This window comes from Bradyrhizobium sp. 186, assembly GCF_023101685.1.
In the GTDB taxonomy this organism is placed as follows: domain Bacteria; phylum Pseudomonadota; class Alphaproteobacteria; order Rhizobiales; family Xanthobacteraceae; genus Bradyrhizobium.
In genome coordinates this window covers 6651101-6706518 of the sequence record NZ_CP082164.1, presented here as the reverse complement: position 1 = coordinate 6706518, position 55418 = coordinate 6651101, and the positions used below count along the sequence as shown (strand labels likewise).

52 protein-coding genes, 2 tRNA genes and 3 pseudogenes (1 of these 57 cut by a window edge) are annotated in these 55418 nt (G+C 64.2%); 32 read left to right on the top strand and 25 right to left on the bottom strand.

The window, feature by feature from the left end:
• Positions 1-1124, bottom strand: the 5' portion of a protein-coding gene (locus IVB18_RS32345) for a site-specific integrase (RefSeq protein ID WP_247984388.1). Its footprint begins 127 nt before the window's first position; only the first 1124 of its 1251 coding nucleotides appear in the window; its start codon is at positions 1122-1124; its stop codon lies beyond the left edge, outside the window.
• A gap of 715 nt (positions 1125-1839) precedes the next feature.
• Here IVB18_RS32345 and IVB18_RS32340 point away from each other — a divergent pair.
• Positions 1840-4303, top strand: a pseudogene (locus tag IVB18_RS32340) (EAL domain-containing protein).
• Here IVB18_RS32340 and IVB18_RS32335 read toward each other — a convergent pair.
• Positions 4289-5557: a serine hydrolase domain-containing protein gene (locus IVB18_RS32335; protein ID WP_247984387.1), complete on the bottom strand. Its 1269-nt coding sequence runs from the start codon at positions 5555-5557 to the stop codon at positions 4289-4291. The pseudogene IVB18_RS32340 and the gene IVB18_RS32335 overlap by 15 nt on opposite strands.
• 63 nt (positions 5558-5620) lie before the next feature.
• Positions 5621-6184 carry a nitroreductase gene (locus IVB18_RS32330; protein WP_247984386.1) on the bottom strand — a complete coding sequence of 188 codons (564 nt, stop codon included), beginning with the start codon at positions 6182-6184 and terminating at the stop codon, positions 5621-5623.
• 146 nt (positions 6185-6330) lie between these two features.
• Here IVB18_RS32330 and IVB18_RS32325 point away from each other — a divergent pair, with 146 nt between their 5' ends.
• Positions 6331-6675: a type II toxin-antitoxin system HigB family toxin gene (locus tag IVB18_RS32325; protein WP_346732565.1), complete on the top strand. Its 345-nt coding sequence runs from the start codon at positions 6331-6333 to the stop codon at positions 6673-6675.
• On the top strand, positions 6644-7015 hold the full coding sequence (locus IVB18_RS32320) for a transcriptional regulator (protein WP_247991784.1): 372 nt from the start codon (positions 6644-6646) through the stop codon (positions 7013-7015). Before IVB18_RS32325 ends, IVB18_RS32320 begins: the two co-directional genes overlap by 32 nt.
• A 7-nt stretch (positions 7016-7022) precedes the next feature.
• Here the strand turns inward: IVB18_RS32320 and thrS are convergent, their stop codons facing one another.
• Entirely contained in the window at positions 7023-9071 is a 2049-nt protein-coding gene (gene thrS, locus IVB18_RS32315) for a threonine--tRNA ligase (protein WP_247984384.1), read from the bottom strand.
• A 185-nt stretch (positions 9072-9256) separates the two neighbouring features.
• On the opposite strand from thrS, the gene IVB18_RS32310 reads away from it, so the two are divergent.
• Both IVB18_RS32310 and IVB18_RS32305 read left to right on the top strand, forming a co-directional pair.
• Positions 9257-10426, top strand: a complete 1170-nt coding sequence (locus IVB18_RS32310; protein WP_247984383.1) for an MFS transporter — start codon at positions 9257-9259, stop codon at positions 10424-10426.
• A 91-nt stretch (positions 10427-10517) separates the two neighbouring features.
• Complete coding sequence (locus IVB18_RS32305; RefSeq protein WP_247984382.1) at positions 10518-10898, top strand: hypothetical protein; 381 nt, start codon at positions 10518-10520, stop codon at positions 10896-10898.
• 107 nt (positions 10899-11005) lie between these two features.
• On the opposite strand, the gene IVB18_RS32300 is transcribed toward IVB18_RS32305, so the two are convergent.
• Positions 11006-12325: an alpha/beta hydrolase gene (locus IVB18_RS32300; RefSeq protein ID WP_247984381.1), complete on the bottom strand. Its 1320-nt coding sequence runs from the start codon at positions 12323-12325 to the stop codon at positions 11006-11008.
• Between the two features lie 315 nt (positions 12326-12640).
• Here IVB18_RS32300 and IVB18_RS32295 point away from each other — a divergent pair, with 315 nt between their 5' ends.
• A complete protein-coding gene (locus IVB18_RS32295; protein ID WP_247984380.1) occupies positions 12641-14008 on the top strand; it encodes an amino acid permease in 1368 nt (455 codons plus the stop codon).
• Positions 14009-14010: 2 nt separating this feature from the next.
• Positions 14011-15225, top strand: a complete 1215-nt coding sequence (locus IVB18_RS32290) for a hypothetical protein (protein ID WP_247984379.1) — start codon at positions 14011-14013, stop codon at positions 15223-15225.
• 21 nt (positions 15226-15246) lie between these two features.
• Here IVB18_RS32290 and IVB18_RS32285 read toward each other — a convergent pair whose 3' ends face one another.
• Complete coding sequence (locus IVB18_RS32285; protein ID WP_247984378.1) at positions 15247-15810, bottom strand: cupin domain-containing protein; 564 nt, start codon at positions 15808-15810, stop codon at positions 15247-15249.
• A gap of 357 nt (positions 15811-16167) precedes the next feature.
• On the opposite strand from IVB18_RS32285, the gene IVB18_RS32280 reads away from it, so the two are divergent.
• Genes IVB18_RS32280 through IVB18_RS32270 form a run of 3 tightly spaced genes read left to right on the top strand, consistent with a single transcriptional unit; the run spans position 16168 to position 19011 of the window.
• Positions 16168-17481 (top strand): MFS transporter, encoded by a 1314-nt coding sequence (locus IVB18_RS32280; protein WP_247984377.1) that lies wholly within the window; start codon positions 16168-16170, stop codon positions 17479-17481.
• Positions 17482-17536: 55 nt separating this feature from the next.
• Positions 17537-18058: an MOSC domain-containing protein gene (locus IVB18_RS32275; protein WP_247984376.1), complete on the top strand. Its 522-nt coding sequence runs from the start codon at positions 17537-17539 to the stop codon at positions 18056-18058.
• On the top strand, positions 18055-19011 hold the full coding sequence (locus IVB18_RS32270) for a PDR/VanB family oxidoreductase (RefSeq protein WP_247984375.1): 957 nt from the start codon (positions 18055-18057) through the stop codon (positions 19009-19011). The genes IVB18_RS32275 and IVB18_RS32270 overlap by 4 nt, the downstream gene beginning before the upstream one ends.
• 8 nt (positions 19012-19019) lie before the next feature.
• Here IVB18_RS32270 and IVB18_RS32265 read toward each other — a convergent pair whose 3' ends face one another.
• Both IVB18_RS32265 and yidD read right to left on the bottom strand, forming a co-directional pair.
• A complete protein-coding gene (locus tag IVB18_RS32265) occupies positions 19020-19232 on the bottom strand; it encodes a hypothetical protein (protein ID WP_247984374.1) in 213 nt (70 codons plus the stop codon).
• 82 nt (positions 19233-19314) lie between these two features.
• Complete coding sequence (gene yidD / locus IVB18_RS32260; RefSeq protein ID WP_247984373.1) at positions 19315-19653, bottom strand: membrane protein insertion efficiency factor YidD; 339 nt, start codon at positions 19651-19653, stop codon at positions 19315-19317.
• A 242-nt stretch (positions 19654-19895) separates the two neighbouring features.
• On the opposite strand from yidD, the gene IVB18_RS32255 reads away from it, so the two are divergent.
• The gene (locus tag IVB18_RS32255) at positions 19896-20789 is read left to right on the top strand and encodes a hypothetical protein (protein WP_247984372.1); all 894 of its coding nucleotides are present in this window, start codon (positions 19896-19898) and stop codon (positions 20787-20789) included.
• 55 nt (positions 20790-20844) lie between these two features.
• Here IVB18_RS32255 and IVB18_RS32250 read toward each other — a convergent pair whose 3' ends face one another.
• Positions 20845-21300 carry an iron-sulfur cluster assembly scaffold protein gene (locus IVB18_RS32250; protein WP_247984371.1) on the bottom strand — a complete coding sequence of 152 codons (456 nt, stop codon included), beginning with the start codon at positions 21298-21300 and terminating at the stop codon, positions 20845-20847.
• A 240-nt stretch (positions 21301-21540) separates the two neighbouring features.
• On the opposite strand from IVB18_RS32250, the gene folE reads away from it, so the two are divergent.
• The 4 genes from folE (at position 21541) to IVB18_RS32230 (ending at position 25314) form a co-directional block, all read left to right on the top strand.
• Entirely contained in the window at positions 21541-22227 is a 687-nt protein-coding gene (folE, locus tag IVB18_RS32245) for a GTP cyclohydrolase I FolE (protein WP_247984370.1), read from the top strand.
• A gap of 32 nt (positions 22228-22259) precedes the next feature.
• Positions 22260-22682: a phosphoribosyl-AMP cyclohydrolase gene (hisI, locus tag IVB18_RS32240; RefSeq protein WP_247984369.1), complete on the top strand. Its 423-nt coding sequence runs from the start codon at positions 22260-22262 to the stop codon at positions 22680-22682.
• 217 nt (positions 22683-22899) lie between these two features.
• Positions 22900-23937 carry a lytic transglycosylase domain-containing protein gene (locus tag IVB18_RS32235; RefSeq protein WP_247984368.1) on the top strand — a complete coding sequence of 346 codons (1038 nt, stop codon included), beginning with the start codon at positions 22900-22902 and terminating at the stop codon, positions 23935-23937.
• Positions 23938-24138: 201 nt separating this feature from the next.
• Entirely contained in the window at positions 24139-25314 is a 1176-nt protein-coding gene (locus IVB18_RS32230) for a DUF2336 domain-containing protein (RefSeq protein WP_247984367.1), read from the top strand.
• 128 nt (positions 25315-25442) lie between these two features.
• Here the strand turns inward: IVB18_RS32230 and IVB18_RS32225 are convergent, their stop codons facing one another.
• The 3 genes from IVB18_RS32225 to IVB18_RS32215 form a co-directional block, all read right to left on the bottom strand.
• The gene (locus IVB18_RS32225; RefSeq protein ID WP_247984366.1) at positions 25443-26021 is read right to left on the bottom strand and encodes an Hpt domain-containing protein; all 579 of its coding nucleotides are present in this window, start codon (positions 26019-26021) and stop codon (positions 25443-25445) included.
• A 31-nt stretch (positions 26022-26052) separates the two neighbouring features.
• Positions 26053-26598, bottom strand: coding sequence for a response regulator (locus IVB18_RS32220; RefSeq protein ID WP_247991783.1), 546 nt, complete (start codon positions 26596-26598; stop codon positions 26053-26055).
• A 97-nt stretch (positions 26599-26695) separates the two neighbouring features.
• Positions 26696-27475 (bottom strand): NAD kinase, encoded by a 780-nt coding sequence (locus tag IVB18_RS32215; RefSeq protein WP_247984365.1) that lies wholly within the window; start codon positions 27473-27475, stop codon positions 26696-26698.
• 255 nt (positions 27476-27730) lie between these two features.
• On the opposite strand from IVB18_RS32215, the gene IVB18_RS32210 reads away from it, so the two are divergent.
• Entirely contained in the window at positions 27731-29287 is a 1557-nt protein-coding gene (locus IVB18_RS32210; protein ID WP_247984364.1) for a peptidase S10, read from the top strand.
• Positions 29288-29370: 83 nt separating this feature from the next.
• Positions 29371-30675, top strand: a complete 1305-nt coding sequence (locus IVB18_RS32205; protein ID WP_247984363.1) for an IS701 family transposase — start codon at positions 29371-29373, stop codon at positions 30673-30675.
• A gap of 187 nt (positions 30676-30862) precedes the next feature.
• On the opposite strand, the gene IVB18_RS32200 is transcribed toward IVB18_RS32205, so the two are convergent.
• Together IVB18_RS32200 and IVB18_RS32195 are read right to left on the bottom strand one after the other, a co-directional pair.
• Positions 30863-32245: a serine hydrolase domain-containing protein gene (locus tag IVB18_RS32200; protein WP_247984362.1), complete on the bottom strand. Its 1383-nt coding sequence runs from the start codon at positions 32243-32245 to the stop codon at positions 30863-30865.
• Between the two features lie 108 nt (positions 32246-32353).
• Positions 32354-32893, bottom strand: a complete 540-nt coding sequence (locus IVB18_RS32195) for a tetratricopeptide repeat protein (protein ID WP_247984361.1) — start codon at positions 32891-32893, stop codon at positions 32354-32356.
• Between the two features lie 243 nt (positions 32894-33136).
• Between IVB18_RS32195 and IVB18_RS32190 the strand changes: the two genes are divergently transcribed.
• The 4 genes from IVB18_RS32190 to IVB18_RS32175 all read left to right on the top strand — a co-directional run bounded on the left by IVB18_RS32190 (position 33137) and on the right by IVB18_RS32175 (position 35587).
• The gene (locus tag IVB18_RS32190; RefSeq protein ID WP_247984360.1) at positions 33137-33505 is read left to right on the top strand and encodes a hypothetical protein; all 369 of its coding nucleotides are present in this window, start codon (positions 33137-33139) and stop codon (positions 33503-33505) included.
• Between the two features lie 213 nt (positions 33506-33718).
• Positions 33719-34129, top strand: coding sequence for a hypothetical protein (locus IVB18_RS32185; protein ID WP_247984359.1), 411 nt, complete (start codon positions 33719-33721; stop codon positions 34127-34129).
• A 284-nt stretch (positions 34130-34413) separates the two neighbouring features.
• Positions 34414-35124: an outer membrane protein gene (locus IVB18_RS32180; protein ID WP_247984358.1), complete on the top strand. Its 711-nt coding sequence runs from the start codon at positions 34414-34416 to the stop codon at positions 35122-35124.
• A gap of 220 nt (positions 35125-35344) precedes the next feature.
• On the top strand, positions 35345-35587 hold the full coding sequence (locus IVB18_RS32175) for a DUF6719 family protein (protein ID WP_247984357.1): 243 nt from the start codon (positions 35345-35347) through the stop codon (positions 35585-35587).
• 19 nt (positions 35588-35606) lie between these two features.
• On the opposite strand, the gene IVB18_RS32170 is transcribed toward IVB18_RS32175, so the two are convergent.
• Positions 35607-35861: a hypothetical protein gene (locus IVB18_RS32170; RefSeq protein ID WP_247984356.1), complete on the bottom strand. Its 255-nt coding sequence runs from the start codon at positions 35859-35861 to the stop codon at positions 35607-35609.
• 306 nt (positions 35862-36167) lie between these two features.
• Positions 36168-36557, bottom strand: a complete 390-nt coding sequence (locus tag IVB18_RS32165; protein ID WP_247984355.1) for a hypothetical protein — start codon at positions 36555-36557, stop codon at positions 36168-36170.
• 104 nt (positions 36558-36661) lie between these two features.
• On the opposite strand from IVB18_RS32165, the gene IVB18_RS32160 reads away from it, so the two are divergent.
• Complete coding sequence (locus tag IVB18_RS32160; RefSeq protein ID WP_247984354.1) at positions 36662-36826, top strand: hypothetical protein; 165 nt, start codon at positions 36662-36664, stop codon at positions 36824-36826.
• 3 nt (positions 36827-36829) lie between these two features.
• On the opposite strand, the gene IVB18_RS32155 is transcribed toward IVB18_RS32160, so the two are convergent.
• The gene (locus tag IVB18_RS32155; protein WP_247984353.1) at positions 36830-37024 is read right to left on the bottom strand and encodes a hypothetical protein; all 195 of its coding nucleotides are present in this window, start codon (positions 37022-37024) and stop codon (positions 36830-36832) included.
• A 255-nt stretch (positions 37025-37279) separates the two neighbouring features.
• Here IVB18_RS32155 and IVB18_RS32150 point away from each other — a divergent pair, with 255 nt between their 5' ends.
• From IVB18_RS32150 to IVB18_RS32140, 3 genes and pseudogenes are all read left to right on the top strand, one after another.
• The gene (locus IVB18_RS32150) at positions 37280-38977 is read left to right on the top strand and encodes a HAMP domain-containing methyl-accepting chemotaxis protein (protein ID WP_247984352.1); all 1698 of its coding nucleotides are present in this window, start codon (positions 37280-37282) and stop codon (positions 38975-38977) included.
• A 304-nt stretch (positions 38978-39281) separates the two neighbouring features.
• Positions 39282-39515 (top strand): annotated as a pseudogene (locus IVB18_RS32145) (class I SAM-dependent methyltransferase); the annotation flags it as partial.
• Between the two features lie 102 nt (positions 39516-39617).
• Complete coding sequence (locus IVB18_RS32140) at positions 39618-41456, top strand: PQQ-binding-like beta-propeller repeat protein (protein WP_247984351.1); 1839 nt, start codon at positions 39618-39620, stop codon at positions 41454-41456.
• Between the two features lie 206 nt (positions 41457-41662).
• Here the strand turns inward: IVB18_RS32140 and IVB18_RS32135 are convergent.
• Positions 41663-41737: transfer RNA gene (locus tag IVB18_RS32135), tRNA-Thr, on the bottom strand.
• 163 nt (positions 41738-41900) lie between these two features.
• Positions 41901-42362 carry a hypothetical protein gene (locus IVB18_RS32130; RefSeq protein WP_247984350.1) on the bottom strand — a complete coding sequence of 154 codons (462 nt, stop codon included), beginning with the start codon at positions 42360-42362 and terminating at the stop codon, positions 41901-41903.
• Between the two features lie 284 nt (positions 42363-42646).
• Between IVB18_RS32130 and IVB18_RS32125 the strand changes: the two genes are divergently transcribed.
• Positions 42647-43132, top strand: coding sequence for a hypothetical protein (locus IVB18_RS32125; RefSeq protein WP_247984349.1), 486 nt, complete (start codon positions 42647-42649; stop codon positions 43130-43132).
• A 38-nt stretch (positions 43133-43170) separates the two neighbouring features.
• Positions 43171-43689: a hypothetical protein gene (locus IVB18_RS32120; RefSeq protein ID WP_247984348.1), complete on the top strand. Its 519-nt coding sequence runs from the start codon at positions 43171-43173 to the stop codon at positions 43687-43689.
• A gap of 63 nt (positions 43690-43752) precedes the next feature.
• Here the strand turns inward: IVB18_RS32120 and rlmB are convergent, their stop codons facing one another.
• Positions 43753-44583, bottom strand: a complete 831-nt coding sequence (rlmB, locus tag IVB18_RS32115; RefSeq protein ID WP_247984347.1) for a 23S rRNA (guanosine(2251)-2'-O)-methyltransferase RlmB — start codon at positions 44581-44583, stop codon at positions 43753-43755.
• Between the two features lie 207 nt (positions 44584-44790).
• On the opposite strand from rlmB, the gene IVB18_RS32110 reads away from it, so the two are divergent.
• Positions 44791-44876: transfer RNA gene (locus IVB18_RS32110), tRNA-Tyr, on the top strand.
• A 120-nt stretch (positions 44877-44996) separates the two neighbouring features.
• Here the strand turns inward: IVB18_RS32110 and IVB18_RS32105 are convergent.
• Both IVB18_RS32105 and IVB18_RS32100 read right to left on the bottom strand, forming a co-directional pair.
• Positions 44997-46028: an LLM class flavin-dependent oxidoreductase gene (locus tag IVB18_RS32105; RefSeq protein WP_247984346.1), complete on the bottom strand. Its 1032-nt coding sequence runs from the start codon at positions 46026-46028 to the stop codon at positions 44997-44999.
• Positions 46029-46124: 96 nt separating this feature from the next.
• Positions 46125-48182: an ATP-dependent helicase gene (locus IVB18_RS32100; protein ID WP_247984345.1), complete on the bottom strand. Its 2058-nt coding sequence runs from the start codon at positions 48180-48182 to the stop codon at positions 46125-46127.
• Between the two features lie 126 nt (positions 48183-48308).
• On the opposite strand from IVB18_RS32100, the gene IVB18_RS32095 reads away from it, so the two are divergent.
• Complete coding sequence (locus IVB18_RS32095) at positions 48309-48899, top strand: TMEM175 family protein (protein ID WP_247984344.1); 591 nt, start codon at positions 48309-48311, stop codon at positions 48897-48899.
• 10 nt (positions 48900-48909) lie between these two features.
• Here the strand turns inward: IVB18_RS32095 and IVB18_RS32090 are convergent, their stop codons facing one another.
• Positions 48910-49296, bottom strand: a complete 387-nt coding sequence (locus tag IVB18_RS32090; protein ID WP_247984343.1) for a YciI family protein — start codon at positions 49294-49296, stop codon at positions 48910-48912.
• Between the two features lie 193 nt (positions 49297-49489).
• Between IVB18_RS32090 and IVB18_RS32085 the strand changes: the two genes are divergently transcribed.
• On the top strand, positions 49490-49675 hold the full coding sequence (locus IVB18_RS32085; protein ID WP_247984342.1) for a hypothetical protein: 186 nt from the start codon (positions 49490-49492) through the stop codon (positions 49673-49675).
• 29 nt (positions 49676-49704) lie between these two features.
• Positions 49705-49836, top strand: a complete 132-nt coding sequence (locus tag IVB18_RS51710) for a hypothetical protein (RefSeq protein WP_256477137.1) — start codon at positions 49705-49707, stop codon at positions 49834-49836.
• 15 nt (positions 49837-49851) lie between these two features.
• On the opposite strand, the gene IVB18_RS32080 is transcribed toward IVB18_RS51710, so the two are convergent.
• Positions 49852-50565, bottom strand: a complete 714-nt coding sequence (locus IVB18_RS32080) for a transporter substrate-binding domain-containing protein (protein ID WP_247984341.1) — start codon at positions 50563-50565, stop codon at positions 49852-49854.
• A 339-nt stretch (positions 50566-50904) separates the two neighbouring features.
• On the opposite strand from IVB18_RS32080, the pseudogene IVB18_RS32075 reads away from it, so the two are divergent.
• Positions 50905-53315 (top strand): annotated as a pseudogene (locus IVB18_RS32075) (ATP-binding protein).
• Positions 53316-53619: 304 nt separating this feature from the next.
• On the opposite strand, the gene IVB18_RS32070 reads toward IVB18_RS32075, so the two are convergent.
• A complete protein-coding gene (locus IVB18_RS32070) occupies positions 53620-55344 on the bottom strand; it encodes an IS1634 family transposase (protein WP_247983724.1) in 1725 nt (574 codons plus the stop codon).
• Positions 55345-55418 lie beyond the last annotated feature (74 nt).

Sequence of the window (55418 nt, the reverse complement as noted above, 5' to 3'; positions counted from 1 at the left end):
GTGTTGTGCAGGCTCGCGACCAATCGAATGGGAATATTCTGCAGCAGCATCCGCACGATGCTGGAATGTCTCAACGCGTAGATTTGCACCACGGCCGGATCGAGCCCAATGGCGGTGACGATCTTATCAACTTGGCGATGATAGTTTTGACCGGGATTATTGCCCCATGCCGTGCCGTCGCTCTGCAGCAGCAACGGCGCATCGCTGGCGCGACCTTTCGCGGCTTTCCTCAGCTCGATTGCCAACTGCGCGGTGATCGGCACGCTGTAGCGTTCGTGCTTCTTCTGCGCACGGTTGCGGCCGCCGCCCTTGGCGCTTTTCGGCATCATCAGTTTGGGCCGTACCGGGTGATCATGCAGATCGGCAACGAGCAGCCGCACGGCTTGGCTCGGCCGCGCGCCGGTGATGCTCAAAGTGTCAACCAACAGTCCCAACTGCTGCTCGTGAACGTAGGCGGTGCTGACGAATTCCCGCACCTTATCGTCCGAGAGAACGACGTTGCGGGCTTCTATCGCATCCGGCAAACCGCCGAGTCCGATTTCCCACGCTTGGGCATTCTGAATGCGCTCGTCGTGCTGCGCGGCCAGATTGAGTGCGGCGGCGAGACAGCGGCAGAGCCGGTTGATTGTGGCAGGCGCGATCGTGGGTAACATGCCGTCGCGCCATTTCTTCAACTCGGCGGCGGTAAGCAGCGCCACCGGTTTCGCGAGCAGCACGGACGTCAGGTGCACGCGCGGCCATTGAGCATTGTACGGGTTCGCGCTGCGCGCTGTCAGATCGCGTTCATAGGCCGTAAGCGCGCCATCCAGCGTGATCGGCGCGGTGTCGGCGCTGCCGTCCTCGCCGCGCGCCAGCTTCTTCGCCGCGTCCTGCGCCTGGTAGAACGTCAGCACGTTCTTGCCGTCGCTGTCGTCGTAGTCGTCGGCGCACCCGAAAGCTTTGGTCCAGTAGTGGCCGTGGCCGTCGCTGGCCTTGAGCACCCAGGTGCCGTTGGTCTTGTTGCGCCGGTACAAGAGCATGATGCCGCGCGCGAGCGATGGGCCGCTGTACGGCCTGCGGCGGATTTTCAGGCGCAGCCGGGCGCTGCGGCTTTCAAGTGCGCTGAAGCTGACCTTGCGTGCCATGATATTTGCCCCCCGTGTCTCGCGAAGTGTCGCGATGATGTCGGCGAATGCCGATGAATACGTATGGCATTATGCGGGGATAATTCTAGTAAAATCAATAATTTAGATACTCCACGCAGCTCTCTACAACTCCATACGCATCATAATTTTCCCCTGCGCAGGGAAGGCCGGGATGTTCTGGCTGCCCTGTGGTTCTCCCGCTGTGCACTGTAGCGCAAACCTACCTCGCGCATAGCGGGCCATGGGAGCCAGCCGGCTCCCGGTCTTCCCTGCGCCCTCTTTCATTCGAGAGGGTAAGGCGACGAAGCAAAGCTCGGGTGAAATGCGCCGCGAGGATGCGAAGGTGTGTCCGCAATTGGAAATGCGAATCGCAAGTGCGACGCTCTCACTCACATGCCGTCATTGCGAGCGCAGCGAAGCAATCCAGAGTCTTTCCGCGGTGGCAGTCTGGATTGCTTCGCTGCGCTCGCAATGACGGTGTTGATGCAGTTGCGCGAGATATCTCCCCGCCTTCGCCGGGACGACGCCGAGAGCCGCGCGACATTGTGGTCACAACAGCCCACCAAACAAAACTGTCATAGTCTCTAACGCGCACTAACCAACACCTGATTTAAAACTGTCATAATCGCCGATTGCAACCCGCGCCTGCGCGCTTTTTACAAGCCATTAAGCGGGGTTGCATTGGATGCGGCGGGAAAGTGCGTTGGGGACTGCAATGACTGCCGCGAAGAAGATGCCGGGAAAACCGGCTAGCGAAATGTTCGACGACATACCGGTGCTTCAGCGCAAATGGCGTGCCGCGTTGAAGCCGGGCGAACGGCTGCCGCGCTACGAAGACGTGATGCTCGGCAGCCTCGGCCGGCTCGCCGACCACATCGCACTGCTCAAGGGCGACGGCGCGCTCGAATTGTCGCGCAGCGGACGTTACGTGCAGAAATGGCTCGGCGAGGAGCGCTGGGACATTCCGGTCGCAGAGCTCTCGCCCGATTGCGCCACGGCCCTGTCGGAAGCGGTGGCGAGCGCGCTCGAGAACGGGCGACCGCATCATGCGAGTGCGCATTGCGTGCGCGACGGCATGGTCAGGACCTACGATCTGCTGGCACTGCCGACCGCCTCGCGCTGGGGCGCCACGCTGGTCGGGGCCTACATCAACGAGCGCGGTGCGCAATACAATCTGCTGGACGCGATCTTCTCCTCGACTGACGACGCGGTCGTCTCGCTGGCGACGCTGCGTGACGCCAGCGGCAAGCCGTTCGATCTCCAAATCGTGCATCACAACAAGAGCGCCGGCATGCTGCTGAAGGCCGCAAACGCGGGCCTGTTGTGGCGTCGGATCGGCGAGGGGGACAATTTGCTCGCGTCACCCGACATCATCAAGTTTCTGCTCAAGGCCGTCTCCGGCGGTCGCGGCGAACAGATCGAGATCGAAAGCGAGGGCCGGAATCTCCGGTTGAGCGCCACCGCCTTCGCCGACGTTGTCTCGCTGACGATCTCGGATGTCACCGCGCTGAAACGGCGCGACGCCTCGTTCCGCCTGCTGTTCGACAACAACCCGATGCCGATGTGGGTGTTCGACGGACAGACCAAGGAATTCCTCAGCGTCAACGACGCCGCCGTCCAGCATTACGGCTACAGCCGCGCCGCCTTCCTGCGCATGACACTGCCGGAGATATGGCCCGAGGACGAATGGGACAGCCACGCCGAGGCGCTTGAGCGCATCGGCGACACCTATCATTCCTCGCGCAACTGGCGGCATCTGCGCGCCGACGGCAGCGAGATCGAGGTGCTCACCTTCGGCCGCCGCGTTGCCTTCGACGATCGCGACGGCTATCTGGTCGCGGTGGTGGACATCACCGAGCGGCGCAAGGCCGAGGCGCGGATCGCCCACATGGCTCACCATGACGGGCTGACCGACCTGCCGAACCGCGAATATTTCCAGGAGCGGCTGAAGCAGTCGCTCGACCAGGCCGGCGGCAAGCGGGTCGGCGTGCTCTACATCGACCTCGACCTGTTCAAGAACATCAACGATTCCTTCGGGCATCCGACGGGCGACCGCTTGTTGAAGCAGGTTGCTGAACGTCTGACCACCGCGGTCCGCGGCGCCAATCTCGCGGCACGGCTTGGCGGTGACGAGTTCGCCGTGATCCTGGCGGCCGATGTCTCACCGAACGAGGCCAGCGCCTGTGCGACGTTGCTGATCGACATGCTGAAGGCGCCCTATGACCTCGATGGCCAGGAAATGGTGATTGGCGCCAGCATCGGCATCGCGCTGTCGCCGGGCGATGGCACGACGTCGGAGGAATTGATGCGCAACGCCGACATGGCGCTGTACCGGGCGAAGTCCGACGGCGGCGGTGTGCATCATTTCTTCGAGCGGGAGATGGACCTCCAGGCGCAGAAGCGTCGCGACATGGAGCTCGATCTGCGCCGCGCCTTCGCCAATGGCGAGTTCGAGCTGCACTACCAGCCGCTGGTGTCGATCGTATCCGACCGCATCTCCGGCTTCGAATCGCTGTTGCGCTGGCGGCACCCCGACAAGGGCATGATCTCGCCGGCGGAATTCATCCCGGTTGCCGAGGACATCGGCCTGATCTCCCAGCTCGGCGAGTGGGTGCTGCGCGAGGCGTGCGCCGAAGCCGTGAAATGGCCTGCCGACGTCAAGGTCGCGGTCAATCTGTCGCCGGCGCAGTTCCGCAGCCGCAATTTGGTTCAGGTCGTGATCTCGGCGCTGGCGCAATCCGGCCTGTCGCCGAAGCGGCTCGAGCTCGAGATCACCGAGTCGATCTTCCTGGCCGAGACCGATGCCAATCTCGCAATATTGCATCAGTTGCGTGAGCTCGGTGTCAGCATTTCCATGGATGATTTCGGCACCGGTTATTCCAGCCTCAGCTATCTCAGAAGCTTCCCCTTCGACAAGATCAAGATCGACCGCTCCTTCGTCAAGGACTTGGCGCAACGGGCCCGATTGCGTCGCGATCGTGCGCGCGATCTCGGGGCTCGGCCGCAGCCTCAACATCACCACGACTGCGGAAGGCGTCGAGACCGAGGATCAGCTCGAATGGCTGCGCGCCGAGGGCTGCAACGAGGTGCAGGGTTTCCTGTTCAGCGCGGCGCGGCCTGCTGCCGAAATCGCAAAACTGCTCGCCGATTTCGGCCAGCGCGCGTCACGGGCGGCGTAGTTCGGGCGGGAAGCAGTCGTAGACCAGCGCCTTGAAGGCGGGCGTGATGCGGCTGCGCTCGTTCTGGGTCTGCTGCATCATGAGGTAGACCATGTCGAGCTTGGGATCGACGCCGAAATAGGTGCCGCTGCCCGAGTCCCACTTCAACTCGCCGATCGAGCCCGGCGGCGGCGGTTTCGCGTTGCCGGGGTCGGTGCGCACGGCAAGGCCGTAGCCATAGCCGAAGCCGTCGCCCGGGAAATAGAAATAGTCGCGCCCGACACCGGAGCCGGGCCCGACGTGATCGGTGGTCATGGCCTTGAACGCGGCCAGGCTCAAGTAGCGCTTGCCGTCGAACTCGCCGCCGTTCAGCAGCATTTGCGAAAAGCGCTGATAATCGGTGATGGTCGAGAGCAGGCCGCCGCCACCCGACTGCCATTCAGGATGGTCAAGGCGCTCGCGCTCGGCGGCGAGCAGGATGTAGTCTTTCGGCAGCGGCCGCGCCATCCGCGCAAGCTCGTCTTCCATCGCCAGCACGAATTTGGTGCTGTTCATGCCGAGCGGGTCGAAGATGCGTCGCTTCAGGAATTCGTAGAGCGTCTGCCCGGAAATGATCTCGATGACGCTGCCGAGCACGTCGGTGGAATGGCCATAGCGCCACAGCGTCCCCGGCTGCCGCGCCAGCGGCAGTTTTGCGATCCGGTCGGCGAACTCCCTGTTGTTGAAAGGACCTTCGAAAATATCCGCGGCCTTGTAGGCCTGCTCGACCCATTTGCCGCCGATGTAATCGTAGCTGATCCCCGACGTGTGCCGCAGCAAATCCTCGATATTGACGGGACGGAGCGGTGGCACGAGATCCACCTTCAGCGTGCCGTCGGGATTGGTGACCTCCAGTCCCACCTTGGTATCGGCAAAGAGGGGGATGTATTTCGACACGGGATCGGCGAGCGCGAGCTTGCCCTCATCGATCAGCATCATGGCGCCAAGGCACGTGATCGGCTTGGTCATCGAGTGGATGGCAAAGATCGTGTCCGGCGTCATCGCAAGGCCGGTCCTGACGTCGCGCACGCCGAATGTCTTCAGATAGACCGGCTTGCCGTGCTGCTGGACCAGAATCACGGCGCCGGGCAGCCGGCCGCTCGTCATCTCGTTGTCAAAGAATGCGGTGATGCGGTCGAGCCCGTTGGCCGCAGGCGGAGGGATGTTGGCGGCCCGGCTTCGTGCCATCGTGCCGGCCAACAGCGCGGCCCCGACCAGAAATTCGCGCCGTCTCATCCGGGCTTCCTCCCTGCCCGGGAACAAAGCCGCAAGACGTTCGAGCCGTCAACAAGACTTCGATTAAAACCGGGTCACGATTTCAGAAAGGACCGGTCGCGGGCGATCCTCGCTCGGCTTGGTCGGCTTGCCGATGTGCACAAAGCCTGCGAGCTTCTCATCCGGCTTCAGGCCAAGCCCGTCCAGTACGTCGCGATCGAAGGCGAACCAACCGGTCAGCCAGCAGGCGCCGTAGCCGAGGGCGGTCGCGGCCGTGACGATGTTCATGGCGCTGGCGCCCGCCGACAATTCCTGCTCGAAGGCCGGCACCTTCGGATGCGGCCTGGTGAAGCTGACGATGCCGATCACCAGCGGCGCGTCGGTGAGGCGTTTCCGCTCGGTCTCGACATCGGCCGCGGGCGCACCCGGATTCTTCCGGGCAAACACCTTCGCGATCACCTCGCCGGCGCGCTGCCGGCCCTCGCCCTCGAAGATGATGAAGCGCCAGGGCGCGAGCTTGCCATGGTCGGGCACGCGGGCGCCGATGGTCAAAATGGTCTCGATCTCAGCCGGCGAGGGACCGGGCCCGGTCATCTCGCGCGGCTTGACCGAGCGGCGGGTCTTCAGGAGTTCGATGGCGTCGGGCACGGGGGCTTCCTCTTGGTCGCTGTTTCTCGCCCGAGATAGGGTTGCCCGAAGGCAATTGGAAGGGATTTTAGAGGGATTATCAGGACGGCTTCTGCACAGGTTGAAAAGTGTTGGTCCCAATTTGGGACTATGTTAAGATGTCTCGAATGAGGATCATAGCGTTGAGCACGATCAAGGCGTTTCTTGATCGGGGTGCCGAAGTCTCCGATGCCCGTGAGCCGTTGATGGCCTGGTTCCGGCAGGTGAAGCAGGCTGATTGGGCGAAGCCCGCAGATGTCAAAAGGGACGTCCGCAACGCTGGCATCCTCAGGGATGGCCGTGTCGTCTTCAATGTCGCCGGCAATAAATATCGCGTCGTGGTCTGGATCAACTATCCATACCGCGTGGTCTATATCCGCTTCGTCGGAACACACCGGCAATATGACGCCATCGACGCGCAAACAATTTGGAGGGCCAATGATGGAAGTCGCACCAATCAAGTCCAACCGTGAATATCGCCGCGTACTCAGAGAGATCGAGACGCTGATGAACGCCCGGCGCAATTCACCTGAGGGGGATCGGCTTGACGTACTTGTCACGCTGGTGGAGGCGTGGGAGCGAAAGTGCTACCGGCTGGATCTTCCGGATCCAGTCGAAGCGATCAAATATCATATGGAGCAGAGCGGCTTGCAGCCGCGCGACCTAATTCCTTTTATCGGCAGCCGAAATCGGGTTCATGAAGTGCTCAACCGCCGGCGTGAATTGACGCTCAACATGATTAGACGGCTGCATGAGGGACTCGGCATTCCCGCAGAGTCCCTCATTAAAGTCGGGCAGGATCGGGCCGCCTAATCGCTGATCAGGCCGTCGCAGCCGCCCGCATCCGCGCGACATCCGGCGGGGTGGCCTCCTCGACCAGGGCTGCGATCGCCTCGGCCGTCGGCATCACCTTCTGCCCGTCGCTGCCGAGCCGGCGGACGGAGACCGAGTGCGTCTCGGCTTCCTTTTTGCCGACCACAAGCAGCGCCGGGATCTTGGCCAGCGAGTGCTCGCGGACCTTGTAGTTGATCTTCTCGTTGCGCAGGTCGATCTCGACCCGAAGCCCCGCGCGCCGCGCGGCGTCCAGGACCTGCTTGGCATACTCGTCGCCTTCCGAGGTGATGGTCGTGACCACCGCCTGCACCGGCGAGAGCCAGAGCGGGAAGTTGCCGGCATAGTGCTCGATCAGGATGCCGATGTAGCGCTCCATCGAGCCGCAAATCGCGCGATGCACCATCACCGGCGGCTTCTTGCCACCGTCATGATCGATGTAGAAAGCGCCGAACCGCTCCGGCAGGTTGAAGTCGACCTGCGTGGTGCCGCACTGCCAGTCGCGGCCGATGGCGTCGCGCAGCACATATTCGAACTTCGGCCCGTAGAACGCGCCTTCGCCCGGATTGATCTCGGTCTTGATGTGATTGTTCTGCGACTGGATCTCGCGCAGCACCGTCGCCATCACGCGCTCGGCGTGATCCCACATCGCGTCCGTGCCGACGCGCTTGTCGGGCCGGGTCGAGAGCTTCACCGTGAGATCGCCGGTGAAGCCGAAGTCAGCATAGGTCGACAGAATGAGATCGTTGATCTTCAGGCATTCCTCGGCGAGCTGATCCTCGGTGCAGAAGATATGCGCATCGTCCTGGGTGAAGCCGCGCACGCGCATCAGGCCGTGCATGGCGCCGGAGGGCTCGTAGCGATGCACCACGCCGAACTCGGCGAGGCGAAGCGGAAGGTCGCGGTAGCTCTTCAGGCCATGCTTGAAGATCTGCACGTGGCCGGGGCAGTTCATCGGCTTCAGCGCGAACCAGCGCTTGTCCTCGGCCTCGTCACCGGCCGACTGCGCCGCGAACATGTTCTCGCGATACCAGCCCCAGTGGCCGGAGGTCTCCCACAAGGACTTGTCGAGGATCTGCGGCGCGTTGACCTCGTTGTAGTCGCCGGTCAGGCGCCGGCGCATATAGGCGATGAGCTGCTGGAAGACGGTCCAGCCCTTCGGGTGCCAGAACACGACGCCCGGGCCTTCCTCCTGGAAGTGGAAGAGGTCGAGCTCGCGCCCGAGCTTGCGATGGTCGCGCTTTTCGGCTTCCTCGATCTGCTTGAGGTAAGCGTCGAGGTCCTCCTGCTTGGCAAAGGCGGTGCCGTAGATGCGGGTCAGCATCGGGTTGTTGCTGTCACCGCGCCAATAGGCGCCGGCCACCTTCATCAATTTGAAGGCGCTGCCAACCTTGCCGGTCGAGGTCATGTGCGGGCCGCGGCACAGATCGAACCAGTCGCCCTGGTAATAGATCTTGATCGGCTCGTTGCCGGGAATGGCATCGACCAGCTCGACCTTGAACGCCTCGCCCTTGTCGCGGAACACCTGTTTTGTTTTTTCGCGATCCCAAACCTCTTTCGTAAAAGGCTTGTCGCGCGCGATGAGCTCGCGCATCTTCTTCTCGATCGCGGCAAAGTCTTCCGGCGTGAACGGCTCGTTGCGGAAGAAGTCGTAGTAGAAACCGTTCTCGATCACCGGACCGATGGTGACCTGGGTGCCCGGCCACAGCGATTGCACGGCTTCCGCCAGCACGTGCGCGCAGTCGTGGCGGATCAATTCGAGCGCGCGCGGATCGTCGCGGTTGACCAGTTCGATCTTGGCGTCGTTCTCGATAGGATCGTTGAGGTCGGCGAGCTCGCCGTCGAGCGCCATCGCTACCGTGCGCTTGGCCAGCGACGGCGAGATGCCCTTGGCGATCTCCATGCCGGTGGTGCTCTTGGCGTATTCGCGCCGGGCGCCATCGGGGAAGGTGAGGGTGATTTTTTCCGGAGGGGTCACGGGTCTCAGATTGCTGAGGCTGTATTGGAAGCCGGACTCGGACTTGGGCTGGTCGGTCATTGCTTTTCTCCTGAGGCTCACTCCTGCGAACGAGCGCAGGTAAGCGGGAACGAGCGATATATCAGGCGATTCGGCCTGTGCAATCCGGCAATTCCAAGAAAGTGGCGCGCAAAAGCCGTGACGGTGCACCAACTATTTCGCGCGGGCCCTTTAACCGGCCGCGGGTCTCCGCTACATGCACTTGCATGAAAAAGTCCAGTGCCGGCCGTTTCGTGCCAACCGCCCTGATGCTCGGCAATATCGTCACCGGCTGCTCGGTTCTGGCGCCCGCGGGCATGCTGCCGGAATTATCTGCAGGGCTCGGGATCAGCATCCACGCGGCCGGGCTTCTGATCACGTTCGGCGCGATCACGCTGTGCCTTGGCTCGCCGCTGACGGCCTGGCTGACCAGCCACATCGAACGGCGCACGCTGCTCACGACGACGCTGGCGGTGCTCGCCGTCGGCAATCTCGCCTCGGCATTTGCACCCGACTACACGAACCTCCTCGTCATCCGCCTGGTGATGCTCGCCGTTGGTGCGCTCTATACGCCGCAGGCTGCCGGTACGGCGGCGCTGATCGTGCCGGTGGAGCGGCGCGGCAGCACGATTGCCTATATCTTTCTCGGCTGGTCGTTAGCCGCCGCCGTCGGTCTTCCGCTGATCACCTTCATCGCCAGCCGCTATGGCTGGCGTGCGGCTCATGGTGGGATCGGCGCGCTCGGCTGCATCAGTTTCCTGTTGCTGCTGATGCGTCTGCCTGGCGGCTTGAAGGGCACGCCGGTGGATTTGAAGACCTGGGCCGAGGTCGGCCGCAGCAGAACGATTCTGCTCCTGCTCGCGGTCACGATGCTGCAAATGTCCGGGCAGTTCGTGGTGTTCACCTTTATGGGCCCGCTGCTCAAGAAGCTGACCGAGGCGAGCCCGGATGCGATCGGCATGGTGTTCGGCATCTATGGCGTCTGCGGCTTTCTCGGCGTCGCCATCGCAACCCGCATCGTCGATACCTGGGGCCCCTACCGGACCTCGCTGCTGTTCACCTGCCTGTTGCTTGCGGGCATCACGGGGTGGGCGCTGAGCGCCGGCACCCTCGTCTTGATGGCGTTCGCGGTCGCGATCTGGGGACTGGGCTTTGCCTCGACCAATTCGATGCAGCAGGTCCGGCTGGTCGCGGCCGCACCACCGCTTGCATCGGCGACTGTCGCGCTCAACACGTCCGTCCTTTATATCGGCCAGGCTGTCGGCTCTGCCATCGGCGGACTGCTGTTCGCCCGCGAACTGCTGCACCTGCTCGGCTTTGTGGCGGTCGGTTTCGTGGTGCTGGCGCTGATCATCGTCGTGCTGACCCGGCCGCGGTCGGCCGCCGCTCCGGCCTGAAGCCAGCGTTTTCCTGTGCGTAAGGCGCTTGGCAAACGGCGCGGGAGGGCGCTAGAAGGCGAGGCTCGGGGACCAAAGAGGGTTGACTGAAATGAGGATGATTCTGGCGGTTGCCGCGGTGCTCTATTCAGCCGCCGCGTTCGCGCAAACCGACAAGCCGCCGATGGTGGGGGACAAGCCCCTGGTGCAGGTCAAGCCCAAGGGTACCAAAGAGGCGGCTGCCAAGCCGGCCGCTGCGGCGCCGAAGGGCAAGCCGCAATCGATCGCGGTGCGGCTCCAGGCCTGCCTCGACATCGATGACGGCACCAAGGACCGGCTCAGTTGCTACGACGGGGTGATCCCACCGACGCCGAAGCCCAAGCCGGCGAAGGCCAAGGGCGTTGCCGATTGCCGCTTCTTCAAGGAAGAGGACGAACGGCTGGCCTGCTTCAACGGCTTTGCCGAGAGCATTCCGAAGCTGCCCAAGAACTGAGGATTAAGGGCTGCGGTTCGAGCCGGACGGTTAGTCGCTGATCCGGCTCAGCACGGCCCTGAAGGCCACACCCGGCACTTGCAGCGTGCCGGCCGCGCAATATCGAACTAGCGGCTCGATGCGGACGAACTGGTGGCCGCAACACGCGTCAGCGCCAGCGATGGCGTCGCCGACATCTTCACCAGTACGTCCTTGAGCGGATATTGCGTCCACGCGCGGTTCACGTAGTCGCGATGGGTGATACCGTCGCCGGTTTCGACGAACACCACGCTGCCGGGACGCAGCGGTCCGTCCATGTCCTCAGAGACGCCGATGCCCTTCTGCCGCAGCATACTCATCAGCTCGCGGTCGCGCCGTGCGGTGTAGTGGGTGTAAGAGCTGACGAAGAAGCCGGAGCGGTGGCTCTCGATCCAGGAGGCGAACTTGTCCATTTCGCCATAGACGGCATCGAGCAGCACGACGCCGCGGACGCGGTCGCTGATGCCGCCGACTTCGAGGCTCCAGGCGGTCGGCAGGAAGCCGCCGCTATAGCCGACGATCACGATCGGCATGTTGGCGAAAGCGCGCGCGCTGTTGGGATCGCCGGTGACGCGGGCGAGGTGGTTGGCCGATTCCTCCATGAAGCGCTTGAAGCCGCCGGGCTGCCAGAACTTGCCGGCACTGGAATCGGCGGCATCGACGGCCATCTGGGGCGCCAGCAGGATGGCGTTGGCGCCGGAATCGGTGATCTGCTGCGGCACAAGCTGCCGGTCGCGCACGTCCCGCTCCAGCGTCGCGCCGTTACCGTGGAAGAACACCACGATCACGCCTGGCTTGCGCACGTCGAAATGGTCGGGAACGTGCATCAGCACGCGGCTGTCGTTGTAAGTCTCGTCCTGCCAGTAGACGCGCCCCGAATAGCTGCGGTGGCCGCGGCGGTCGCCCTTGGCGATGTTGAGGAAGGGCGCCTCGGAGGCGGGGTTGTTGCCGAAATACGGGAAGGCCGAGGATTTCATGCTGACGAGCGTCGTCAGGTCTTCACGCGGCGGACGCTGGTAGGGGACCTGCGGCTCGAGCGAGGCCACCTTGTAGGGCGCCTGCTCCGGCTGCTGCTGCACGGCGCGCTTGGGCGAGAAGTCCGACATCTGCCGTTGCAGGAAGCTCTCGCTCGCGGAGGGGAAGCGCTCCCTGAACTGCGGGGCAGGGAAGCGATCCTCGAACGTATCAGCGCTTGCCACTTGCGGATTGGTCTTGGCGACGATTTGAACGTTGGCCTGCGAGTTCGCCGCGAGTGCGGCCGGATTGGGCGCCTTGCCGCATTGAACCAGCGTCAGCGACAACGGCACCAAGGCTGAGATCAGCCCGGTCCGGAGCGCACGACCGCACCCACCGGACGTCGTCCGATGGGCGCGAATGGCAGCTCTCACGTTAGGAACGGCCCCGACCATCCACCCATGACCCCGATCCAGCGGCAATGTTTAGGCTAATTGAGCCGACTGGCGTTTAGGTGACGTTAAGTGTCCGGAGAAACTTCCCCACATCCGGAACGCTCAAAAGGACCACGTAATCGTGTCGCGATTGTGGGAGGGGAAGAGGGTTTTCGGCCGTCAACTACGGGTTTATTCCCAAAAGCGTGCATAGAAGGTGGGCAGATACCTATTCGGGCGCGCCTCATTTAACCCTTGTTAACCCTGCTTGAATTGACTGAACCAAGCTGCACCATGCGTCCCACGAGGCGTGACGCCTGAGGTTAAGGACCCCCGATGACGGCATCAGATGCGCGAACCGCGCCCTGGACTGGCCGGCTGACCGGGAGCGGGTCGGGGGTCTCCGTTCTGGTTGCAACCGCCATCGTCGTGGCCGACATGATCGGGGTCGGCGTCTTCACGAGCCTTGGCTTCCAGGTCAAGGATATCCCCTCGGGCTTCTCGATCCTGTTGCTGTGGACGATCGGCGGCATCGTGGCGCTGTGCGGCGTGTTCTCCTACAGCGAGCTCGGCGCGATGTTTCCGCGCTCGAGCGGCGAATACAACTTCCTCGGCCGTGCCTATCATCCCGCGTTCGGCTTTCTCGCTGGTTGGGTCTCGGCGACGGTAGGCTTTGCTGCGCCGGTTGCGCTCGCTGCGATGGCGTTCGGCGAATATGCCAAATCGGTCGTCCCCGATCTGCCGCCGATTCCGCTCGCCATTGCCGTCGTGTGGCTGGTGTCGCTCGTGCAGCTGACCGGCGTCAGGCATTCCTCGACCTTCCAGCTGATCTCGACCATTTTGAAGGTCGTGCTGATCGTTGCCTTCCTGGTTGCCGGCTTCGTTATCGGCGTGCCGCAGCCGATCTCCTTCACGCCGCAATCCGGCGACCTTGCTCACATCGTCAGCGCGCCCTTCGCGATAGGGCTCGTCTTCGTGATGTATTCATTCTCGGGGTGGAACGCCGCCACCTATATCATCGGCGAGATGAACATGCCGCAGCGGAACCTGCCGCGCGCGCTGCTCGCGGGTACGTTGATCGTGCTGGTTCTGTACGTCGCGCTGAATGCGGTCTTCCTCTACTCCACGCCGGTTGGCGCGCTCGCCGGCCAGCTCGACGTCGCAAGCGTCGCCGGCAGCGCCATCTTCGGCAGCCTCGGCGGCAGGATCGTCGGCGCGATGATCTGCTTCGGCCTCATCTCCTCGATTAGCGCGATGATGTGGATCGGGCCGCGGGTGATGATGACGATGGGGGAGGATATTCCGGCGTTGCGCGTGTTCTCGCGGAGGTCGGTGAGCGGCGCGCCGGCCTATGCCGTCCTGTTCCAGCTTGCTGTCTCGAACCTGCTCCTGTTCACGCGCAGCTTCGAGGCGGTGCTCGACTTCATCCAGTTCGCACTGCTGTTTTGCTCGTTCTTCACGGTCGCCGGCGTCATCAAGCTGCGCATCACCGATCCCGACCTGCCGCGGCCCTATCGCACCTGGGGATACCCGTTCACGCCTCTCATTTTCCTGCTCGTGACCGCGTTCATGATGTACTACCTTTTGACCGAGCGGCCGGTGCAGTCGCTCGCGGGGATGCTCGTCATGCTCTCGGGCCTGTTGATTTATGCCGTTTTCCGCAGGCGGCCAGTCGCCGCTGCCACTTCATCACATCGCGAATAAACATGTTTCGATCCCTGAGAATTGCGGCCGTCGCTCTTGCCCTGCTGGCTGCGGCCATCTCGTCCGCACGTGCTGCCGAGGTCACCTTCGACGACACCGCGCGCTTCCTCGCAGGCATGCAGCCTTCGGCGGACTCGCCGCTGATGCCGCTGACAAAGGACCCGGGCTGGCAGCGCCACGCAAAATTCTTCGACGGCGCCTTTGCCCAGCTCGAGCAGCGGCAATTGTCGAAAATTCGCAATTGGGCCGAGGTCAATCTGGCTGCGCCCAAGCCGACCATGTTCTACATGTTCAGCGGCCCGGATTTTCTCTACGCCAATGCCTTCTATTCCAAGGCCAGCACCTATGTGCTCGGCGCGCTTGAGCCGGTCGGTGCGGTGCCCGACCTGACGAGGCTTCCGCGCGGTTCGGCCGGCGCCGCGCTCTACAATGTCGAACGCTCGCTGGGATCGATCCTGAGCTTCTCCTTCTTCATCACCAAGCAAATGAAGGTCGACCTGCATGCCAACCAGGTCAACGGCACCTTGCCGATCCTCTATGTCTTCCTCGCGCGCTCCGGCAAGACCATCCGCAATGTCGAGATGGTCGCGCTCGACGACAAGGGCCGGATGCACATTGGCAACGACAATCCGGGGCCGAACGTCACCCGCGGCGTCCGCATCAACTTTGCCGGCAGCGACGGCGAGGCGCGCACGTTGTATTATTTCTCGACCGATCTTTCCAATCCCGGCGCACGCGCGGCGGGCTTCCTGAAGTTCTGCGAGACGCTGGGACCCGGCAACAGCCTGATCAAGAGCGCGTCCTATCTGCTGCACTCCGGCAACTTCACCACCGTTCGCGACTGGCTGCTCGCCAACAGCGCGACCATCCTCCAGGACGATTCCGGCGTTCCGCTTGCGAACTACAATGCGCGGCAATGGCGGTTCTTCCCGTTCGGCCGCTATCTCGGACCGATCAGCGAATTCCCCGGCCGCTATCAGGAGCGTTACGCGGAATTGTTCACGCGCGCGCAGCCGATCGACTTCGGCGTCGGCTATCGGTGGCGCATGCACGAGTCGAACTTGCTGCTGTCGGTGAGGGTGCCGGGAAGCGAGACCGCGCCGGGAGCGGAGACCACCTCGTCGGCCGAACCGACGCCAAAACCGCAGCGCCCGAAGCGGCCGCGTCCGCCCGAACCGATTCCGCCGCCGCCCGGGCGCTTCTTTTGGTTCCGTTAAGCCTGGTGCTAAGCCCCGGCGTTATGCCGCCGGGGTCTGGGCCACGACGACCAGGACCTCTGCCTTCTGCCGGCCGAGGCTCCTGACCTCGTGCGGTGTCTCGCCTGAAAAATACAGGCAATCGCCCTTGCCGAGGACAAGTTCTTCGCCATCGAGCTTGATCGCGATCTTGCCGTTGATGACGAACAGCAACTCCTCGCCCGCATGCGAGGCGCGCGTCGCCGATTTGTGCGGCGGGCTCAGCAGGAACGGTTCCATCATCTTGCGGGTGCGGCCAGTTGCCAGCGGGACCACGCCAAAAGTGTCCTGAAACAGCGGCACGTTGCCGCCTTCACGGCGGAACAGGGTGTAGCGCGGCGCGGGCTCGGCGTTGGGGTCGAAGAAGTTCGCGACATTGACCTCGAGCGCGGCGGCCATCCGCAGCAGGGCGGCGAGCGAAGGGATCTTCAGGTTCCGCTCGACCAGCGAGATGTAGCCGCGCGTGAGATCGCTCTGCTTGGCGAGCTGGTCCAGCGTCAGGCCCTTAGCTATCCGCGCCTGGCGAATGTTGGCCCCAACGGCTGCCGCTTTGCTGACGTCAAGCACGCATGAGTCTCCCGAACTGCTGATCTCTCTTTTGCAACAGATGCCGCCCGACTGCCAGCCCGGCGGCGCACGCTCCCTTTCCGGGTCGCAGGCAGGTGTATTCCCAAGGAAAACTTTTGCGCAGAAATTTCAAGCAGGGTCGCGGATATTGTGAGCAAATCGGTTGGAATATCGCTGAATTCAGCTGAAAAATAGTGCAATTCACGCGTTATGCCGTTCTGTGCGGCATTTGCCGCGTTCGGTGTCATTGATTTCCATCAGTAAACATGATCGATTTTTGACGTTCCTGGCTGCCGATGGGCTCCACGGACAGAGCCAACTGCTTTTCCCAGGCGCCGGTACTTTTTGGAGAGATCGATGACCGTAGCAGACGACGTAGCCCTGAATGTAGCGCCGGACGAGACGGCGAACTTGCGACGTATCGTGTGGTCGAGCGTGATCGGCACTGCGGTCGAATGGTACGACTTCCTCATCTACGGCACCGCGACCGCGCTGGTCTTCAACAAGGTCTTCTTCGCTGCCGGCAATCCCACGCTCGCCACGATCGCGGCCTTCGGCACTTACGCGGTTGGATTCCTGGCGCGGCCGCTTGGCGCTGCGATCTTCGGTCACTACGGCGACCGGGTCGGCCGCAAGGCGATGCTCGCGATCACCATCATGGTGATGGGCATCGGCACCTTCCTGATCGGTCTGCTTCCGACCTATCAGCAGATCGGCATCGCCGCGCCACTGCTCCTGATCGGCCTGCGATTCCTCCAGGGCATCGGCCTCGGCGGTGAATGGGGCGGCGCCGTGCTCATGGTGGTGGAGAACTGCCCGACGCACCGCCGCGGCCTGCTCGGCAGCATGGTGCAGGTTGGCAACCCCATCGGCAATCTCGCCGCGATCGGCATGTTCGCGCTGGTGGCGAGCCTGCCGGAAAGCGACTTCATGACCTATGGCTGGCGCATCCCGTTCCTGATCTCGATCGTCCTCGTCGGCGTCGGTCTCTACATCCGCCTCAACATGGAGGAGACGTCCGCCTTTCGTCAGGTCCAGGCCAAGAAGGATGTCGCGAAGCTGCCGGTGGTGGAGATCTTCAAGCATCACCGCAGGCCCTTCTTTACCGCGGTTGGCTTGAAGATTTCCGAGATCGCCTATGCCAGCATCGGCGGCGTGTTCGTGATGTCCTACGCCACGGCCAATCTCGGCCTGTCTCGCGCGGTGGTGCTGAACGGCGCCTTCGCGGCATCGCTGGTCGCGCTGTTCGCCATTCCGCTGTTCGGCTGGCTGTCCGACCTGCTCGGCCGCAAGACGATGTTCTATGCGAGCTGCCTGTTCTCGGCGCTGTTTGCCTTCCCGCTGTTCTGGCTGCTCAATACCCGCGATCCCACCATCGTCATTTGCACCATCGTGGTCGCGATCACCTTCGGCCAGATGGTGATGTTCGGCATCGGCGCGCCCTGGTACTCCGAACTGTTCTCCGCCCGCCTGCGTTACAGCGGGGCTTCGCTCGGGTTTCAGGTCGGTGCGGCCTTGAGCGGCGGGTTGACGCCGCTGATTGCGGCCTCTCTGATGGCCTGGAGCGGCGGTGCCACCTGGCCGGTTTCGCTGCTGCTGATCGGCTGTGCGGCCATCACAGCGACTGCGACCACGTTCGCGCCGGAGATGGCGAACAAGGAATTGACGTGATCCCGCGGCGCGCCGCTTCTTGCGGCGCGCCTTCGCTTCCCACAAGGATTCTGTCATGCTCGATGAGATAGACGCTGGCTCGGCGCATAGCACAGCACGCCTCGGCTGGACTGGCTTGGTCCGCTTCCTCCATCTCGCCCCGCGCGCGTTCCTGCCGATGCGCGCGATGGAGGAGCTTGCCCTGGTCGCCGGCAAAGGGATCGAGGGCGACCGCTACATGATCGGGCGCGAGGAAGGATTTTATTCGCACAAGCCCGAAGAGGGCCGGCAGGTCACCCTGTTCGAGCTCGAGACGTTGGTCGCGCTCAAGCGTGACGCGGGAATCGAGCTCGGCCTTGAGGAGCATCGACGCAACGTGACGGTCGAGGGCGTCCCGTTGAACCACCTCGTCGGCCGCCGCTTCTGGTTAGGTGAGACCCTGTTGGAAGCAACCCGGTTGTCGATTCCATGCCGGCATATCGAGGAGATCACCGGCAAGGCGATCTTCGATCCGCTCATCAACCGCTCGGGCCTCAATTGCAGGATCTTGCAAGGCGGCATCGTCAGGGTCGGCGACACCGTGCGGAACGCGGCATGAGCGCGCGGCCCATAACGACGATCAAGACGGTTGTCGCCGGCATCGAGGATGGCGGTGCGGGGATCAAGGTGTTTACGCTGGTCGATCCCGATCATTGGGAGCTGCCGCCGTTCAAGCCCGGCGCGCACATCGATCTGCATCTGCCGAACGGTCTCGTCCGGACCTATTCGCTGTGCAACGAGCCTGCGGACAACACGCGTTATGTCATCGCGGTGAAGCGCGAGGCGGACGGGCGCGGCGGTTCGCGCGCGCTTCACGAGGAGGTCGGGATCGGCGACGTCATCGGCGTCTCGCTGCCGCGCGGCGGGCTGGCGTCCGACGCGCGCATCGCGCGCTACGTGTTCATCGCGGGCGGTATCGGCGTAACGCCGTTCCTGTCGATGGCGCGGCACCTCGCGCGGACAGGAGATGCGGACTTCGCGCTGCATCTGATTGCGCGCGAGGAGGTGCCGCTCGCGTCTCACCTCGCGCCATTGATCGATGACGGTCGCATCGTCGTGCATCGCACGTCCCGGGGAGGACGTCCGGATCTCGCGTCGCTGGTCGGGGAGCGCGGAGCGGCGACGCTGGTCGCGTGCTGCGGGCCGGAAAGCATGATCGATGATTTCGAACGGGTAACCGCCACGTGGCCCGCAGCCAATGTTCATATCGAGCGTTTCGTTGCACCGCCACCGGTCATCGATCCCGACGCGAAGCCCTTCACGCTGTCACTGGCGCGCACGGGAACCGAAATCGAGGTTCGTGCGGGCCAGACCATGCTGGCTGCCTTGCAGGAAGGAGGCATCGATATCTCGACCTCCTGCTGTGGCGGCATCTGCGGTGCCTGCAAGGTCGGCTGGCTCGAGGGTAAGCCCGTGCACCGCGACCGGATCCTGTCGCCCTACGAACGCGAACGATATCTCATGATCTGTGTCGCCGGATCAGACGCGGACCGGCTGGTGCTGGATCTCTAAAGTCCAGTCTACCAGTGCACGCTCTGGCTGGGCACGATGAACGCCGTCGTGCCGGGCGGCGTGGTGAAGCTCGTCGCCAGATACCAGCCGGAGCCGAGCACGAGCGCGAGTAGCGCTATGATGGCGAGCATGTCGATGGTTCTGGGATCGTGACCCCTCGGACTGATCTTGGGATTTGGACCCAGCCTGAAGTGAAAATGTGGGCTGATTTTCCAGCGCATTGTTGTTTCCTCCCGCGGGAGCATCACATCAACGCGAGCGGGAAGTTGCGGTTCCCTCTAGCCATGCAGCGAGGTAGCGAGGTTAGGAAGCATTCACGCCGCGCCAGCGGCCGTAGCGCCAGGGCAGATACCAGCGCGCGCCTCGCGGAGTGGTGAGAGGCACGTTGTCGATGCCCGAGGTGCCGAAGGGATTGCAGCGCAACAGGCGCGCGAGCGTCATCCAGCCGCCGGCCCAGAGTCCGAACCGTTCAATCGCCTCGTCGCTGTAGACGGAGCAGGTCGGCAGGTGACGGCAATTGTAACCGACCAGCGGCGACAGCGTGTGCCGGTACAGCCAGATCAGCGCGCGGCCGAATCTGCGCGGGAGCCGGCGCGCACCCTCGACGGGATTGGAATAATGCTCGCAGGCTGAATACTTCATGGGCGCTTTGCTGCGATCGTGGGCGAGGTGTTGCGCGGTTCCGGCGCAGGGAACAGCAAACTGTTGTTTGGGCGCCATATTTTGCATGTTTTTAGGGAGCAGTGCAGCAAGTCCATATGGACGATCTGTATTCCCCCGGATACCATTTTTGTGACTCTCGTGGAAACATACGTCTGTATGATGGACTCATCGAGCGCGAAGCGGGGATAATTCGCGCCAATGGGCTTGGGGAAGGAACCAGTTTGAGACTCCTGAAGTCGCTTGATTTTCGCGGTTGGTTGCTGGTGGGAACCGCGGCTTGTTGCGTCGCGCTGACGAGCGCGATCGCCACTGTCAGCTCTACAGCGCAAGCCGGCGGAGCGCTCGAAGAGCGCAAGCTGCCGATGAAGTTCAACTGGGTCGCCTGCGATCCGAACTGCCGCGGCTGGGTCAGCGCGGTCGGCATCATCACCGCTGACTCACCAAAGGATTTTGAGGAGTTTGCCCGCGGGCGCCAGCTCGGCGGCGCTACCGTCGTGCTCGACTCCAGCGGCGGGTCCGTCAACGACGCGATCACGCTCGGCCGGCGCTTTCGTAATCTCGGCCTTTTGACCACGGTCGGCATGAGCGTGCAGAACCGCGGCGGGCAGGGCGTCCGTCCGGCGGTCGCGCCAGAGGCCTATTGTGAATCCATGTGCGTGTTCCTGCTGCTAGCCGGCAAGAAGCGCTACGTGCCGGAGACGGCGCATGTCCGGGTCCATCAGATCTGGATGGGCGACCGTGCCGACGATGCGAGGGCTGCAACCTACAGCGCGCAGGACCTGATGATCGTGGAGCGCGACATCGGTCGGCTTGCCAAATATACCTTCGACATGGGCGGTGCCGGCGATTTGCTGTCGCTCGCGCTGAATGTGCCGCCGTGGGAAGATCTGCACGAGCTGGACGCCGGCGAGCTGAAGCTCACCAATCTGGTGACGACCGACCTGTTAGCCGACGTGCTGCCGCATGTGGATGTCTCGGCGCCGGCGATGGCTGATCTGACCCCGAAGAGGCAGGACCGGTTCGGCACGGAACCGGAGCAGCCTGCCAGGTCGACCAAGACGGCGGAAGCACTGACCGGTGGCGTGGCAGCGCCGGCCGCGGCATCGCAGAAGTAAGCCTTAAGATATCTGATTGCCGCTTCGCGACGCCCTCGGAAGCACGGGCAATGGTTTAGCCCTGCGCCGCAGCCGGCTGCTTGGCCTTGGCCTCGATCTGGCCGATGGCATCGACCACGGCATCGAAGGTCAGGAGCGTTGAGGCGTGGCGCGCCTTGTAGTCGCGGACCGGCTCGAGGAACTTGATCTCTTCCCATTTGCCTTCAGGAGGAGCGCCGTTCTCCTTCAGCATCTTGCGAACGGTTTCGCGCAACTCACGGAGTTCGCTCGCAGTCGAGCCGACGACGTGACTTGCCATGATGGATGAAGAGGCTTGTCCAAGTGCGCAGGCCTTCACGTCATGGGCGAAGTCCGTGACGGTGCCGCCGTCCATCTTGAGGTCGACCTTCACGGTCGAGCCGCACAGTTTTGAGTGGGCAGTGGCGGTCGCGTCGGGGTCCGCAAGCCGCCCGAGCCGCGGAATATTCCCGGCCAGCTCGATGATCCGCTTGTTATAGATGTCGTTCAGCATGTGATGGAGTCCAGCACTTCCGGGCGGGAACGGCCTTGGCGGGCGCCGTCCACGGTCCTATATAAGGTCGGAACTGGCGGAAAAACAGTCCGGCGGTCCGGCGGCACCGATCCAAAACCACGGGGCCGGCGTTAGAGCCGAGGACCTTTTTCGCCATAACAGTTCTCTTCAGGCGTCCGGCGGCTTGCCGCTCCGTCTGCCGGTGACACTCCGGCCGCAAGGCCGTCGAACGGAGTCGATATGGACGCTACGATTAAATCCATCCGCCCCAACAAGCCCTCTGACAAGCAGCCCGAGGGCCGCGCCGCTGAGCTCGATCCTGCCGAATTCCTCGCGGCTGCCGTCCGCGCCGACCAGCCGCGCCCTGCGCGCGCCGAGGCCGAGCGCGCGGTCAAGACGCTGCTGGCCTATATCGGCGAGAACACCGAGCGCGAGGGCCTTTTGGACACGCCGCGCCGCGTGGTCGAGGCCTTCGACGAGCTCTATCAGGGCTATCATCAGTGCCCGGCCGAGGTGCTCGACCGCACGTTTGGCGAGACCGCCGGCTATGACGATTTCGTGCTGGTGCGCGACATCGAGTTCACCTCGCAGTGCGAGCATCACATGATGCCGTTCTACGGCAAGGCGCACATCGCCTATACGCCGGTGGAGCGCGTCGTCGGCCTGTCAAAGCTTGCGCGCCTGACCGACATCTTCGCCCGCCGGCTCCAGACCCAGGAGCACCTGACGGCGCAGATCGCGGCGGCGATCGACGAGGTCCTTAAGCCCCGCGGCGTTGCCGTGCTGATCGAGGCCGAGCATACCTGTATGTCGGTGCGCGGCGTCGCCAAGCATGGCGCTTCCACGTTCACCAGCCGTTTCACCGGCATGTTCCGCGACAATCCGGCGGAGCAGGCCCGTTTCCTGACCCTGGTGCGAGGCACGTAGCGCTGACCTCGCCAACGAATAGCGAGGACGCGGTGTCCACTCATTCGCACGACATCGAGGAAGGGCTGAGCTTTCAGCCCGGGTTTGACGCGGCCGGGCTCGTGACCTGCGTGGCGACGGACGTCGCCAGCGGCGACGTGCTGATGGTCGCCCACATGAACGACGAGGCGCTGCGCAAGACCATTGCGACCGGCGAAGCCTGGTACTTCAGCCGTTCGCGCAATGCCTTATGGCGAAAAGGTGAGACCTCGGGTCAGACCCAGCGTGTGGTCGAAATGCGCACCGATTGCGACCAGGACGCGGTCTGGCTTCGCGTCGAGCAGATTGGCGCGGCCTGCCACACCGGCCGCCGGTCCTGCTTCTATCGCAAGGTCGAGGCCGAGGACGGGGCTGCGAAGCTCGTCTTGGTCGATGCGGACAGGCTGTTCGATCCGAGCGCGGTCTACAAGAAGTAGTTCTTCCGTCATTCCGGGGCGCGCGTAGCGCGAGCCGGAATCGATCGCAAGGCATCACGTGCGGCTGAATGGATTCCGGGCTCATCGCTGTGCGATGCCCCGGAATGACAGAAACCCGCATTTTAACCCCGCATTAACCATACCTGTCCCACGGTGAGACGACAGGGCGTCCGAATTGCCGGCGCCGCTCAACGCCGCGCGGGGCGGGCACTCCATCATGTCGGTCGACAATTCCAGTGCCACGCAGACGGCCGGTACCGATCCGTCGCGGGCGCGTGTTGCCGGCGCGATCAAGCAGGCCTCCAGCCTGACCGGCGTCAGCTTCGAATACATGCTGACCACCGCCAAGATGGAATCGGATTTCAATCCGACCGCAGGTGCCACCACATCGTCCGCGCACGGGCTCTACCAGTTCATCGATCAGACCTGGCTCGGCACGGTGAAGGAGGCGGGCGCCCAGCTCGGCTATGGCAGCTACGCCGACGCTATCAGCAAAAGCTCGTCCGGCAGCTACTCCGTCGATGATCCCGTGGTGAAGCGGTCGATCATGAAACTGCGCGACGATCCAGAGGCTGCATCCAGCATGGCGGCGGCGCTGACGCAGTCGAACAGTTTCAAGCTCACCGGGCTGCTCGGCCGCAGGCCGTCCGACAGCGAGCTCTATATGGCGCATTTCATGGGTGTCGGCGGTGCGGCCAAGCTGATCGCCAATGCCGAGGACAATCCGCAGGCCGTCGGCGCGCGGTTGTTTCCCAATGCCGCTTCCGCCAACCGCTCGATCTTCTACGCCAAGGACGGCCGCGCACGCAGCGTCTCCGAGGTCTATTCGGTGTTGGACGCGCGCTACGCCAGCGCCGCGAATGCGAAATCGACCCGCAGCGCAATGGCAATGTACGGCGACACGCCGTCAACCACACAGGTCGTAAGCGCAAACGGTGTGCAGGCGACGGCGCCGGTGATCAACAACGCCGCCTATCTCCAGACCTTTCCGGATACGCGCTCGGTGACGCCTATCAGCGCCACATCGTCGACGACGGTCGCGGATAATGCGCCGAGCACGCCGGTGTTTCGCTCGATCTATCAGCCTGGCGATGCCACGCAGCCGGTCTCGACGACCGTGCAGAAATTGTGGGGCAACAATGCCTCGCTCACCTCGGGCGCAACAGCGATCTCGGTCGCGTCAGCAACGCCAGAGGTGCGTCCGCCGCAGCCGCTCGATCTCTTCAGCGATCGCAGCGGCACGTTCAGCAGCTAACGCTGATCTCTTGCCCCGGACGCAGCGCTCGCGCGCTGCACGGCGTTCGGGACATGAAGGCGGAAACAACTTCCGCCCCTTAACAAAACGTCAATAAAACCAGCCAGTTATGGTGAACGCTTTGTTAAGCGTCGTAGTTTATTTTGTGTTGCAGGTGACAAGCCGTCACCGCTTCGTCGGGTTGCGTAGGCCGGAAGGACCATGATCGTTCGGCAGTTCATCAATTGGATCAGGACGGCGCCCGCCGGCGAGCGGGCCGAGGCAACGCGGGCATTGGCCCGGGCCTGGCTGATCTCAGACCTTTCCCATGACGACCGCGTCGCCGCCGAAGGCGCACTGCTGATGCTGCTCGACGATGCATCGCCGCTGGTGCGGCAGGCGATGGCCGAGGCCTTTGCGCGCAGCACCGATGCGCCGGCCGCCATTGTGCGGGCGCTGTCGGCGGACCAGCCGACCGTGGCGCTGCCCGTGCTCGAACATTCTCCGCTCCTGATCGATGCCGATCTCGTCGACATCGTTGCCACCGGTAACAGCGAGGTGCAATGCGCCGTCGCCCGCCGTATCGCGCTGCCGGCCTCGGTCTGCGCCGCGATCGCCGAGGTCGGTTGCGCCGCAGCCGCGCTGGAGCTGATCGAAAATCCTTACGCCGAGCTCGCGCCGTTCTCCTGGGACCGCATCGTCGAGCGTCACGGCCATCTTGCTGCGATCCGCGAAGCGATGCTGGTGCTGGAAGATCTGCCGGCAGCGACCCGTGCCGCGCTGGTGGCCAAACTCTCCGAGACCCTGGCGCAATTCGTCGTGGCGCGAAACTGGCTGAGCGCCGAACGCGCAGACCGCATGACGACCGAGGCGCGCGACCGCTCCACCATGAACATCGCGGCACGTTCGCGCGGCGAGGAGATGCAGGGATTGGTGCGGCACCTGCGCGTCACGGGCCAACTCACCGCGGGTCTGATCCTGCGCGCGCTGCTCTCGAGCAACCTCGACCTGTTCGACGCGGCGCTGGCCGAATTGGCCGATCTGCCGCTGCCGCGCGTGACCGCGCTGCTGCATGACCGCGGCGGCGCCAGCCTGCACGCGCTGCTCCGCCGCGCCGGGCTACCCGAGGCAACCTTCGCGGCATTCCAGATGGCGCTCGATGCTTGCCACGAGCACGGTTTCGTCGATACCGAGGACGGCGCGGCGCGGCTGCGCCGGCGCATGGTCGAGCGCGTGCTCACCCATTGCGAGACCGACGGCGGCGCCACCGAACCGTTGATGATCCTGCTGCGCCGCTTTGCCACCGAGTCCGCACGCGAAGAGGCGAGGCTGTTCTGCGACGAGCTGGTCGCGGACGAGGCGATCGCACCGGTCTATGACGATCTGATCGCGGCGTAGTGAGATGCCGTAGGGTGGGCAAAGGCGCCTTGGCGCCATGCCCACCGTCTGTCCGCGCAATCAGGATCGGTGGGCACGCTTCGCTTTGCCCACCCTACGATTTCTACGCTCGCAATGACGAAGGAAAACTACTCCGCCGGCACGATGCTCGGTGCCAGGATCGCCTCGAGATGCTCGGGGCGGTCGCGATTGACGTGGGCGAGATATTCGTCGGCGACGTTGCGCAGGCGGCGGCTGAGTTCGGCGGAGACGCTGATGCTGTCGAGCCTGGTGTTCTCGTGGGCGATGGCCAGGATGGCGTTGATGTGGTGCGTGAACAGCTCGGCCGGCACCTTCTCGAGATCAGGGGCGTGCTCGATGACGCGGCACAGGCTCTCGGCGATTCCCGCCGCCGACGGAAAGCCGAACGTCGCAGCGTCGCCCTTGATGTCGTGCGCGGCGCGGAACAGCTCGTCGCGCCTGTCCTTGGTGAAGCCGTCGTTGCGTATGGCGACGTAGGCGGCCGACAGCCGGTTGACCTCGGTCGCCATCCAGTCCTTGAATTCGCCGGAAAGACCGGCCAGCGCCTGCTCGGCGCGGCCGACCGGATCGTCCATGTCCTTTTCCTCGACCCGGCGCAGCACCGTGCGCAGCGGATTGGGCTGCGTGATCAATTGATGCGTGGCGAAGGCCTTGACCTCGATGTCCCTTGCGCTGTTCTTCGCCATGATGTCTGCCCCGACCGTGTGAGAAGTTGCGCTAGATGGTGGAGCGGGCCTTGTCGAGCAGCGAGGGTTGCTGGAGCACCTCGTGCTTTTCGCCGACGCGGCGCTCGGGGCCCATATAGGCGGAGCTGGTGTTGCGGCGCCGGTCCGGTCCGAAATAGGTCTTGGTCTTGATGAAGGGGCGGGGACTGGCGACCACGTTGAGGATGCGCTGGTAGAGTCCCTTGGCCGAGATCGGCTTGGCCAGAAATTCGGTGACGCCGGCATCGCGCGCGACCGTGACGCGGCGTTTCTCGGAATGGCCGGTTAGCATGATGATCGGCGCGTAGGGATTACCCTTGGATTCCGGCTGCCGGATCATCTGCGCGAGCTCGAGCCCGTCGAAGATGGGCATGGCCCAGTCGGTGATGACGATGTCGGGGACATAGTGGCTGTACATTTCCAGCGCGGTCGCACCGTCCTCAGCCTCGTAGACTTCGCGGGCGCCAAAGGAATGCAACAGCGTCCGCAGGATGCGGCGCATGTGCGGATTGTCGTCACAGACGAGGAAGCGCAGCTTGTTGAAATCGATGCGGAACATGGCGCCCGGGGCCGAAGCGGTCAACTTTCATTAACCATATCGCGCCGAGGGTTAACGAAGCGTTGCGACCAGGGACCGGCATGCGCCGGAAGATACCTCAGGAGCCGAACTGCTCGCGCAGAATGCGCTCTTCCAGGCTGTGGCCGGGATCGAACAGCATGCGCATCGAGATGGTCTTGTCGGACAGGACCTCGACACGGCGGACGTCGCGTACCTCGTCGTGGTCGGCGACCGCCGCCACGGGGCGCTTGTCACCCTCCAGCACCTCGATCACGACATAGGCCGTGATGGGCAGGAGAGCGCCGCGCCAGCGGCGGGGGCGGAAGGCGCTGATCGGCGTCAGCGCCAGCAGCGCGGCGTTGATCGGTAGGATCGGCCCCTGCGCGGACAAATTGTAGGCAGTCGAACCCGCCGGGGTCGCCACCATGATGCCGTCGGCAATCAGCTCGGGCATCCGCTCGCGCTCGTCGATCAGGATCCGCAGGCGCGCGGCCTGGTAGGTCTGCCGGAACAAAGCGACTTCGTTGATGGCGTGGTGCAGGTGGACGCGGTCGTTGGCATCGGTCGCGCGCATCAGCAGCGGATTGATCTCCGACTCCTGCGCTGCCTCGAGCCGCTCGCGCAAATCGTGCGTGGCGTACTCGTTCATGAGAAAGCCCACCGTGCCGCGGTGCATGCCGTAGATCGGCTTGCTCGTGTGCATGTGCCGATGCAGCGTCTGGAGCATCAGCCCGTCGCCGCCGAGCGCCACCACGACGTCGGACTCCTCCGGATCGCAATTGCCGTAGCGCTTGGTAAGCTGGCCGAAGGCGGTCTGCGCCTCGCTGCTCGGGCTGGCGACGAAGGCGATCCGGTCGTATCGCGAGGACTTGGTCATGGCTTCCAGGCAGGGTCGCTGGCTCGAGAAAGTTCCGCCGGGCTCGTCTATACGACCTGGGCCTGTATTGTCGAGGATGACCGCCCTTCAAAGCAAACGGGCGACTATCCATCCCGATTCAGGACAAAACCGGGTCGATTTGAGCCCGATCGGCCCGTTCAGGCCCCGCGGGACCGGTGATCCCCCAAACCGTCGCAATTCCTCGCTAGCTTATCGGTACTCGCCGGCTCTTGCAGCCCGGCAGGGAGAACGATCATGGTCATGCGTTTGCAGGCGCTCCGCCGCCTGGGCCTGATGCTGGCGGTATGGGCTTTCGCGCTCGCAGGATTGGCGCATGCGGATGATCCGCCGCAGCCGCGCTCCGAGACGACGGCGCCGACCGGACAGAAGGGCGGGCGCGGCGGCAACGCGCAAAACGCGGCGCAGGCCCCCGAGCCGCATCGTCTCCCGGCGGATTCGACCACCAGGCAGACGCTCGATCTTCCGGGCCGGACGCTCGCCTTCAGCGCGACTGCCGGCTCGATCCGCGTATTCGATGACAAGCGCGAGCCGCTGGCCGACATCGCCACCAACTCCTATGAACTCGACGGCGCCGATCGCGCTACGCGCCCGGTCACCTTCCTCTTCAATGGTGGGCCCGGCGCATCCTCGGCGTGGCTCCAGTTCGGCGCTGCCGGGCCATGGCGGCTGCCGCTCGACGGTGAAGCGCTGTCGCCGTCGGCCTCGCCCGAGGTCAAGCCGAACGCCGAGACCTGGCTCGACTTCACCGATCTCGTCTTCATCGATCCCGTCGGCACCGGCTACAGCCGCTTCGTCGCGAGTGGAGACGACGCGCGAAAACGGTTCTATTCGGTCGACGGCGACGTCAATTCGATCGCGCTCGTCATCCGCCGCTGGCTCGAGAAGCACGACCGGCTGACCTCGCCGAAATACGTCGCGGGCGAAAGCTATGGCGGCATTCGCGGTCCGAAGGTCGTGCGCCAGCTGCAGCTCCAGCATGGTGTTGGCGTCAGGGGCCTGATCCTGTTGTCGCCATTGCTCGACTTCCGCGAGTTCACCGGCACCAGCCTCCTGCAATATGTCGCGACCCTGCCGAGCTATGTGGCAGTGGCACGCGAAGCCAAGGGACCGGTCACGCGCGCTGATCTCGCCGACGTCGAGGCCTACGCGCGCGGCGATTTCCTGGCTGATCTCGTCAAGGGCGAGGCGGACAAGGAGGCCACCACCCGTCTCGCCGACAAGGTCGCAAGCCTGACCGGCCTCGACCAGGCGGTGAGCCGCAGGCTTGCCGGCCGCTTCGACGTCGGCGAATTCCGCCGCGAATTGGACCGCAAGAACGGCAAGGTGACCGGACGCTACGACGCCTCCGTGCGCGGCTTCGATCCCTATCCGGATTCGGGCAACTCCCGGTTCGGCGATCCCTCTGGCGATGCGCTTCAGGCACCGCTGACGAGTGCCGCGGTCGATGTCCTCACACGCAAGCTCAACTGGCGGCCGGACGGCTCCTACGAAGTCTTGAACGGCGCCGTCGAGCGCAACTGGGATTTCGGCAACGGCATCACCCCGCCGCAGTCGGTATCGGATCTGCGTCAGATCCTCGCCACCGATGCGAAGCTGAACGTGCTGGTCGCGCACGGCCTGTTCGATCTCGCCACGCCCTATTTCGGATCGAAGCGGGTGCTCGACCAGCTGCCGGCCTTCGCGACGCAGCGCCTGAAGTTCGTCGTCTATCCCGGCGGCCACATGTTCTATTCGCGCGACGGCTCGCGCCAGGCGTTCCGTGGCGAGGTCGAGGCGCTGATCAGGGAGTAGTTCTACTGAGTCAGAAAGTCGCAGTACCAGGGATTCAGGAATCAGGTAGTGGGCGGGATTCAGGCCAGCGGTAGGGGCTGAGGATGGATCGCCGAAGGTTTAAGAACAGTGAATCGCGATTTGCCGCCTATGTCGAGGGGCTTGCGAGCGTGATCGGGCACAAAGACCGAGAGCAGCCGCTTCGCGATTATTGCACCGGGCTGATGCTGCGAGGCGAGCGCAAGAGCGTCGAACCGATCGCAGCGGTCACGGCACCGGCGCGGGTGGCCGCCCAGCATCAATCGCTTCTGCATTTTGTCGGCGAGGGACGTTGGTCCGACGAACGCGTCTTGGCCAAGGTGCGCGAGAAGGTCTTGCCCGAGATCGAGCGTCACGGCCCGATCGAAGCGTGGATTATCGACGATACTGGACTGCCGAAGAAGGGGCGGCAGTCGGTCGGTGTTGCGCGGCAATATTGCGGTCAACTTGGTAAGGAGGACAACTGCCAGGTCGCGGTGTCGCTGTCGATTGCCAACGAACATGCGAGCCTGCCGGTGGCGTACCGGCTGTATCTGCCGCAGGAATGGGCGGAGGATAGCGATCGTCTGCGCAAGGTGGGGGTTCCTGAAGATATTGGCTTCAAGACCAAGCATGAGATCGCGCTGGAGCAACTGCACTGGGCCTGCGCGGCTGGTCTGCCGCGTGGCGCGGCGCTGCTGGATGCCGGCTATGGCAATAACAGCAATCTGCGCGCCGACATCACGGCCCTGGGGCTGGCTTACGTCGCGGGCATTCTGTCGAATACGACGGTGTGGGCAGACGGGACGGGACCGCTGCCGCCGAAGACTTGGTCGGGCCGCGGACGGCCACCAAAGCGCCTGCAGCGCGACGCCAAGCATTGGCCGGTCTCAGTCAAAGACCTTGCACTCGGCCTGCCCAAGCGCGCCTGGCGCACCATCGAATGGCGAGAAGGTTCGGCGGAAACCATGTCTTCGCGCTTTGCGCGGGTGCGGGTGCGTGCCGCGCGGCGTGACGAAAGGCGCCACGAGCCGTGCCCGCAAGAATGGCTCTTGATCGAGTGGCCCAAGGACGAGACCGAGCCGACCAAATACTTTTTGTCGACGCTTCCCGCCGATATCGCCTTTCACCGTCTGGTCTACTTCGCCAAGCTGCGTTGGCGCATTGAGCGCGACTATCAGGAGCTCAAGCAAGAAGTCGGCCTCGGGCATTTTGAAGGTCGGGGATGGCGTGGCTTCCATCATCACGCAACGCTCTGCATCGCAGCTTACGGATTCCTGATCTCCGAAAGGGAGACGATTCCCCCCTCAGGACCTCGTCACGCCCCGATCTTCCCGCAACTTGCCCTTCCCGCAGGTTACCGACCCAGAGGTACTGCCGTTGCGGCCTGAACGTCACATCCCGAACTCAATCGCGACCATGCGCATCCGTTTGGCCAACGCGATCGCCAGAACCTTGCCGCGATGCCCGTGTTGCGGCCAAAGCAAAATGCGACCACGCCCGAAATTTGTGACGCAGTAGAACTAGAGCATGATCCGGAAAAGTGCGAAGCGGTTTTCCGATAAGATCATGCTCCAATTAAACAGGCCGGCGTTTTCGCGGTGGGTATCGCCGCGCCATCTCGCGGGCCACGACGCGCTCCGGCTTGACGTTGGCGCCGGCGAGCCAGATGTCGCTGACTTTGCCGCGCTTGTCGCGGACGCGGCGCACCGGCTCGCCATGGCTGGAGTAGCCGGCGGCCGAGGCGAGCTTGCCGGTGTCGCGGCCGGTTACTTCGATCTCGCCGGCATCCATGAATGGGTTGTTGAATTGCGGATTGGCGAGGAGCACGCGGTCGCCCATCGGCACCAGATCGGTCGCGCCCCAGATCGTCCACCACCGGCCGGTCCAGTCGCGTACGCGCCGGCTCGGTGCACCACGCGTCTGGAAGGCGCGCAGGATCTGCATCGCGCCGTCCATCCAGAATGGCGCCGCGCCGTCGATGGAGTTGCTCAAGATGCTGATCGCGAGCTCGCAGCCTGGGATCGAGCAGGTCCGGGAGATGTAGCCCTGAAAACCGCCGCCATGGCCGAACCAGTCCCAGCCGTCGGTCTTGCCGGCGTTGACGCCTAAGCCGTAATAGCCCTCAAGACTTTGCGGGACGCGCCAATGGTGCCGCGTCATCTCGCGGCGGCTCGCGACAGACAGCACGCTCTTTTTTGCGTTGGGCGCAAGCTGCGCGAAGAAGCGGGCGGTGTCGGCGGCGGTGGCGACGAAGCCCGCGGCGGACACCATCGCGTGGGCCGGATTGTCGCCGGGGATCACGCATCGCTCGCCCAACGGCAGTTTTCGGGTGTGGCCGCGCGCAAACGGCGCGCCCTTGGGAAGCGGCACGTTGGGCTCGATCTCGCGCAGGCCCGCTGGCTCGATGATCTCGCGCTTGATCCATGTCGAATAGGGCTCCTTCGTGACCGCCTCGATGACGAGACCGATCAGGCCAAAACCGTGATTTGAATATTTGAAGCGCGTGCCGGGCTCGATCGCGGTCGGCAGCTTCAGCTCCGCGACCAGCTCTTTGGCGTCGAGATAGGGGCGGCTGTCGATGAACTGGCCCGAATCCGCGCCATCTCTGGTCAGGCCTGCGCTATGCGAGAGCACCTGCGCTAGCGTCGTTTCGGCAACGCGCGGATGCAGGCCGCCGACATATTGACCGACGGCATCGTCGAGCCGGACCCTGCGCTGTTCACGCAGCTTCATGATGCCGGCCGAGGTAAAGCTCTTCGAGTGCGAGGCGATGCGGAAGCGGTGGCGCGGGGTGAGCTTCTCGCCGGTGTCGAGATTGGCGAGGCCGAACGCATGCTCGGCGACGACCTCGCCGCGATGAGCGAATGCGACGATGACGCCCGGCTGTTGCGATGTCGTCAGTTGGAATTCGATCCAGGAGCCGATGTAGTCGATCGCGGATCGTAGCCACGCGTCCATTGCGCACCAATTGCGAGGAGAGGATTGCGGCGCGGAGGCTAGCCGAAAAAGCAGAACCGGCACAACCCTGAGGTTGTGCCGGTTCTTGTCGTTCGGAGATCGGGTGTCTCAGTAGACGAGCGTCGCGCCGGTCGGCCTGTCGAGCGCTGTGGCAAGCGAGCGATATTCGGAGCTGTCGGTGCCGGCGAGCGAGGCGATCTTGTTCAGATGATACTGCGCCTGTTCGCGGTTGCCCTGTTCGAGCTGCCAGAGGCCGTAATACTGCCAGGTGCGGACGTGGTTCGGATCGTCCTTCAGCGCCAGCTCGTAATAAACCTTCGACGACTGGTAGTCGCCGAGCTTGCGGTAGGAGTAGCCGATCAAATTGGCAACATCGGCGACATCGTCGCGCTTGAGCGACTTCAGCTGGTCGATCGCGCTCGTGTAGTCGTGGCTGTCGTAGATCGTGGTGTAGGCGGTCTGATAGGCGGCAAGGAATTTGGGATCGCTCACGGAGGAGCTCTTCTTCTTCGATTTCTTGGTCGAGCTGTCCGACTTCGGCGGCGAGGGCTCGTCGCTGCCCGCGGCGTAGGCGCTGGTCAGCACCGGTCCGGCGGCCAGCGCCATCGAGACAAGCCCCGGTACCAGAAGCATGGAAAGTTTGCGCATCTATCTTCTCCCGTATGGAACGTGGCGATCGTACACGATTGCCCGAAGACCGGAACACCCAACGGGCAAAAACATTCCCGGCAGCCCGTCGTTCTGCTGCAGATGACAAACTTGTCATCGAGATGAACGGAAGCCTGCAATCGGCTTCAGACTGGGTTCAGTGCGCGCCACCTAGGCTCCCACCCACGATCGAAGAGTTGGCGAGAGGGCGCCGCCTCAAGATCATTCAAGAGGAGACCCACCATGTTGAAGACCATTTCCGCAGCCTTGCTCGCAGCTTCCGTGATCGCAGCCCCGGCTTTCGCCGCCGAAGCCGGCAAGACCACCACGACCGCGCCGGTGATCAAGGCGGACCAGAGCCAGACCAAGGTGTCGAACACCGCCGTGAAGCCCGACGCCGGCGTCAAGGCCGACACCAAGGCCGCCGACGTCAAGGCGGACACCAAGCTGGATTCCAAGGCGAAGGCGATGAACGCCAACGCTGCCGTCACGCCTGCCGAGCACAAGACCGTGCGCACGCACCGCCATCACCACAAGCAGGTGTCGGCCAAGAAGTCGCTGAAGGCGCAGCCGGATGTCGCCAAGCCGGTGACCACCGAGAAGCGCAGCTAACGAATGCTCCCGCGCGGCGGCATCCTTAGCATTGCCCCGCCGCCGCGCGCGGAGTTCAGACCCGGCCCGTCGTCCCGGCGTCTGCGCGTAAGCGCCGGCATCGGCGGCGGGACGGTGCGCAGTTCGTCAGGTTTTCGAAAAGGACCGAATTCCCTTTGCGCAACCTTGGAGCTAGAACGTCTCCGGGATAGGCGGGCCGGAGAATTCGATTCCGTGGGGCGATTGGTGAAACGTGCGGCGATCCTCGTGCTGCCGCTGGCGCTTGCGGCATGTTTTGGCAGCGCAGGCGACCGTCCGTCGGTGATCGACGCTGGCCCGCAGCCGTTCCCCGACAATTTCCGCAGCGACACGCTGGCGCTGATGCGTAGCTATCTGAACAATCCGGTCGGCGTTCGCGACGCCAGCATGGCCGAGCCGGTGTTGCGCGAGGTCGGCGGCCGGCAGTTTTATGTGAGCTGCCTGCACTTCACGCCGCGCGAGACCGACGGCAGCTACAAGGGTATGCGCGAACGGGTCGTCGTCTTCGTCAATGGCCGGGCGGATCGCGTCGTCGACCGTGCGAACGAACTCTGTGCTGGGGCGGTTTACGCTCCCTTTCCGGAACTGGAAAAGATGGCGCGGTAACGCAAAGCCCGCCTTCATCGCCTGGTGCTAGAACAGGTCTGCCGGAGCCGCTGGATCACATTTTGGCGAACTTTGAACAGGCTGGTTTCGCCTTGCGACAAATTGTTACGGCGGGTCTTGCGCGAGCAAGAAATAGATCGCTGCAAGCAAACGTGACGGAACAAATCGCGTTGTTGCCGCCGCGTCACAGTAACGAACGATCAACGTTCCGGCATCGCCGCGAAGCAACCCAATTCACGCCACGTTGTTTGCTGAGTGTCGTATATGAAAGAACGGGGATGACCATGAAGACGATTTTGCTGGGCGCAGCAGCCGCCCTGCTGGCGCTGGCAGCTCCAGCCGCAGCAGCCGACATGCAGCCGCGCCCCTACACCAAGGCGCCGGCCCCCACACCGCCGCAGGTGATCTATAACTGGACCGGTTTCTACATCGGCGGCCATGTCGGCGGCGCGTTCGCGGGCGACAGCAGCTTCCAGTCGAGCGACGCCCGCTTCCTGGGCGGCGTGCAGGGCGGTTTCGACTACCAGTTCGCGCCCAATTGGGTGGTGGGTATCGAGGCCCAGTATTCCTGGCTGCCGACCAACAACAACGGTGTCCTGTTCCCGTTGGGCACGCAGGTGACGTCCAACACCGACCAGATCGGGTCGGTGACCGGCCGCATCGGCTACACCTGGGGTCCGACGCTGGTCTACGCCAAGGGTGGTTACGCCTGGCGCAATAACGGCCTCGGCGTCAACATCGCCGGCGTGCCGCAAGCCTTCACCACCACCGGCAACAGCAAGGACGGCTACACTGTCGGCGCCGGCCTCGAATACATGTTCGCGCCGAACTGGTCGGCCAAGGCCGAGTACCAGTACTATAATTTCGGCAGCACCACCTTTACCTCCGGCCCGGCCGACATCGTCGGCGTCCGCGGCCGTGAGGACGAACATACCGTCAAGGTCGGTGTGAACTACCGCTTTGGCTGGGGCGGGCCGTCTGCCTCGCGCTACTGATCCCGCTAGCAGCGACCACGATCTGACAAAGGCCGGCTTTGCCGGCCTTGTTTGCCTTGCGTGAACCATCTGGCGCGTCATTTGCAAGCAAACATTCCTGCGCGCGCCTTCTCACGCGCGTCATGGGGCTGAGGTAAAGCAAAAATAATTTTTGCGATTTACGGAACTCGCGCTCCGGAACACGTTATTATCGAATTGCCGGGTTGGTGGGACAACGAACATGCGTATCTTGGCGTCGGCGGTGGTGGTCTCGTGTTTCGTCGCGCTGCCGTGCTCTGCACAGACAATCCTCAAATCCGAGCCTTTGATGCTGGCACCCTATGAGGTTGCCTTCGTCAAGGACGCCTCCTGTCCGTCGGGCAAGGTTCTGAAGGTCACCGGTGCGATCCGCGGGCTGCACCGCCGCAAGGCCTGTGTGGCCTTGGCCGGTGAGCAGGCGTCACTGGCAACCGCCACGCCCTGAGGTGGCTTCCGGCCGGATATTACGAACTCAACTGTAGCTCCATTCCGGCCTCCTGTTCGGCCTCGGCCTTGTTCTTGGCGGGATCCTCGCCTTGGGCGGCCCGGCAGAGCTTGATCTCATAGTCGTTGTCGAGCACCCGGCGTGGCCCCGGCCGCACATCGTCGGCACTGACGTCCACAACGAGGCCGCTCCGCTGCGCGAGCTGCCAGACGTCGGCCTCGCCCGGATAGGCCTTGCTGATCTGGGCGTCGTTGCAAAACAGCGCGTACGGCATCCTTCCCGCTCCCGCAAAGACCGTTAACGTCCTCTGGGGTGGAGGGTTTCGCGTCAAAGAGGTCTATCACGGGGCCGTGATCAGAACCGGCGGGCCGTGAGTCGTAAACGAGTCCTGAATCGTCAAAAAAAGAATCCCTGGGACTCCCTCGCCGGAATCAGCGGATGTTTTCGGTCATGACGACCGACCTCAAAACCTCCTGTGGGCACATGCTCCTGCCGCTGACGCTGGCGCTGTTTAGCGCCTGTGCGGCCAATCTCTGGTTGGTATGGACGTGGCTGTAGGCGCCGGACTGAAGGGCCGGCCCTACTTTTCAGCCGGCGGGAGGGACGAACCATCGCGAATGGCGTCGCGGAGCCTGGTCAGGGTTGCCGCGCAATATTCCTCCCGTTCGCGCTCGAACCGCTCCTGGTGTTTGCGGAAATTGGCGATGCGGGCCTGCATCTCCGTACGGAAAGAGCCGGCCGCCCGCGGCAGCGGGACCTGGGCGGGCTGAGCCTGCGGCTCGGGCGGTGGGGTGGCCGGTGGCGGCTCGATTTCGACCGCAGCAGCCCGGACGGTGATGGTCTCGGTGGTCACGGCGAACGCAGCCGCCGGGGCCTCCGGCGGGGGAAGTTCATCCTTCCTGCCGGTTACCGATTGGACGAAGGCCAGTGTCTGCGCGATCAGCGCGTCGCGTTCCCTGATCCACTTCATGGTCCACCTTTGCTGGATCCATTCCACCAAAGCTGGCTGGCCGAATCAAGTGAGGTGATCTGCAAGGGATTGCATATTTTTCCCGATTGTCCGACACTCAACCGATGGATGCCGGAGAAGAACAGTCGGACGAAGCGGAGGGCTTGAGGCTCGTGCGCGCCTTTCTGGCGCTGTCGCCGGACAAGCGGGCCGAGGTGATCGCGTTCGTCGAGGAATTGGTGCGTGCTCATGACCGGCCCGAGGAGGGCCAGAAAGCCTCGCCGACGTGAGCCCTATCGCGCGCGCGGATTGACGTTGGGCACGAACGGTGCGCCGACCACCCGGACCGGCACCTCGGCGGTAGCATCGATCGGCCTGTTCTCGGCAACCCGCTTCTCCGGAGCCTGCCCCGCGACCACCGGCTCGAACAGCACAAACGTGCCGGCCACCACGGTGCAGCACAGTGTCACCGCCGCCAGCAAGAACATGTTTCGGTTTTCTTCCCTGATCTGCATGGGCCAAGAACGAGCGAGACTCTTGGTTGGTTCCGGGCTCGCGATGGCCAGATCGCGTGCTTCAAAAAGAGGTCGAAGCTTGCGCGAGGCTTATCGACAGAGCCGGATGGTTATTTTTCCGTAAGCTAGCCGTGTCATTTGGCATCAATTCTTAACGTCCGCCGGTTCCAATGCCGTCACTGGGACTGCTTCGGTCGCTCGGACCGAATAATCATTGGACGGCTGGGAATGAGCTTTTTGAACAATCTGAAAATCGTGTGGAAGGTTGCACTGATCGTGGCCGTGATGGGATGTGCGATGGTCGCCGTCGCCGGCTTCGGCACGCGCGAACTCTCCGCGACCGTCGACGGGTTTGCCGACCTCTCTGCCGCGCAATCGGCGGCACTCAACCTCACGCGCGCCCAGCGTCGGGCCGAGACCTATCATGCGGCGCTCTACGCGATCTTCACCGAGGCGACCGAAGCTGGCAACACCAAGCGCTTCAAGGTCGCGAAGGAAAATCGCGACGGCATCGCCAAGTTTCTGGAAGCAGCCGAGCAGGACGATGCGACGCGGGCGAAGGAGATCAAGGGCATCGGTGATCAGTTGAAGGCTGTTTTCGCCGGCTGCGATCCGGTGCTCACCGACGGTACACAGGCAAGCAGCATCGAAGAGAATGCCAAGGCAGCCGAACGTGCGCACAAGGAGTGCGACCCGCTGATGGATGCTGCCCTGGCGCGCATCGCCCAATTCGTGACCGAGACGGCCCAGGCGGTGTCCAAGCGCAAGGAAGCCATCAATCGCGACGCCAGATCTGCGACCTGGACCGTGATCGGCGTCAGCGCCAGCGGCCTGATCGTCGGCATTGCGATCGCGTTCTTCATCGGCCTCAATGCGATGTCCCGGCCGATCGCCCGGCTCAAGCTCGCCATGGAGGGCCTTGCCCGCAACGATCTCAAGACCGAAGTGCCGGAGAAGGACCGCCGCGACGAGATCGGCGACATGGCCAAGACGGTGGAAGTGTTCAAGACAAACGCGCTCGAAGTGGAGCGGCTCAAGGCGGCGCAGGCGGAAGTCGAGCAGCAGGCCGCCGAGCAGCGCCGGCGCGACATGGTCAATCTTGCCGACGGCTTCGAACGGGCGGTTGGCGAGATCATCGAGACGGTGGGATCCGCATCCACCGAGCTCGAAGCGTCGTCCTCGACGCTGGCAACCACCGCGCAGCGCGCGCAGGAGCTGACCTCGGTCGTCGTGGCCGCTTCGGGTGAAGCCACCGGCAACGTGCAATCGGTCGCGACTGCCACGGAAGAACTGTCCTCCTCGGTCAACGAGATCAGCCGGCAGGTGCAGGAATCGGCGCGGATGGCGAGCGAGGCCGTCAACCAGGCCCGCACCACGACCGAGCGGGTCAGCGAGCTCTCGGTCGCAGCGACGCGGATCGGCGACGTCGTCGAGCTGATCAACACCATTGCCGGCCAGACCAATCTCTTGGCACTCAACGCCACGATCGAGGCGGCGCGCGCCGGCGAAGCCGGACGCGGCTTCGCGGTCGTCGCCTCCGAGGTAAAGACGCTGGCCGAGCAGACCGCGAAGGCGACCGGCGAGATCAGCCAGCAGATTTCCGGCATCCAGACCGCGACCCAGGAGTCGGTGAGCGCCATCCGGGATATCTCCGCGACGATCGAGCGGTTGTCGGAGGTGTCCTCGACCATTGCTGCGGCCGTCGAGGAGCAGGGCGCCGCGACCCAGGAGATTGCCCGCAACGTGCAGCAGGCGGCCCACGGCACCCAGCGGGTCTCCACCAATATCGCCGACGTGCAGCGCGGTGCGGCCGAGACCGGCTCGGCCTCCTCGCAGGTGCTCTCGACCGCGAAGATGCTCGCGACCGACAGCAACCGGCTGAAGGACGAAGTCGGGAAATTCCTCTCGACGGTGCGCGCCGCGTAAGTTTGCGCGGCGGCATCGGTCCGCCGCGCCAGCAAATATCTACCGCGCCAGCAGGAAGCTGAGCGCGATTGTGAACAGCACGGCCGTCATGACGACGGCCGCAGCCGCGCCGGCAGCGATCCTGGCCTTCTCTCGGGCGGTAGTGGGGCGCATGGGACGCGCATGCTACCTGATGTTGAACTCTGATCCAATATTGGTAGTAGCTGTCCCCGCGGCAAACATCCATTCCCGAAGATCAACCCAGCGACGGCTGGGGGCAGAGAAGGTGACGCGACGCGTCTCGCCTCAACGATATTTCGGACGCGGCGCGCAATTCGTCCTCGTCACGACATTTCCCGAATGGGATGCAAATCGGGATTGCGAGGACGGCAACTGGCGTGCGCTGAACATGGAGAGGGCGCCGTTCAACTGGCCCGCGCCGCGCGCGCTGATCAATGAGCGTTGCGATGAGGACGACGGCGGCTGGCGCGACAAGAGCCTCGGGCTGTGGCGGCTGGATGAACTGCCCGATTTTGCCCGCATTGCCACGAACGTGTGACAGGCGCATACGGAACTTCAATTGCCTCCGGGATCGCACTAAGGATACACTTTGGGTTGTGTGAAGCGATCTCGTGTCAAGCTGACATTGCCGGAGCCCGCTATGAAGCTGAGCGCCGTCGCAGCCGCCATGTTGGTCTGGTGTTGTTCTCCAGCGATGGCACAGCAGGACGGCGCTGCGCTCTACGCAACACATTGCGCGCAATGTCACGACGCCAGTGAAGCCCAGAGCCGCGTGCCGGCGCGTAGCGCCATCCAGGCGATGTCGTTCGAGCATGTGCTGGCGGCGCTGACCTCCGGCAGCATGGCGGCGATGGCGAAGGAGCGCAGCGACGAGGAGCGCCGTACTATTGCCGCCTTCGTCACCGGCAAGGCTGCGACCAGCGGTGCCGCAGCCGATGCGCAGGGACGTTGCACGCAGCAAGTCGGCGGCTTTCCGCTACCGCTCGATGGTCCGCGCTGGAACGGATGGGGCGTCGATCTCAACAACAGCCGCTTTCAGCCGGTCGACATGGCAGGGCTCTCGGCGGACCAGGTGCCGCGCCTGCGGCTGAAATGGGCTTATGCATTTCCTGGCGCCTCGGTGTCCTTTGCTCCGCCGACAATCGTGGGCGGCCTGTTGTTCATCGGCGGCACCGATCGCAAAGTGCATGCGCTGGACGCGAAGAGCGGCTGCACGCTGTGGACGTTCGCAACCGATGCAGCGGTGCGCGCCGCGATCACGTTGGCACCGCTTCCCAGCACCGATCAGTTCGCGATCTTCTTCGGCGATCTGCGCGCCAATGCCTATGCCGTGAACGCAGTGACCGGCGCGCTGATCTGGAAGGCGAAGGTCGAGGAGCACGCCGCCGCGCGTATCACCGGCGCGCCGGTGCTGCATTCCGGCGTGCTCTACGTTCCGGTCTCCTCGCTCGAGGAAGCCGCCGGATCGCAAGCCACTTACGAATGCTGCAGCTTCCGCGGCAGCGTGGTGGCGCTGGAGGCCGCGACCGGCAAGCCGATCTGGCAGGCCTACACCATCCCCGAAGTGCCGCATCCGACCGGCAAGAATGCCAGGGGCACGCAGCTGTTCGGACCGTCCGGTGCCGCGATCTGGTCGGCGCCGACGATCGACGCGAAGCGCAGCGCAATCTATGTCGCGACCAGCAATTCCTATTCAAACCCGCCAACCGCAACCAGCGACGCGATCCTCGCATTCGACCTTGCGACGGGAAAGCTGTTGTGGAAGCAGCAGGCGACACCGAAGGATGCCTATGTCGTGGCGTGCTTCAGCGCGGACAAGACCAACTGTCCGGAGGATCACGGGCCTGATCACGATTTCGGCCAGTCGCCGATCCTTGCAACCTTGCGCGATGGCAGGCGGATGCTCGTCATCGCGCAGAAATCCGGCGTCGTGCACGCGCTCGATCCCGACGATGGCGGCAAGATCCTGTGGCAGACGCGGGTCGGGAAGGGCGGCGCGCTCGGCGGCAGCGAATGGGGCTCGGCGGCCGATCAGGATCGCATCTATGTCGCCAATTCCGACGTGCGTTTCCTGCGCGACGGCACAAGGCGCCTCGACTCCACGCAAGGCGGCGGCCTGTTCGGCCTCGATCTCGCCAGCGGAAAAATTGCGATGGAAGTACCGCCGGTCCCATGCGGCGATCGCCCGCAATGCAGCCCCGCGCTATCGGCCGCGGTCAGCGTGATCCCCGGCGTCGTGTTCTCCGGCAGCGTCAGCGGATTCCTGCGCGCCTACGCGACCGCAGACGGCAAGCTCTTGTGGGAGTTCGACACCGCGCAGGACTACGCCGCCGTGAACGGCGTCCCCGCCCATGGCGGCGCGATCGACGGTCCGGGTCCGGTCGTCGTGGACGGCATGCTCTACACCAATTCCGGCTACGGCCAATGGAGCGGCGTCGCCGGCAACGTGCTGCTGGCGTTCGAGGTCGGGAGGCAATGAGGACGTGGTGGCGATCGCGCTGCGTTCCCACGACAGCGATCGGCGTTGCTGTTGGCGCGATAGCGGAGCCAAATTTTCCGCCGCCGATCAGATCGGTGTTCGAGCAGTCGAAACACGCCTGGGTCGACATCAACGGCGCTGCCGTCGTGCACGTCCAGCAAAGCAGCGCGCCGAAGAATTCAAACTGAGGTTTCCACCTCAAGCGCTGGTGCCGGCTGAGGGGATTGAACCCCCGACCTTCGGTTTACAAAACCGCTGCTCTACCGCTGAGCTAAGCCGGCGACGCTGGAAAGCGGGGCGGGGGCCGGCATGCGCCGGGGCTGTCCGTGCCCGCGCGTCGCAATACCAGACTTGGTTAGAAAGTGCCAGAACCCGCGACCTATCGCGGGCATGAAACAGGCGGCCCGAAGGCCGCCTGTTCTGTCGCGCTCGAACTAGACCGGCCTATTGGCAAAGGTGCCGGCGGCCGTCCTCGCCCTTGAAGAAGGTGCCGGGCGTGCAGACGAAGCCGTTACGCTCGGCATAGCTGCGGCTGTCCCAGCCGCGATTGTCCCACGAATTGTCGTAGGCGTAGCTGTTGTCCCAGGCGCGGGCCGGGGCGGTGGCGATCGCACCCGCCGTGCCGATCGCGGCGCCGGCGACGCCGGCCGCGACGTCGGTCGGCCAGAAGCCGGTACGGCTCCTGTTCCAGTCGTTGTTCCAGTCGCCATTGCCCTGGCGGTAGCTCACGCGGCGTTGCCGATAGCCGTTGTCGGTGTACGGATTTCCCGGTCCGAGGTTCTGGCAATTGGCATTGGGGATTTGCGCTGCGCAGCGCCCTGGATTGTTGATCACCGCCTGCGCCATGGCCGGCGCAGCGAGTGTAGTCGCGGCGATCGCCACGGCGCCGAGGAGTTTGATGCTCATGGTTGTTGGCTCCCGTTGTGATTGACGGGAGCTAAACGCGCAAGGCGGCGGACGTTCCGGCGCAACAGCCTGATTTTCTGCTGCATCGGTCAAAGGGATGTGAGCGAGCGGAACGGGTCCGGCCGGGAGCCCGCGGGCCGTTAACGCTTCGCTAGTGTGCTTTGCAGCATTTGAGCGGCAGGCGATCCTTACACGTTAGGCTTACCGGAAACTGGTCAATCGGCCTTAACCCTCTCTGCGTCGTGATCGGATAGGTTGTGTTCCGGAACAACCGGGATCCCGCCATGCGCGCTTTGGCGCTCGCAGCCTTTCTGATCGGACTGCCCGCGACGGCGCTTGCCGGCGGCGGCTTCGATATCGTCGTTCCCGGCCGTCCCGGTGTGCCCATCATCATCAACGGCATCGATGCATCCTATACCGTCATCGAAGGTGTCTGGGGCCTGGGCAAGAACGTGCAGGTGCAGCCGACGATCTATGGCGGGCGTTACGTCGCCGAGCGGCAGCCCTCCGATGTCGGTCACTATTATCCGACGCTTGGATTGCGGCCCGGCTACGGCCGCCTTGAGGTCGAGCCGCCTGCGAACCGCAAATTGCCGCAGCCGGCGGAAAGCTATTACCGGAGCTGGGGGGCGCAATCCGCGCCGCTGCCGGCGCAGATGGACGTTCCCGCCGATCCGCCGCCGGTGATCTTTGCGCCTGAGATCAACGTCAATCCGCAGCATCGTCGGCCACGGCCGCGTGCCGAGGGGCCCGGCAGGCCACCCGGTTAACGTCAAATCCAACAAACGAAAATCAACAGGAGAGAGTAATGCGTCAGATGATTTCGGGACTGGTCGCGGCGGCTGCCGTGATGATTGCAGGGGCCACACCCGCCATGGCCTGCGGCTTCGACCCGTGCCAGCCGGTCGCGCCGGTCTATTCCGGCTGCAACACCGGCTGCGGCTATGGCGGCTGGGGCTATGAGCGCCTCGCCGAGCCGACCACCCAGTACTACTACGTCAACCAGGGCCCGACCTACACCGGCCCGGGCGCCTTCGCGCCGTACCCGACCTATCGTGAGGACGCGGTGGTTGCGCCCGCCAATTACGGCTACGGCCGCGGCTATGGCTATGGGCACGGCTATGGTTATGGCTATCGCGCCGCCGCGGTCGAAGCGCCGGCCGCCTATCCCTATCGTCGCCCGTACTACCGTCCGTATCGCTACGGCTACGGCCCGCGCCAGGGCTATCTGCCGCGCGTCAACTACGGTTACGGCCCGCGCTATGGCTACGCCCCGCGCCACGCGCCGTACTATGGCGGCCACCGCGTGCTGCGCCGCTATTACTGATCGCCTGATCGGTTGAATTAGAAAAACGCCCATCCGCGTGATGCGGACGGGCGTTTTGTTTCGCTACCGTTTCATCAGCCCCAGACGACTCGCGCCGAGATAGAGCGAGAGCACGGCGGCGTTCGACACGTTGAGGCTCTTGATCTCCCCGGGCATGTCGAGCCGCGCCACAACGCTACAGGTCTCGCGCGTCAACTGCCGCAGACCTTTTCCTTCGGCGCCGAGCACGAGCGCGAGCGGCTCGCGCAGCGCGATCTCGCTCAAATCCTCGCTGCCCTGGCTGTCGAGGCCGACGGTCTGGAAGCCGCGTTCGTCCAGCGCTGTCAGCGCGCGGGCGAGGTTTTGCACCGTGACCATCGGCACCAGCTCGAGCGCGCCGGAGGCGGCCTTCGCCAGCACACCGGTTGCTTCCGGACTGTGGCGCGCGGTGGTGACGATCGCCTTCACCGCGAAGGCCGCCGCCGATCGCAGGATCGCGCCGACATTGTGTGGATCGGTGATCTGGTCGAGCACCAGCACGATGCCCTCCTGCTCCAAGGTTTCGATGTCAGGCGAGGGCAGGGGATCGGCCTCGGCCAGGAGGCCCTGGTGCACGGAGTCGGGCGAGAGCAGGCGGTCGATCTCCTGGGGCCGGACGATCTCGGGCGTGATGCGGGTCTCGATGTTCTCGTCGGCGAGCCGCCGCGCGGCGTTCTCGGTCAGCGTCAGCTTGCGGATCTGCCGCTGGGGATTGGCGAGCGCCATGGTGACAGTGTGCCAGCCATAGAGGATGACGGGCCCCTCGGATGTCGAATCACGGTCGCGCCAGGCCGGCCGGCCGGCCGATTTTCCCGGTCTGTTGAAGGGCTTAGCGCCGCCGCGGGGGCCCTTGGGGGTGAATTTTCGATCCTTCATGGGCTCGCTTGTGTCACGGGCTCCGGAATATGGCAATTTGGGTGCGATCAGGGGCGGTTTTAGCTGTTCGCCTCGGTTGACTTTGCCCCACCGCTTCGCCCATAAACGCGCCCGGTCGCGCCCCTATCCGGGCTGTCGCGGCCTTCACGTTCCATGGCCGTCTTCGGTCGCCGGCAAGGTCCGGTCCGATTGTGCTGCCGTCGAGCGGGGGGAGTGTCCCGAGTGGCAAAGGGAGCTGACTGTAAATCAGCCGCCTTATGGCTTCGCAGGTTCGAGTCCTGCCTCCCCCACCATCCTTCGCGAGCTACGGCTCGGCAAGCCAGCACAGATGCAAGCCAGCACAGATGATTGTCGCGCGAAGCTACTGAAGGCTGCCACGCCGTAGCCCGCAGGCGGGGTTGTCGCGCCAAACGCTACCCCATCATCTCCCTGACCATCGGCACCACCTTGCGCCCGTAGAGCTCGATGCTTCGCATCAGCTTCTCGTGCGGCAGCGGTCCTGCCGAATACTTCAGCTGAAACCGCGAAATATGAAGCGCCTTTGCGGTTGCGGCGACCTTTTTCGCGACCGTCTCCGGCGAGCCGACATAGAGCGAGCCGTGCTCGGCTTCGCTGATGAATTCGTCGCGGCCCATCGGCGGCCAGCCGCGCTCCTTGCCGATGCGGTCGCGCATGGCCTTGTAGTCCGGCCATAGCTCCTCGCGCGCTTGCGCATCGATCTCGGCGACGTAGCCGGGCGAGTGCACGCCGATCGGCTTTGCGGGGCGGCCGAACTCCTTGAAGGCGCGGTGATAGAGATCGACAAACGGCGCAAAGCGCGCGGGATCGCCGCCGATGATTGCAAGCATCAGCGGCAGATCGTAATGCGCGGCGCGCACCACCGATTGCGGGCTGCCGCCGACGCCGATCCATGTCTTCAGCGTGCCGTGCTCGACCGGCGGATAGACCAGCTGATCCCTGAGCGGCGGCCGCAGCTTGCCTTCCCAGGTCACCGGTTTCTGCGACAGCAGCGCGGTGAACAGGTCGAGCTTCTCCTCGAACAGCGCCTCGTAAGCCCGCAGGTCGAAGCCGAACAGGGGAAAGGATTCGGTGAAGGAGCCGCGGCCAAGGATCACTTCGGCACGTCCGCTCGAGAGCGCATCGAGCGTGGCAAAGCGCTGGAAGACGCGGATGGGATCGTCCGAACTCAACACCGTCACGGCCGAGCCAAGATGGATGCGCTTGGTTCGCGCCGCGATCGCGGCCAGCACCGTCTCGGGCGAGGAGATCGCGAAATCGGCGCGGTGGTGCTCGCCGAGGCCGATGAAGTCGAGGCCGAGCTCGTCGGCCAGCACCGCCTCGTCGACGACGTTGCGGATCACCTGCGCATGCGAAAGCATGGCGCTGGTGGCGTCCTGGGTGACGTCGCCAAAGGTATCCAGTCCGAATTCGAGCGGTGCGGTCATCGATCAGGTCTCTATGGGGAGGATGGACGAGACTTAATGGATGGCCGCGGTGCCACAAGGGCATCCCCGGAAATGCTCGGTTTCCGTTTTTTCGACTTACCGCCACATCCCTCGCATCCGCGCGCCGATATCAACCTTCGGGCCTTGCGCCGCGGTGCGTGCCGCGCCTGCGGCCGCCTTCGGCCAGGCGGTGCGTTCGAACAGATAGATCAGCGATTCCGGGATGAAGCGGGTGCGTGAGGCGTAGACGTGGCGGTCGCCCTTGGCGGCCTGGCCGTGGGTGAAGAAGCGCTGCGGCACGACGAGGTGCAGGTCGTCCTTGGCGCGCGTCATCGCGACATAGAGCAGGCGCCGCTCCTCCTCGAGCTCGGCGCTGGTGCCGGCGCCGAGATCGGAGGGCATGCAGCCGTCGACGACGTTGAGCACGAACACCGACTTCCACTCCTGGCCCTTGGCGGAATGGACCGTGGAGAGGATCAGATAGTCCTCGTCGCGAAGCGGAGGCCCGGATTTGTCGCTGGTCGCATCCGGGGGATCGAGCGTGAGCTCGGTCAAGAATTTCTCGCGCGAGACGTAGCCGCTCGCGATCTGTTCGAGCTGCATGAGATCGGCGCGTCGCGTCTCGGAATCCTCGTGGAGCCGATCGAGGTGCGGCGTGTACCAGAGCCGCACGCGCTCGAGATCGACTGGCCATTCCGAATAGCGCAGGTTTTCGACCGTGCGGACGAAATCGGTCCAGTCGGCGCCGGTGCGCGGCGGTACCGGGAGCTGGCCGAGCGCGTGCAGCGGATCGGTACTCTCCGCCATCTGGTCGAGCACGCGCTGCGCGGTCGCGGGCCCCACGCCCGGCAACAGATGCAGGATGCGGAAGCCGGCGACGCGGTCGCGTGGATTTTCGGCGAAGCGCAGCAGCGCCAGCACGTCCTTGACGTGAGCCGCGTCGAGAAACTTCAGTCCGCCAAACTTCACGAAGGGGATGTTGCGGCGGGTCAGCTCGATCTCCAGCGGCCCCGAATGCGAGGACGTCCGGAACAGCACCGCCTGGTGCTTGAGCAGCGCGCCTTGCTCGCGGTTCGCCAGCACCTCCTCGACGATGTAACGCGCCTGGTCGGCCTCGTCGTGCACGGTGACGAGCTGCGGCTTCTGCGTGGAGGTGCGGTCGGTCCAGAGATTCTTGGTGAAGCGCTCGCGCGCGAGCCCAATGACGCCGTTGGCCGCCGCCAGCACCGCTTGCGTCGAACGGTAGTTGCGGTCGAGCGTGATCATTTCGGCGCGCGGTGAGAAGCTCTGCGGAAAGTCCAGGATGTTGCGCACGGTCGCGGCGCGGAACGAATAGATCGACTGCGCGTCGTCGCCGACGACGGTGAGGCCGCGGCCATCGGGCTTCAGCGCCAGCAGGATCGAGGATTGCAGGCGGTTGGTGTCCTGATATTCGTCGACCAGCACGTGATCGAAGCGGCCGCCGATTTCTTCGGCGATCAGCGCGTCGCTCATCATCTGCGACCAGTAGAGCAGGAGGTCGTCGTAATCGAGCACGTGCTGGGCCTGCTTGGCCTCGACATATGCCGCAAACAGGCCCTTGAGCTCGGCGGCCCAGCCCGCGCACCAGGGATAATGCTGACCGAGCACTTTCTCGATCTCCATCTCGGCATTGACACAGCGAGAGTAGATCGAGAGGCAAGTGCCCTTGGCGGGAAAGCGGCTCTCGGTCTTCGACAGGCTGCGCTCGTGCCGGACCAGGTTCATCAGGTCGGCGGAATCTTCGCGGTCGTGGATGGTGAAGGCAGGATCGACGCCGATCCGCTCGGCATATTCGCGCAAGAGCCGCGCGCCGATGCCGTGAAAGGTGCCGGCCCAGCTCAGCGCATCGCGCATGATCGCGGCATTGTTCTCGCCGAGTACCTTTCGCGCGATGCGCTCGACCCGGCCGGCCATCTCGGCCGCCGCGCGGCGCGAAAACGTCATCAGCAGGATGCGGCGCGGATCGGCGCCGGCGACGATCAGATGCGCGACACGATGGGCCAGCGTGTTGGTCTTGCCGGAGCCCGCACCGGCGATGACGAGCAGGGGGCTGCCCACGGTCGTGCCATCGGCCACGCCATGCTCGACGGCGCGGCGCTGCTCCGCATTGAGCGTGTCCAGATATGTCGCCACGAATCGCCCCGGTGAAACGGCGAGAGTCGGCGATCTCGGCGCGAATCGCAATGCGGCTGGACGGACCCGATTTTAGGACCTAGGGAAAAGATGACCCAAGGTTCCAGTCCGCAAAGCGTGCCAGGAATGACCGAGCTCAAGCCCGAACAGTTCGAGATGCGGCGGCTGGAGTCGCTCAGCAACACCATTTTCGGCGTCGCCATGACGCTGTTGGCCTATGACCTGCCCAAGGCCGCGGTCTTCACCAGCGCGCCAGGCTGGAGTGATCTCGCCCATGTCTATTCCGGCAAGCTTGCCGGCTTTTCGCTCAGCTTCATCATCGCCGGCGTGTTCTGGATCAGCCATCACCGGCGACTGGCCCGCCAGCCCGTCGGCAGCCGCGGCGGGGTGATCCTCAACCTATTCTTCCTGCTCTCGATCGTGCTGCTGCCGGTGACCAACGGCCTCTACACCAATTACGCCATGAGCAGCGCGGTCGCCGTGCTCTACGGCCTGAACCTGACCGTGATCGCCGGCCTCAATGCCTGGCTGTGGTGGACGATCCTGGGCGGCTGGCGCCACGAGATCATGGCCTCGCTGTTTCCGCTCCTCGTGTTCATCCCGGGCACGATCGTGGCGGCGTTCGCGCCGCATGTCGCGCCCTTCGTATGGTTCATCGCCTTCGGCGGGCTCCTGATCCAACGCTTCTACGCCGCGCCGACCGGGGTGGACGCGTAGGCGCGGGAGCTCATCCATCCGACGCCGTCCTGCCGAACCCGTCGGCCGGCACGTAAAGCTTGACTGGGCGGATTTCGTAGACCGCAGTCGGATTGACCTGACGCAGCGTCCGCGCCGCCGCGATCGCCTCATCATCAGTGTCGAATTCCATGAGGTGGAAGCCGAGAAGCTGCTCCTTGGTCTCGGCAAACGGGCCGTCCAGCACCATGCCCGCGCCGGGGCCACGCAAGGTGCGGGCCTTTCGGGTCTCATCCAGACGGGCGGCCGGCCCAAAGTGTCCGCTTGCCCTCAAGGGCGCCTGAACCTCCAGGACTCGGGCCACGACCGCGGCGTCCTCCTCTGGCGTCCACGACAAAATCTCGTCTTCCACATGGTAGGCCAGGATGGCGTAGAGCATCGTCACCTCGTTTGTTTTTGAGCTCGCGGTCCGAAGGACGTATCACCGCCGCCGATACCGACAATCCCGGAGACTAAAGTATTTCGTCGCGGAGTGCGCGACGAAACCGTCCCGAAACCCGATTGCCAGCTTAAGGGGTGAACGCCGCCCGAAGCCGACGCGACTGATGGCCACAAGAACACTGGAGGCGGCAATGTCGGGTCTGGCCATCAAGATCATCTGCGACGCGCGTCGGGCGGGACAATCGGAGGCTGCCGATTTGTACGACCACGCCGGCCATCACCGCTATTACGGCAGCTCCGCAGAGAACGGCGGTGAGCGCATCGCCGAAAGCCGTCGTGGCAAACGCCCGCGCGCGCTCAACGTCTGCGGCTTCTGAAGCCTTGCGCGACGAACAAATTTTCGACCATGAGCGTCTTGCAGATATCGATCGCCGCATCGCCGTTCCTGCTCTCGCTCGCGAGCCGGACAAGCAAGGCGATCGCGCCATGCTTGCTCGCGAGCATCTTCGCGGTGCGCGAGCGGCTTCGCGCGATCTGATCGTGGCAGCCGTCGTTACAGTCCGCTCAGGATCTGCTTGATCAGGTCGGCCCGCAACTGGGCGAGTTCGCCGCTCGCCTCCATCTGCTCGATCACCTTTCCGACTTTCGGCACGAGATCGCGATGCCGCTCATGCAGATAGTGGTAGATGCTGATGCGCTCGAGCGGCGGGGAGAGCGGATAGACCCTGGCTTGCAGATTGAGTTTCCTCACCGCGACCTGCCCGCTGAAGAGATCGGTGACCATCACGTCGAAGCGGTCGGCGTCCAGCATCTGGATCATGTTTTCGAGGCTTGTGGTCGCCGTGACGCGGTCCATGCCGCGCGTGCCGGCTTCTGAAGAGCCGACGCCGCGGACGATGCCGATGCTGTAGTTCCTGATCGAATTCCAGCCGGCGACGTCGAAATGCAGTTTCGTGCTGAAGACCGCGGGCTCGATGTAGTTGATCGCAGGCGCAACCTGGATCAGCGTCGGGTAGTCGCGCGACAGCGTGCCGATGCGCTGGATCTCGCCATCGACCTCGCCGGCGCTCGACAACGCGAGCGCCCGCTTGCCGGGGACGTCCTCGAATTCGAGCTTGATGCCGAGCTTGGCATAGACCGTCCGCAACATCTCGCCGCCGACATATTGGCCTGGGATGTCGGCGATGCGCGCCAGGCGGATGACCTCTTGCGCCTGCGATGAGCTGGCTGCGAGCAGTGACAGGCAGACCACGGCTATCCGCCACATGACGCGTCTCCTTGCTTACTCGATCGCTGCCACCGGATTCGGGCACTTGCGCGATCTATCGGAGATGGTATTTGGACCAGGCCGCAAGCTCGCCGCTCACCCGCCGTGTGCAGGCGACCCCCGGACTTTACCCGATGTCATTTTGCACGCGAAGTGGTAGTTTGCGCAGGATTCCTGCTGCTGGGCGCAAGATATGACCCCACCGACCTCAAGCCGCCATGGGCCGACAGGATTGCTGCGCGCATCTCGCGCTGAGGCAGCGTCTCAACGGTTGAAATTTGCTCGAGGCGGCGACCGGCAGGCCGGAGCAGGGTGTCGCCATTTTCGGGGACGTGGTGCATGGGCAACGCAGGTGACGAAGATCCCGATCGCAGTCGCGTCATCGCGCCGGCGGCTGCGAAGCAGGATTTGACCGGCATCGGCGCGGTGCTCGCGCCTCCGGTGTTCGCGGCGCTCCTGTCGCGGATCTTCAACTGGTCGCGCAGCGGCGTCGGGCCCCGCCTGCTTGCCGCCGTGCTGCTGTTCTCATCGGTCGTGACACTCACACTGACCGCGCTTCAGCTCTATCTGGATTACGATCGCGAGGTCGGAATCATCGAGACGCGGCTCGACGAGATCGGCCGCAGCACGACCGGCAGCCTCGGCGAGAGCCTGTGGAATCTCGACCAGAACCAGCTCAAGCTTCAGCTCAACGGCATCCTGCGGCTGCCTGACATCCGTGCGGCGGAGGTCCGCGAGATCGCCGATCGGCCCAATCCCATCCGCGTTGAGGTTGGCGAGCGAAGCACCCGTTCGGCCATGACGCGTGAATTCCCGCTGAACACCATGGTGCAAGGGACCTCGCGCCCGATCGGCACGCTCCGGGTCGAGGCCACGCTGACCGACGTCTATCAGCAATTGCTGAACAGGGCCCTCGTCATTCTGGCAAGCCAGGCGGCAAAGACGTTCCTGGTCTCCCTGTTCATCATCTACATGTTTCATCTGCTCGTGACGCGGCATCTCGTCGCCATCGCCGAATTCGTCGGCAAGTACAGCCTTGTGCGGCCGCCGCCGCCTTTGCATCTGGAGCGCCGGCCGCCCTACGATCCCGACGAGCTGGACAAGGTGATCGACGCCTTCAATTCCATGTGCGCCAACCTCGAGCGTGCCTATGGCGAGCTGCGCGAAGCCAATGCGAATCTCGAGCGTGATCTGAAGATCCGCCGGCGCGCCGAAGAGGACGCACGCGCGAGCGAGCAACGCTTCCGTGACTATGCCGAGACCGCATCCGACTGGTTCTGGGAGACCGGACCGGATCACGTGTTCACCTACATATCGGACCGGGCCGGCGCCTTCGGCATGGACCATAGGGCCCTGATCGGCAAGCGCCGTTCCGATGCCGCGGTCGACCACGACGCCGAGCCGCAGAAATGGCGCGATCACATGGCGATGCTGGACCGCCACGAGCCGTTCCGGAAGTTCGAGTACCGCGGCCGCGATGCGGCTGGACGCGTGCGTCATTTCAGTGTCAACGGCCAGCCGGTGTTCGCCGCCGACGGACGTTTCATGGGCTACCGCGGTTCGGCTGCCGACCTCACCGCGCAGCACGAGACGGAGGAGCGGCTTCGCCAGTCCCAGAAGATGGATGCGATCGGCCAGCTCACCGGCGGCGTCGCGCATGACTTCAACAACGTGCTCACCGTCATCACCGGCACTATCGAGATCATCCATGAGGAGCTTGCGGACAAGCCCCAGATCGCCGCGATCGCCCAGCTCATCGACGATGCGGCCTCGCGCGGCGCGGAGATCACCTCGCAGCTCCTGACCTTCGCGCGTCGCCAGCCGCTGGAGCCGCGCGAGATCGACGTCAACGGCCTCGTGGTCGAGACGGCAAGGCTCTTGAAGCCGATCCTGGGCGAGCATGTCGAGCTCGTGACCCGCCTCGCGGAGGACGCGTGGCCGGCGATGGCCGATCCGTCGCAGCTCTCGTCGGCGATCGTCAATCTCGCCGTCAATGCGCGCGACGCGATGCAGGGCGGCGGCAGGTCACGCTCGAGACGGCCAACCGCGAATTCGACGGCACGGATAGTGTCGGTGACGGCGATGTCATACGCGGCGCCTTCGTGATGGTCGCGGTGGCCGACACCGGCCACGGCATCCCGGCCGACATCCGCGACCGCGTGTTCGAGCTGTTCTTCACCACCAAGGGGGTGGGCCGCGGCACCGGGCTTGGCCTCAGCATGGTCTACGGCTTCGCCAGGCAGACCGGCGGCACTGTCGCGATCGAGAGTGAGGAGGGCCGCGGTACCGTGATGCGGCTGTTCCTGCCGCGATCGGCGGGCGAGGCGCCGGCGCGAACGGAGCCGGTGCAGGCGCCAGCGGCAGCACGCGGGCACGAGACGATTCTCGTGGTCGAGGACGATCCGCTGGTGCAGGGCTATGTCATCGCCCAGCTCGGCAGCCTCGGCTATCGCACGCTCGCGGCCGGCGACGGCGCAACCGCGCTCGCACTGGTCGACCAGGGCGCCAAATTCGATCTCCTGTTCACCGACATCATCATGCCCGGCGGCATGAACGGGCAGCAATTGGCCGAGGCCGTCCGGCTCCGTCGCCCCGGGATGAGGGTGCTGTACACGTCCGGCTATACCGACAACACCATCGTCCACGAGGGACATCTCGACCCCGGCGTGGCGCTGCTCAGGAAGCCGTACCGGAAGTCGGAACTGTCGCAGAAGATTCGCGAGATGCTCGCGGGCGAGCCGCCCGCCTGAGCCGCACGCACGATGTCAACGAAAAAGGCGCGGCGGGGGAGGCCCCGTCGCGCCCGATTTCTTGCTCGCTGGTCCAGGGCTGAGAGCGCCCCGATGCCAAGCTCTCTTCAAAGCTTAGCGGGCGATCCCAGCGAGGTGACAGCGCTTGGTATAAGACACTGGATCACCTCCTTTCGTTGGTTTCGGAAGACCTCAATATAGGCGGCGCGACCGTCCCTGTTAAGCCGAACTTCCCCTTGAGTAGCGACGTAAGCATTTGAGCTGGCGTGTAATTCCAGCGGGCGTGACGGCGCGTCTGCCTACATTATGGGGCGATAGGAATGCCGAGCCGATTGAAGACGTCTTGTTGTAGTGGGGTTGGACTTGTGAGCATAGCGGCCGGGGCGTCCTGACCGATGCGAACGATGTTGCGTGTGAGCGTGGCGAGATCCTGCAACAGCGTTCGAAAGCTGTGCACGGGCCGGCCATCGTGGGTGTGCTTGCGATTAGCCTTGGTTCTGGCCGCGGCCGAGACTCTGGCCTTGGCGACGGGCGAGACGCGCGCGGCGTCGGCGGCCTCGCGGTCGTGATCGTCGAACAGGATCGGGGCCAGCGCGCGGCGCATGTGCCAGACGATGTAATAAGCGAGCATGCAGAGGAAGACGTGGGCGCGCACGCGGCCAGCGAGGCGATGGTGGATCGGGCGCACCTCCAGTTCGACGGTCTTGATGGTGCGGAAGGCGCGTTCGACCTGGGCCAGGCTCTTGTAGGCACGCACCGTGGCGGCGGTGTCGAGGTTCTCGGCCGGCACGTTGGTCCGTAGCACATAGAAGCCGTCGAGCGACGCTTCGTTGGCGATGGCATCCTCGATCCGACTGAAGTCGAACGAAGTGTCGGTGATGGCGAGGTGGAAGTGCTTGGCCATCTTACGCTTGCCCAGCACGGCGCCGACCTTCAGACCGATCTCATCCTCGCCGCGCAAGGGGTTGCGCTGACGCTGCACGGCGGCCTTGACGCGGGCGAGATCCTTCTCGGTCGCCGCCAGCAACTCGCCGCGCTTGCGCCGACGCTCGTCGGCCAGATCCGGGTTGCGGCACACGATCAGGCGCTCGCCGGGGAAGTCGGGGGACGTGATCTCGGCCATATCGCGATCGTCGAACAGCGACAATTGCAGCGGGCCGCCGTCCTCGGCGAGCTTGCGGATCGCCGGCGCCCGCAGAGCGGTGATCCAATCGAGCCCGGCCGGCATCAGATCGGCTTCGATACGGGCGCTGGTGATCATGCCGCGATCGCCGACCAGTACCACACGCGACAGCTTGAAGCGGGCCTTCAGTTTGTCGACTTGCGCGGCCAGCGTGCTCGGGTCGGCGGTGTTACCTTCGAACACCTCCACCGCCACCGGGCAGCCGTCGGCGGCGCACAGCAAGCCGAACACGATCTGCAGCTTGTCGGAACGACCGTCGCGGCTGTAACCATGCCGCGCCAATTCGCAATGTCGCCCCTCCAGATAGCTGGAGGTGAGATCGTAGAGCACCAGCGAGCCGTCATGCAGATGGCGCTTGGCGAGCGTCGCCTCGATCCCCGGTTGGGCCGTGCCGAGCAGGTCGAGCGCTTCGTAAAGCTCGTCCTCGTCGACGGCGCTGAGATCGAGCAGTTCGCCCAGCGAATGCGCCGCCGTCGCCTCGCTGAGCTGGCGCGCCGTGGCCAGCTTGGCGGCCGGTTCGATCACCCGTGCCACGATCAAGGCCAAAGCCAGCCTGGCCAACCGTCTGGGCTTGTCCGGGACAAGGCGATGCAGTCCGAGCTGGCGCGCCATGCCGAGCACCGCGGCCACGTGGCCGTGCGGCAGCGAGCGCTCGATCCGCAGTTGCTCGGCCGGCGAGACCAGCTCCTCGCCTTTCAGGACGCGGCGCAGCGCATCGATCTTCTCATCCGGCCAATGCGACAGGTTGGCCAGCGTGCGCGACTTGATCTTGTCGCCCTCGCGATAGCTCTCGCGCAACAGGATCGCGGGCGGTGAGTTGCGGTTGGGAATGCGGGCGACGAACATGCCGGAATCGAATCACGGAAACCTGCCATTCGCAAGCCAAAAATCATCATTTACATGCCTACAAAATCAGCCCG

Coding starts and splice junctions, on each gene's coding strand:
- IVB18_RS32165 (WP_247984355.1), bottom strand. CDS start 36,557: ATGAAGTGGATCAGGGAACGCGACGCGCTGATCGCGCAGACACTGGCC.
- IVB18_RS32175 (WP_247984357.1), top strand. CDS start 35,345: ATGCGTATCTTGGCGTCGGCGGTGGTGGTCTCGTGTTTCGTCGCGCTG.
- IVB18_RS51710 (WP_256477137.1), top strand. CDS start 49,705: ATGAGCGTCTTGCAGATATCGATCGCCGCATCGCCGTTCCTGCTCTCG.
- IVB18_RS32320 (WP_247991784.1), top strand. CDS start 6,644: ATGGAAGTCGCACCAATCAAGTCCAACCGTGAATATCGCCGCGTACTC.
- IVB18_RS32305 (WP_247984382.1), top strand. CDS start 10,518: ATGAGGATGATTCTGGCGGTTGCCGCGGTGCTCTATTCAGCCGCCGCG.
- IVB18_RS32190 (WP_247984360.1), top strand. CDS start 33,137: ATGTTGAAGACCATTTCCGCAGCCTTGCTCGCAGCTTCCGTGATCGCA.
- yidD (WP_247984373.1), bottom strand. CDS start 19,653: ATGAAGTATTCAGCCTGCGAGCATTATTCCAATCCCGTCGAGGGTGCG.
- IVB18_RS32150 (WP_247984352.1), top strand. CDS start 37,280: ATGAGCTTTTTGAACAATCTGAAAATCGTGTGGAAGGTTGCACTGATC.
- IVB18_RS32265 (WP_247984374.1), bottom strand. CDS start 19,232: ATGCGCTGGAAAATCAGCCCACATTTTCACTTCAGGCTGGGTCCAAAT.
- IVB18_RS32160 (WP_247984354.1), top strand. CDS start 36,662: ATGGATGCCGGAGAAGAACAGTCGGACGAAGCGGAGGGCTTGAGGCTC.
- IVB18_RS32205 (WP_247984363.1), top strand. CDS start 29,371: ATGGATCGCCGAAGGTTTAAGAACAGTGAATCGCGATTTGCCGCCTAT.
- IVB18_RS32120 (WP_247984348.1), top strand. CDS start 43,171: ATGCGTCAGATGATTTCGGGACTGGTCGCGGCGGCTGCCGTGATGATT.
- IVB18_RS32195 (WP_247984361.1), bottom strand. CDS start 32,893: ATGCGCAAACTTTCCATGCTTCTGGTACCGGGGCTTGTCTCGATGGCG.
- IVB18_RS32325 (WP_346732565.1), top strand. CDS start 6,331: ATGAGGATCATAGCGTTGAGCACGATCAAGGCGTTTCTTGATCGGGGT.
- IVB18_RS32250 (WP_247984371.1), bottom strand. CDS start 21,300: ATGCTGAACGACATCTATAACAAGCGGATCATCGAGCTGGCCGGGAAT.
- IVB18_RS32290 (WP_247984379.1), top strand. CDS start 14,011: ATGTTTCGATCCCTGAGAATTGCGGCCGTCGCTCTTGCCCTGCTGGCT.
- IVB18_RS32220 (WP_247991783.1), bottom strand. CDS start 26,598: ATGTTCCGCATCGATTTCAACAAGCTGCGCTTCCTCGTCTGTGACGAC.
- IVB18_RS32270 (WP_247984375.1), top strand. CDS start 18,055: ATGAGCGCGCGGCCCATAACGACGATCAAGACGGTTGTCGCCGGCATC.
- IVB18_RS32170 (WP_247984356.1), bottom strand. CDS start 35,861: ATGCCGTACGCGCTGTTTTGCAACGACGCCCAGATCAGCAAGGCCTAT.
- folE (WP_247984370.1), top strand. CDS start 21,541: ATGGACGCTACGATTAAATCCATCCGCCCCAACAAGCCCTCTGACAAG.
- IVB18_RS32235 (WP_247984368.1), top strand. CDS start 22,900: ATGTCGGTCGACAATTCCAGTGCCACGCAGACGGCCGGTACCGATCCG.
- IVB18_RS32125 (WP_247984349.1), top strand. CDS start 42,647: ATGCGCGCTTTGGCGCTCGCAGCCTTTCTGATCGGACTGCCCGCGACG.
- IVB18_RS32095 (WP_247984344.1), top strand. CDS start 48,309: ATGACCGAGCTCAAGCCCGAACAGTTCGAGATGCGGCGGCTGGAGTCG.
- rlmB (WP_247984347.1), bottom strand. CDS start 44,583: ATGAAGGATCGAAAATTCACCCCCAAGGGCCCCCGCGGCGGCGCTAAG.
- thrS (WP_247984384.1), bottom strand. CDS start 9,071: ATGACCGACCAGCCCAAGTCCGAGTCCGGCTTCCAATACAGCCTCAGC.
- IVB18_RS32070 (WP_247983724.1), bottom strand. CDS start 55,344: ATGTTCGTCGCCCGCATTCCCAACCGCAACTCACCGCCCGCGATCCTG.
- IVB18_RS32275 (WP_247984376.1), top strand. CDS start 17,537: ATGCTCGATGAGATAGACGCTGGCTCGGCGCATAGCACAGCACGCCTC.
- IVB18_RS32105 (WP_247984346.1), bottom strand. CDS start 46,028: ATGACCGCACCGCTCGAATTCGGACTGGATACCTTTGGCGACGTCACC.
- IVB18_RS32280 (WP_247984377.1), top strand. CDS start 16,168: ATGACCGTAGCAGACGACGTAGCCCTGAATGTAGCGCCGGACGAGACG.
- IVB18_RS32155 (WP_247984353.1), bottom strand. CDS start 37,024: ATGTTCTTGCTGGCGGCGGTGACACTGTGCTGCACCGTGGTGGCCGGC.
- IVB18_RS32335 (WP_247984387.1), bottom strand. CDS start 5,557: ATGAGACGGCGCGAATTTCTGGTCGGGGCCGCGCTGTTGGCCGGCACG.
- IVB18_RS32310 (WP_247984383.1), top strand. CDS start 9,257: ATGAAAAAGTCCAGTGCCGGCCGTTTCGTGCCAACCGCCCTGATGCTC.
- IVB18_RS32085 (WP_247984342.1), top strand. CDS start 49,490: ATGTCGGGTCTGGCCATCAAGATCATCTGCGACGCGCGTCGGGCGGGA.
- IVB18_RS32230 (WP_247984367.1), top strand. CDS start 24,139: ATGATCGTTCGGCAGTTCATCAATTGGATCAGGACGGCGCCCGCCGGC.
- IVB18_RS32300 (WP_247984381.1), bottom strand. CDS start 12,325: ATGGTCGGGGCCGTTCCTAACGTGAGAGCTGCCATTCGCGCCCATCGG.
- IVB18_RS32295 (WP_247984380.1), top strand. CDS start 12,641: ATGACGGCATCAGATGCGCGAACCGCGCCCTGGACTGGCCGGCTGACC.
- IVB18_RS32180 (WP_247984358.1), top strand. CDS start 34,414: ATGAAGACGATTTTGCTGGGCGCAGCAGCCGCCCTGCTGGCGCTGGCA.
- IVB18_RS32210 (WP_247984364.1), top strand. CDS start 27,731: ATGGTCATGCGTTTGCAGGCGCTCCGCCGCCTGGGCCTGATGCTGGCG.
- IVB18_RS32225 (WP_247984366.1), bottom strand. CDS start 26,021: ATGGCGAAGAACAGCGCAAGGGACATCGAGGTCAAGGCCTTCGCCACG.
- IVB18_RS32080 (WP_247984341.1), bottom strand. CDS start 50,565: ATGTGGCGGATAGCCGTGGTCTGCCTGTCACTGCTCGCAGCCAGCTCA.
- IVB18_RS32215 (WP_247984365.1), bottom strand. CDS start 27,475: ATGACCAAGTCCTCGCGATACGACCGGATCGCCTTCGTCGCCAGCCCG.
- IVB18_RS32200 (WP_247984362.1), bottom strand. CDS start 32,245: ATGGACGCGTGGCTACGATCCGCGATCGACTACATCGGCTCCTGGATC.
- IVB18_RS32130 (WP_247984350.1), bottom strand. CDS start 42,362: ATGAGCATCAAACTCCTCGGCGCCGTGGCGATCGCCGCGACTACACTC.
- IVB18_RS32090 (WP_247984343.1), bottom strand. CDS start 49,296: ATGCTCTACGCCATCCTGGCCTACCATGTGGAAGACGAGATTTTGTCG.
- IVB18_RS32140 (WP_247984351.1), top strand. CDS start 39,618: ATGAAGCTGAGCGCCGTCGCAGCCGCCATGTTGGTCTGGTGTTGTTCT.